63 protein-coding genes and 1 pseudogene (1 of these 64 cut by a window edge) are annotated in these 54820 nt (G+C 59.2%); 7 read left to right on the plus strand and 57 right to left on the minus strand.

Annotation, left to right across the window (positions count from 1 at the left end; genetic code table 11):
• The 4 genes from KQI17_RS07635 to KQI17_RS07650 form a co-directional block, all read right to left on the minus strand.
• Positions 1 to 310 (minus strand): hypothetical protein (locus tag KQI17_RS07635; protein ID WP_216495593.1); only part of this gene is annotated, 310 nt, incomplete at its 3' end.
• A gap of 21 nt (positions 311 to 331) precedes the next feature.
• Positions 332 to 820, minus strand: coding sequence for a hypothetical protein (locus tag KQI17_RS07640; RefSeq protein ID WP_216495594.1), 489 nt, complete (start codon positions 818 to 820; stop codon positions 332 to 334).
• Positions 817 to 1131: a zinc ribbon domain-containing protein gene (locus KQI17_RS07645; RefSeq protein ID WP_216495595.1), complete on the minus strand. Its 315-nt coding sequence runs from the start codon at positions 1129 to 1131 to the stop codon at positions 817 to 819. The genes KQI17_RS07640 and KQI17_RS07645 overlap by 4 nt, the downstream gene beginning before the upstream one ends.
• Entirely contained in the window at positions 1128 to 1523 is a 396-nt protein-coding gene (locus tag KQI17_RS07650; protein WP_216495596.1) for a hypothetical protein, read from the minus strand. The genes KQI17_RS07645 and KQI17_RS07650 overlap by 4 nt, the downstream gene beginning before the upstream one ends.
• 319 nt (positions 1524 to 1842) lie before the next feature.
• Here KQI17_RS07650 and KQI17_RS07655 point away from each other — a divergent pair, with 319 nt between their 5' ends.
• Complete coding sequence (locus KQI17_RS07655) at positions 1843 to 3177, plus strand: ABC transporter substrate-binding protein (protein ID WP_216495597.1); 1335 nt, start codon at positions 1843 to 1845, stop codon at positions 3175 to 3177.
• Between the two features lie 37 nt (positions 3178 to 3214).
• Positions 3215 to 4918: a hypothetical protein gene (locus KQI17_RS07660; protein ID WP_216495598.1), complete on the plus strand. Its 1704-nt coding sequence runs from the start codon at positions 3215 to 3217 to the stop codon at positions 4916 to 4918.
• Between the two features lie 76 nt (positions 4919 to 4994).
• Here the strand turns inward: KQI17_RS07660 and KQI17_RS07665 are convergent, their stop codons facing one another.
• The 10 genes from KQI17_RS07665 to KQI17_RS07710 all read right to left on the minus strand — a co-directional run bounded on the left by KQI17_RS07665 (position 4995) and on the right by KQI17_RS07710 (position 10473).
• Entirely contained in the window at positions 4995 to 5267 is a 273-nt protein-coding gene (locus tag KQI17_RS07665) for an HU family DNA-binding protein (protein WP_216495599.1), read from the minus strand.
• Positions 5268 to 5556: 289 nt separating this feature from the next.
• Positions 5557 to 5964, minus strand: coding sequence for a hypothetical protein (locus KQI17_RS07670; RefSeq protein WP_216495600.1), 408 nt, complete (start codon positions 5962 to 5964; stop codon positions 5557 to 5559).
• A gap of 5 nt (positions 5965 to 5969) precedes the next feature.
• A complete protein-coding gene (locus KQI17_RS07675; protein ID WP_216495601.1) occupies positions 5970 to 7151 on the minus strand; it encodes an N-6 DNA methylase in 1182 nt (393 codons plus the stop codon).
• A gap of 81 nt (positions 7152 to 7232) precedes the next feature.
• Positions 7233 to 7418 carry a hypothetical protein gene (locus tag KQI17_RS07680; protein ID WP_216495602.1) on the minus strand — a complete coding sequence of 62 codons (186 nt, stop codon included), beginning with the start codon at positions 7416 to 7418 and terminating at the stop codon, positions 7233 to 7235.
• On the minus strand, positions 7399 to 8502 hold the full coding sequence (locus KQI17_RS07685) for a hypothetical protein (protein ID WP_216495603.1): 1104 nt from the start codon (positions 8500 to 8502) through the stop codon (positions 7399 to 7401). Before KQI17_RS07685 ends, KQI17_RS07680 begins: the two co-directional genes overlap by 20 nt.
• Positions 8503 to 8504: 2 nt before the next feature.
• Positions 8505 to 8732, minus strand: coding sequence for a hypothetical protein (locus KQI17_RS07690; protein WP_253100635.1), 228 nt, complete (start codon positions 8730 to 8732; stop codon positions 8505 to 8507).
• A gap of 111 nt (positions 8733 to 8843) precedes the next feature.
• Complete coding sequence (locus KQI17_RS07695; RefSeq protein ID WP_216495604.1) at positions 8844 to 9146, minus strand: type II toxin-antitoxin system RelE/ParE family toxin; 303 nt, start codon at positions 9144 to 9146, stop codon at positions 8844 to 8846.
• On the minus strand, positions 9139 to 9429 hold the full coding sequence (locus tag KQI17_RS07700) for a type II toxin-antitoxin system RelB/DinJ family antitoxin (protein WP_216495605.1): 291 nt from the start codon (positions 9427 to 9429) through the stop codon (positions 9139 to 9141). Before KQI17_RS07700 ends, KQI17_RS07695 begins: the two co-directional genes overlap by 8 nt.
• 68 nt (positions 9430 to 9497) lie before the next feature.
• Positions 9498 to 10166, minus strand: coding sequence for a DUF2786 domain-containing protein (locus tag KQI17_RS07705; RefSeq protein ID WP_216495606.1), 669 nt, complete (start codon positions 10164 to 10166; stop codon positions 9498 to 9500).
• Positions 10167 to 10176: 10 nt separating this feature from the next.
• Positions 10177 to 10473: a hypothetical protein gene (locus KQI17_RS07710; protein ID WP_216495607.1), complete on the minus strand. Its 297-nt coding sequence runs from the start codon at positions 10471 to 10473 to the stop codon at positions 10177 to 10179.
• A 4-nt stretch (positions 10474 to 10477) separates the two neighbouring features.
• Between KQI17_RS07710 and KQI17_RS07715 the strand changes: the two are divergent.
• The 4 genes and pseudogenes from KQI17_RS07715 to KQI17_RS07730 form a co-directional block, all read left to right on the plus strand.
• Positions 10478 to 10582 (plus strand): annotated as a pseudogene (locus KQI17_RS07715) (helix-turn-helix domain-containing protein); the annotation flags it as partial.
• A gap of 117 nt (positions 10583 to 10699) precedes the next feature.
• Complete coding sequence (locus KQI17_RS07720) at positions 10700 to 11323, plus strand: helix-turn-helix domain-containing protein (RefSeq protein ID WP_216495608.1); 624 nt, start codon at positions 10700 to 10702, stop codon at positions 11321 to 11323.
• Between the two features lie 4 nt (positions 11324 to 11327).
• Positions 11328 to 12701: a tyrosine recombinase XerC gene (gene xerC, locus KQI17_RS07725; RefSeq protein WP_216495609.1), complete on the plus strand. Its 1374-nt coding sequence runs from the start codon at positions 11328 to 11330 to the stop codon at positions 12699 to 12701.
• Positions 12702 to 12786: 85 nt separating this feature from the next.
• Positions 12787 to 13092 carry a hypothetical protein gene (locus tag KQI17_RS07730; protein WP_002304425.1) on the plus strand — a complete coding sequence of 102 codons (306 nt, stop codon included), beginning with the start codon at positions 12787 to 12789 and terminating at the stop codon, positions 13090 to 13092.
• A gap of 479 nt (positions 13093 to 13571) precedes the next feature.
• Here KQI17_RS07730 and KQI17_RS07735 read toward each other — a convergent pair whose 3' ends face one another.
• From KQI17_RS07735 to KQI17_RS07795, 13 genes are all read right to left on the minus strand, one after another.
• A complete protein-coding gene (locus KQI17_RS07735) occupies positions 13572 to 14294 on the minus strand; it encodes a sulfite exporter TauE/SafE family protein (protein WP_216495610.1) in 723 nt (240 codons plus the stop codon).
• 102 nt (positions 14295 to 14396) lie between these two features.
• Entirely contained in the window at positions 14397 to 15113 is a 717-nt protein-coding gene (locus KQI17_RS07740; protein ID WP_216495611.1) for an ABC transporter ATP-binding protein, read from the minus strand.
• Positions 15106 to 15954: an ABC transporter ATP-binding protein gene (locus KQI17_RS07745; RefSeq protein ID WP_216495612.1), complete on the minus strand. Its 849-nt coding sequence runs from the start codon at positions 15952 to 15954 to the stop codon at positions 15106 to 15108. Before KQI17_RS07745 ends, KQI17_RS07740 begins: the two co-directional genes overlap by 8 nt.
• Entirely contained in the window at positions 15951 to 17060 is a 1110-nt protein-coding gene (locus KQI17_RS07750; protein ID WP_216495613.1) for a branched-chain amino acid ABC transporter permease, read from the minus strand. The genes KQI17_RS07745 and KQI17_RS07750 overlap by 4 nt, the downstream gene beginning before the upstream one ends.
• Positions 17061 to 17072: 12 nt before the next feature.
• Positions 17073 to 17951 (minus strand): branched-chain amino acid ABC transporter permease, encoded by an 879-nt coding sequence (locus KQI17_RS07755; protein ID WP_216495614.1) that lies wholly within the window; start codon positions 17949 to 17951, stop codon positions 17073 to 17075.
• A 109-nt stretch (positions 17952 to 18060) separates the two neighbouring features.
• The gene (locus KQI17_RS07760) at positions 18061 to 19263 is read right to left on the minus strand and encodes an ABC transporter substrate-binding protein (protein ID WP_216495615.1); all 1203 of its coding nucleotides are present in this window, start codon (positions 19261 to 19263) and stop codon (positions 18061 to 18063) included.
• A gap of 358 nt (positions 19264 to 19621) precedes the next feature.
• Entirely contained in the window at positions 19622 to 21415 is a 1794-nt protein-coding gene (gene ftsH / locus KQI17_RS07765; RefSeq protein ID WP_216495687.1) for an ATP-dependent zinc metalloprotease FtsH, read from the minus strand.
• A 299-nt stretch (positions 21416 to 21714) separates the two neighbouring features.
• The gene (locus KQI17_RS13885) at positions 21715 to 21888 is read right to left on the minus strand and encodes a hypothetical protein (protein ID WP_371821976.1); all 174 of its coding nucleotides are present in this window, start codon (positions 21886 to 21888) and stop codon (positions 21715 to 21717) included.
• Positions 21889 to 21943: 55 nt separating this feature from the next.
• Positions 21944 to 22498, minus strand: coding sequence for a hypoxanthine phosphoribosyltransferase (hpt, locus tag KQI17_RS07775; protein ID WP_022018349.1), 555 nt, complete (start codon positions 22496 to 22498; stop codon positions 21944 to 21946).
• Between the two features lie 44 nt (positions 22499 to 22542).
• Entirely contained in the window at positions 22543 to 23880 is a 1338-nt protein-coding gene (gene tilS, locus KQI17_RS07780) for a tRNA lysidine(34) synthetase TilS (protein ID WP_216495616.1), read from the minus strand.
• A complete protein-coding gene (gene dnaB, locus KQI17_RS07785; RefSeq protein ID WP_216495617.1) occupies positions 23877 to 25223 on the minus strand; it encodes a replicative DNA helicase in 1347 nt (448 codons plus the stop codon). Before dnaB ends, tilS begins: the two co-directional genes overlap by 4 nt.
• Before the next feature lie 33 nt (positions 25224 to 25256).
• Entirely contained in the window at positions 25257 to 25703 is a 447-nt protein-coding gene (gene rplI, locus KQI17_RS07790; protein ID WP_022018352.1) for a 50S ribosomal protein L9, read from the minus strand.
• 26 nt (positions 25704 to 25729) lie between these two features.
• On the minus strand, positions 25730 to 27718 hold the full coding sequence (locus KQI17_RS07795) for a DHH family phosphoesterase (RefSeq protein ID WP_216495618.1): 1989 nt from the start codon (positions 27716 to 27718) through the stop codon (positions 25730 to 25732).
• A 384-nt stretch (positions 27719 to 28102) separates the two neighbouring features.
• On the opposite strand from KQI17_RS07795, the gene KQI17_RS07800 reads away from it, so the two are divergent.
• Positions 28103 to 29764, plus strand: a complete 1662-nt coding sequence (locus KQI17_RS07800; protein ID WP_216495619.1) for a ribonuclease J — start codon at positions 28103 to 28105, stop codon at positions 29762 to 29764.
• A gap of 238 nt (positions 29765 to 30002) precedes the next feature.
• Here KQI17_RS07800 and KQI17_RS07805 read toward each other — a convergent pair whose 3' ends face one another.
• From KQI17_RS07805 to KQI17_RS07950, 30 genes are all read right to left on the minus strand, one after another.
• Complete coding sequence (locus KQI17_RS07805) at positions 30003 to 31085, minus strand: IS30 family transposase (RefSeq protein WP_216495620.1); 1083 nt, start codon at positions 31083 to 31085, stop codon at positions 30003 to 30005.
• A 195-nt stretch (positions 31086 to 31280) separates the two neighbouring features.
• Positions 31281 to 31673 (minus strand): phage holin, LLH family, encoded by a 393-nt coding sequence (locus KQI17_RS07810; protein ID WP_216495621.1) that lies wholly within the window; start codon positions 31671 to 31673, stop codon positions 31281 to 31283.
• Positions 31674 to 31686: 13 nt separating this feature from the next.
• On the minus strand, positions 31687 to 33189 hold the full coding sequence (locus KQI17_RS13615; protein WP_253285731.1) for a phage tail tip lysozyme: 1503 nt from the start codon (positions 33187 to 33189) through the stop codon (positions 31687 to 31689).
• Positions 33190 to 33202: 13 nt separating this feature from the next.
• Positions 33203 to 33517 carry a hypothetical protein gene (locus KQI17_RS07820; RefSeq protein WP_216495622.1) on the minus strand — a complete coding sequence of 105 codons (315 nt, stop codon included), beginning with the start codon at positions 33515 to 33517 and terminating at the stop codon, positions 33203 to 33205.
• 1 nt (position 33518) lies between these two features.
• On the minus strand, positions 33519 to 33803 hold the full coding sequence (locus KQI17_RS07825) for a branched-chain amino acid ABC transporter permease (RefSeq protein ID WP_216495623.1): 285 nt from the start codon (positions 33801 to 33803) through the stop codon (positions 33519 to 33521).
• A gap of 18 nt (positions 33804 to 33821) precedes the next feature.
• Positions 33822 to 34004 (minus strand): hypothetical protein, encoded by a 183-nt coding sequence (locus tag KQI17_RS07830; protein ID WP_216495624.1) that lies wholly within the window; start codon positions 34002 to 34004, stop codon positions 33822 to 33824.
• Positions 34001 to 34348 carry a hypothetical protein gene (locus KQI17_RS07835; protein ID WP_216495625.1) on the minus strand — a complete coding sequence of 116 codons (348 nt, stop codon included), beginning with the start codon at positions 34346 to 34348 and terminating at the stop codon, positions 34001 to 34003. The genes KQI17_RS07830 and KQI17_RS07835 overlap by 4 nt, the downstream gene beginning before the upstream one ends.
• Complete coding sequence (locus KQI17_RS07840) at positions 34345 to 34656, minus strand: hypothetical protein (protein WP_216495626.1); 312 nt, start codon at positions 34654 to 34656, stop codon at positions 34345 to 34347. The genes KQI17_RS07835 and KQI17_RS07840 overlap by 4 nt, the downstream gene beginning before the upstream one ends.
• Positions 34631 to 36055, minus strand: a complete 1425-nt coding sequence (locus KQI17_RS13620; RefSeq protein WP_216495627.1) for a reverse transcriptase domain-containing protein — start codon at positions 36053 to 36055, stop codon at positions 34631 to 34633. Before KQI17_RS13620 ends, KQI17_RS07840 begins: the two co-directional genes overlap by 26 nt.
• A 110-nt stretch (positions 36056 to 36165) precedes the next feature.
• The gene (locus tag KQI17_RS07850) at positions 36166 to 37644 is read right to left on the minus strand and encodes a hypothetical protein (RefSeq protein ID WP_216495628.1); all 1479 of its coding nucleotides are present in this window, start codon (positions 37642 to 37644) and stop codon (positions 36166 to 36168) included.
• Positions 37645 to 37658: 14 nt separating this feature from the next.
• Entirely contained in the window at positions 37659 to 38255 is a 597-nt protein-coding gene (locus KQI17_RS07855; protein ID WP_216495629.1) for a hypothetical protein, read from the minus strand.
• Positions 38256 to 38269: 14 nt separating this feature from the next.
• Positions 38270 to 38863: a phage tail protein I gene (locus KQI17_RS07860; protein ID WP_216495630.1), complete on the minus strand. Its 594-nt coding sequence runs from the start codon at positions 38861 to 38863 to the stop codon at positions 38270 to 38272.
• The gene (locus KQI17_RS07865; protein ID WP_216495631.1) at positions 38856 to 40013 is read right to left on the minus strand and encodes a baseplate J/gp47 family protein; all 1158 of its coding nucleotides are present in this window, start codon (positions 40011 to 40013) and stop codon (positions 38856 to 38858) included. The genes KQI17_RS07860 and KQI17_RS07865 overlap by 8 nt, the downstream gene beginning before the upstream one ends.
• A complete protein-coding gene (locus KQI17_RS07870) occupies positions 40006 to 40320 on the minus strand; it encodes a GPW/gp25 family protein (RefSeq protein WP_216495632.1) in 315 nt (104 codons plus the stop codon). The genes KQI17_RS07865 and KQI17_RS07870 overlap by 8 nt, the downstream gene beginning before the upstream one ends.
• Positions 40321 to 40330: 10 nt before the next feature.
• Positions 40331 to 40723 carry a phage tail protein gene (locus KQI17_RS07875; protein WP_148336946.1) on the minus strand — a complete coding sequence of 131 codons (393 nt, stop codon included), beginning with the start codon at positions 40721 to 40723 and terminating at the stop codon, positions 40331 to 40333.
• A gap of 13 nt (positions 40724 to 40736) precedes the next feature.
• Positions 40737 to 41543: a DUF2345 domain-containing protein gene (locus KQI17_RS07880; RefSeq protein WP_216495633.1), complete on the minus strand. Its 807-nt coding sequence runs from the start codon at positions 41541 to 41543 to the stop codon at positions 40737 to 40739.
• Entirely contained in the window at positions 41543 to 42901 is a 1359-nt protein-coding gene (locus tag KQI17_RS07885) for a phage late control D family protein (protein WP_216495634.1), read from the minus strand. The genes KQI17_RS07880 and KQI17_RS07885 overlap by 1 nt, the downstream gene beginning before the upstream one ends.
• Positions 42894 to 43103, minus strand: a complete 210-nt coding sequence (locus KQI17_RS07890) for a LysM domain-containing protein (protein WP_216495635.1) — start codon at positions 43101 to 43103, stop codon at positions 42894 to 42896. The genes KQI17_RS07885 and KQI17_RS07890 overlap by 8 nt, the downstream gene beginning before the upstream one ends.
• Positions 43104 to 43117: 14 nt before the next feature.
• The gene (locus tag KQI17_RS07895) at positions 43118 to 46375 is read right to left on the minus strand and encodes a phage tail tape measure protein (protein WP_216495636.1); all 3258 of its coding nucleotides are present in this window, start codon (positions 46373 to 46375) and stop codon (positions 43118 to 43120) included.
• A gap of 127 nt (positions 46376 to 46502) precedes the next feature.
• Positions 46503 to 47144, minus strand: a complete 642-nt coding sequence (locus KQI17_RS07900) for a phage tail assembly protein (protein ID WP_216495637.1) — start codon at positions 47142 to 47144, stop codon at positions 46503 to 46505.
• A 90-nt stretch (positions 47145 to 47234) separates the two neighbouring features.
• Complete coding sequence (locus KQI17_RS07905) at positions 47235 to 47759, minus strand: phage major tail tube protein (RefSeq protein ID WP_148336958.1); 525 nt, start codon at positions 47757 to 47759, stop codon at positions 47235 to 47237.
• Positions 47760 to 47777: 18 nt separating this feature from the next.
• The gene (locus KQI17_RS07910; protein ID WP_216495638.1) at positions 47778 to 49226 is read right to left on the minus strand and encodes a phage tail sheath family protein; all 1449 of its coding nucleotides are present in this window, start codon (positions 49224 to 49226) and stop codon (positions 47778 to 47780) included.
• A gap of 15 nt (positions 49227 to 49241) precedes the next feature.
• The gene (locus KQI17_RS07915; RefSeq protein WP_216495639.1) at positions 49242 to 49574 is read right to left on the minus strand and encodes a hypothetical protein; all 333 of its coding nucleotides are present in this window, start codon (positions 49572 to 49574) and stop codon (positions 49242 to 49244) included.
• Complete coding sequence (locus tag KQI17_RS07920) at positions 49571 to 50098, minus strand: hypothetical protein (protein WP_216495640.1); 528 nt, start codon at positions 50096 to 50098, stop codon at positions 49571 to 49573. Before KQI17_RS07920 ends, KQI17_RS07915 begins: the two co-directional genes overlap by 4 nt.
• 3 nt (positions 50099 to 50101) lie before the next feature.
• Positions 50102 to 50797 (minus strand): hypothetical protein, encoded by a 696-nt coding sequence (locus tag KQI17_RS07925; RefSeq protein ID WP_216495641.1) that lies wholly within the window; start codon positions 50795 to 50797, stop codon positions 50102 to 50104.
• Positions 50794 to 51204 (minus strand): hypothetical protein, encoded by a 411-nt coding sequence (locus tag KQI17_RS07930; protein WP_216495642.1) that lies wholly within the window; start codon positions 51202 to 51204, stop codon positions 50794 to 50796. Before KQI17_RS07930 ends, KQI17_RS07925 begins: the two co-directional genes overlap by 4 nt.
• Position 51205: 1 nt before the next feature.
• On the minus strand, positions 51206 to 52258 hold the full coding sequence (locus KQI17_RS07935; protein WP_216495643.1) for a major capsid protein: 1053 nt from the start codon (positions 52256 to 52258) through the stop codon (positions 51206 to 51208).
• A 15-nt stretch (positions 52259 to 52273) separates the two neighbouring features.
• Positions 52274 to 52627, minus strand: a complete 354-nt coding sequence (locus KQI17_RS07940) for a hypothetical protein (protein ID WP_216495644.1) — start codon at positions 52625 to 52627, stop codon at positions 52274 to 52276.
• Positions 52628 to 52642: 15 nt separating this feature from the next.
• On the minus strand, positions 52643 to 53734 hold the full coding sequence (locus KQI17_RS07945; RefSeq protein WP_216495645.1) for a head maturation protease, ClpP-related: 1092 nt from the start codon (positions 53732 to 53734) through the stop codon (positions 52643 to 52645).
• 13 nt (positions 53735 to 53747) lie between these two features.
• Positions 53748 to 54820 carry the 3' portion of a phage portal protein gene (locus tag KQI17_RS07950; protein ID WP_216495646.1) on the minus strand. 514 nt of this gene lie beyond the right edge of the window, so the window shows 1073 of its 1587 coding nt (coding positions 515–1587); its start codon lies beyond the right edge, outside the window; its stop codon occupies positions 53748 to 53750.

Consider the following 54820-nt stretch of genomic DNA (forward strand, 5'->3'; position numbering starts at 1 on the left):
CATCCCCTCTGTCTCCGGCTTCGTGCCGGCCTTGGAAAAGTGGACGGGGCTGCTGTGCCATGTTCTGCCGCACTCCTGACAGCGAAGGAGAAATCGAAACTCCCCTATGGTAGAGCAATTCGAAGTCATTTTCCAGTACGAGATCTCTTGAAGTGGTCGACTCGAGCTGGGACGCAAACGATACATAGTTCCTGACGCTGCCAGGATCGTAGGATGTATCATCCGCCGCGCTCGCCGTCACGCCCATGGCGGGCACGAGGGACAGCAGCATGACCAGCGTCAGCAGTAAACTGGTCATTCGTTTTCTCATGTTTTTTCCTCCTTCCTGTATTCAAAGTTGCAGCGGGCGGGCCGCTGCCTTCATTACTTCCTTTGTCTCGTCGAGCCATGCGCGCATCTGCTGCGCGGAAAGGTCGCCGATGCAGTAGCCGTCGATGAGCTTCAGCTCCACCGCCTTATCCAATGCGGGCAGCCTTTCCGGGTGTCCGTCCTCGCAGACGAGATAGACCCGGCAATCCGGCAGCTTCCGCCGCACCTCGACGGCGATGTCGCAGCGAGAGGAAACGTCCTTATCCTCCACTCCGTTTGAAAAGTCCAGCTCCAGCAGCAGAAGATCCGCCCTCTCCGCCGTACACTGCCAGACCACATCGTCGTAGTCGTCGGATAGAATACCCAGCGGACGGCAGCCGCCCAAATTACCCAGCCAGTCCGCCGCGCGGCGGGTCATGGTGGGAGTGATGAAGCAGGCTGCTGCTCTGGGCAGGGCCTGTTCTGCTCCGGGACCGCTGGCCGGCGGCTCCCGCTTTCGGAATAAGCTCATACCGCGGTCTCCTTTCTCCGTGTCACGCCTGCCTTCGGCAAGCGCGTCCCGCACTCCGGGCAGTACACCGCGTAGTCGGTGACAGCCACACCGCAGCCGGGGCAGCAGCGGTGGCGGGAGAGGTAGAAGTCATAGAGGGTCTTTTCCGGCAGTACCGCGCCGCAGTCAGCGCAGTGCGTGTCCTGCGCGGGGTTTGCCCTGCCGCATTCCGGGCAGAGCTTACATCGCTGCATGGTTTCCGGTCCGAAGCCGAACTCCAGCAGCGTCACCTGCCGCAGGGCTTTCCGGGTTCTCAGGTCATAGTTTGTCATTCGGCGGCTCCCTCCTTTCCGTCTGTGCCGCCCACCTGCAATCTTGCTCCACAGATGGGGCAGAAGCAGGCGTCCGGTTCCTGGAGGCGGACGCCGCAGTGATGGCAGAACGAGGGGTATTCGTCCTCCCACGGGGCGCAGTCCAGACACAGCCCCGCGTTGACATTGAACATAGCGGAGGATACATACTTCCCGCATTTGGGGCAGAGGTTGAACTCCCACTTGCCCTCCTTGTCCCACGCGATCTCCAGCGCCGCTTCCTCCGTGTCCGCCCGGATGGGCTTGGTCACGCAGCACAGCTCACCGGAGATGTCGCAGTAGAAGCGAAACACCCGCCCGCCTCCGGCGTCCGCAATGACCTTGTACGTTGCTGTTTTCTGAGATTCGGCCACAGACATTCCTCCCTTCCGTTTTTTCTTGCGAAGCATAGGGGGCTATGCTATAATGTGAGAGAAACAAATCAGGCGGCGAGCGGTCCTTCCGTTGGAGCTATGCTCCAACGGAAAGGGGTACCCCTTTCCAATTTCTCTCTGCTGACCGGACGCTCCAAAGCGTCGCTTTGGCTACCCGTTCTCCTGTTGTGTACCATATTTCCTCGCTCCTGTCATCTCCAAAAACCCGAAATTGGGGAGACGGAGGCATAAAAATTTTCAAAAACCATCAAAAATACGGCAATTTGTCAAACGCCTGTTCGATCTGGAGGCTTAACGCATGAAACCAAGATTTTTTGCCGCGCTGCTGGCGGCGCTGATGATCTTCCCCCTCACCGGCTGCGAGAAATCGCTGCTGGACAAGGATGACCCTGTGACGCTGACCTTCTGGCACGTCTACGGCGAACAGTCCGGCTCTCCCATGGACGAGCTTGTGGACGAGTTCAACCGGACGGTGGGCGCGGAAAAGGGCGTGCGGGTGACCGTCACCGGCACCAGCAGCGCCTCCCAGATCGGCGCGTTTCTGTTGCAGGCGCAGGCGGGCGGCTCCGAGCTTCCGGAGATGCCGGATGTGTTCACCTGCCACATTGGGGACGCGCTGGCGCTGGGGGCGGAAAATTTGCTGGACTGGAACAGCCTGTTCACCGAGGGTGAGCGCGAGGAGTTTGTCTCCGGCTTTCTGGCGGACGGCACGGCGGACGGCAAGCTGCTGGTATTCCCCATGTCCAAATCCACCCATGTGCTGATGCTCAACGGCTCCGCCTTTGACCGCTTCTCCGCCGCCACCGGCGCGCAGTACAGCGACCTTACCACATGGGAGGGCTTTTATCAGACCGCCGGTGCTTTCTACGACTACAGCGGCGGCAAGACCTTCTGCGCTCTGGACTATCCTCTCCGCGCTGTGGAGCTGCGGACCATGGAGCAGGGTGCGGAGGATTTCTATACCGAGGACGGCTGGTACGACACGGACAACGCCGTCTTCAAGGAGATCTGGCTGGAATTTGCCCGCGCTCTGGTGCAGGGACATATCCAGATGTCCGACCGCTATTCCAATACGCAGGTCATGACCGGCGAGACCATCTCCGGCATCGGCTCGTCCGCCGCCATCCTCTACTATAATGATAAGGTGAGCTATCTTGACGGCACGGTGGAGCCGATGAACCTGCAAGTCCTGCCCATGCCGAAAACCAACGGTGCCGATGCGCTGATGACGCAGGCGGGCGTGGGTCTTTGCGCCTATAAGACCGATGAAAAGCGGGCGGAGGCCGCGAGCCTGTTCGTCCACTGGCTGACGGAGCCGGAGCGGAACCTTGATTTTGTGGCCGAGACCGGCTATATGCCCGTGCGGAACGGCGCGTTTGACGCCATTGAGGACTATACGGATTTCCCGGAACCACAGCAGGCGTACCAAAATCTCTACGCCGCTCTGAACACCATGCGGCAGGAATATACACCGGTGTCCGAGCCGCGCTTTTCCGGCTATTACGGCAAGGTCAACGCCCTTTACGATGCGCTGCGGGAGGCGCAGAAGGCCTATCCCGCCCGTCTTGCAAATGGCGAGAATATGGATGAGCTGGCCAACGAGACATGGACGCTGCTCTGCTCCATGGGCTGAAGCGGATGAAAAACAAACCACAGGTAGGTAAAAATCGATGCGCCATGTACTGGAAAAACTGAACTACGCCAACCGTTCCATGAAGCACAAGCTGGTACTCTACATGGCGGCGATGGGCCTTCTTCTGGCCGCGGTGCTGCTGGTGAGCCTGCAAATTTTCGGGCGGATCAATACCCCCGGCGAGGAGTTGTCCAAAAGCATGAGCATCCAGATGGAGGTGTTCCGCTCGGATATGACCTCCCTCTGGCGGAATGTCTCCGGCATGAGCGCCCATCTGTCCAAGGATATGACGGACATTCTGGAGGACACATTGGCCGAACAGGGCATGACCTTTTCGGAGCTGGACGGAAATCTTGACGCCATCTCTCAGGTGGAGGAGGCGCTGCTGGAGCCGCTGTGTCAGTATGCCCGTCAGACGGACTGCTCCGGAGCCTTTGTCATTCTGGAAGCCGCCATCGGCGTAAGCAGCGGCGAGGCTGACCGCAGCGGGCTGTATGTCCAGCGGAGCAATGCCGAGCATTTGACCGGGGATCTGCTGCTCTACCGGGGCATGGCGGAGATTGGGAAGGCCCACGGGGTCATGCCCCACCGGAAATGGAGCCGGGAGTTCAACACGGAGACTCTGCCGGATTACCGGCAATGCCTTGCGGATGCGGCCGTGCCGGTATCTTCCGCCTCCTGCCGCACCTCGGCACTGATCACCCTTCCCGGCACCTCGGAGCGGGCCGTTCTGCTGACCATTCCCATGGTCGGGGAGGACGGCACGGTATACGGACTGTGCGGCTTTGGGGTCAACCAGACTTATTTTGCAGCTCACCACAAGCAGCCTACTGGCTTTCAAAGCGTTGCCTGCCTCATGGCCTCGGAGGGCGGCGTGTCCAACACGCTGGACAGCGGCGGGTGTCTGATGACCGGCGGTGCGGGAGACTACTGCTATGTTCCCATTAACGACCGTCTCACACTCAAGCCCATGCGTCACGGCCTGATCGCCATGAAATGCGGGGGACTCTCCTATGTGGGCATGACCATGGACTTTACCGCTGCGGGCGGAGACAGCGAGAGCCGGACATTGGCGGTGCTGATCCCCGCGCAGGATTACCGGCAGCTTGTGGTACGCAGCGTCTGGCAGACCGCTTTGCTGCTGTTCCTGCTGCTCTTTGCCCTGTGCCTTGCCTGCATTGTCCTCAGCCGCAGATACATCTCTCCGCTGCTGCGGGACCTCCGGCAGCTTACGGAGGAAAACCGGGGCGACGGGCAGATGAGTTATAGCGAATTTGCCGCCGTATCCGGATCTCTGCGGGCGCAGGATGAAGCGCATCAGGAGGCTGTTTTCGCGTTGGAGAGCGAGAAGGACGCGGCCCTGCGGCAGAGCGAGTCCCTGTTGGGCGAAAAGGCCGTGCTGCAAGCGCAGGTGGAGGAAACACAAAGCCGGTTGGAGACCGTGCAGACGGACGCATCCCGTATGGCTCACGCGCAGAAGGATGACATTGACCCGGAGGTGTACCGGATCTTTGTGACCGGGCTGGATAAGCTGACGAATACGGAGCGCAAGATCTATGAGGGCTATGTTGTCGGCATGGGGCCACAGGAGATGAGCGTTCAATTCTCTGTTAAGGTGAGCACCATTTACAGCCACACCAAGAGCATTCTCCGAAAGACGGGGCTTGATTCCTACCGAAAGGTACAGCAATATGCCGCGATCCTGCGTCAGACGCAGGAGGAACAGGAGAACGAAACATAGTAAAGAAAAAGCGTCCCCCTTGCGCCGGTCTGAGCGACACGGCGCAAGGGGGCGTTACTGTTCCGTAGTATTATGATTACTTGATGGCGTCTTTGAGGGCCTTGCCGGGCTTGAAAACCGGCACCTTGCAGGCGGGGTAGGTCATGGACTCGCCGGTACGGGGGTTGCGGCCCACGCGGGCAGGGCGCTCCTTGACCTCGAAGCTGCCAAAGCCCACCATCTGCACCTTGTCTCCGCCCTTCATGGCAGTCTCCACCGCACCGGTAAAGGCTGCGAGGGCCGCCTCGCAGTCCTTCTTCGTCAGACCGCTGGTTTCCACCATGGCGGCAATCAGTTCCGTTTTGTTCATAGGTGTTTCACTCCTTCTCATTTGTAGTATGACCGCATTATAACGGAGGGAGTCGGAAGCTGTCAACTGCGGCCTGATTCGGCGTAGTATTGCGTTCGCCCGATAGAGACAAAGCCCTCCAGACCAGTAAAATCATTTACAGAAAGCTGGGTATCCACAAAGCCTATCAGCTCAAAATCTGCATCGCACTTCTGCGTCAGGAGCGAGAAGCACAAAACTGAACAAGAAACGAGCCGCCCCCGTCAAGCGTTGAGCCTGACGGGGGCGGCTTCGTTCCGGACCTTTGCTTTTAATCCTGCTCGAACATTTTCAGAGAGTTCAGGATCGATGTCACACCATCCTGCCCGCCAAACCATTGTTCCAATTCCTCTCCGTCTGCGGGCGGCATAGGTTCAGACGCAGCGGAGATAGCCGCATCCTGCTGTGCGGGGGCCGGCTTCGGCTCGGGCTGCTTTTTCAAATGGCTCTGGTTCTTTGCCAGGATGGCAAGGATCAGCTCCTCCAGCGCCGCCTGATTTGGAACCGGAACAGACACCTCCGGCGTCTCCTTGCAGTTGATATAGTGCAGGACAGCGCTGACAAGAAACTGCGCTTTGCTGCGGCCTTGCCGGTTGAGCAGGTCGATCACCGCTTTATGCTGTGGGTCACAGATGTTGAAGCGGATCGTGAATTTCCCGGGGTCCTTCTTGTCGGTCATAGCACTCACCGCCCGCTGTGCTGAAGCCGGTAAAGATACTCATACCCCTTGGCATTGGCATTGATGTCCTCCACAAAAATCGCCTGCCCGATTTTTCCGGACGCTTCGATCTGCCGGCGCAGCAGAGTAGCGCCCCCGCCCAGGAAGATCACTTTGCCGGACTTGAGTTCCAGCATCCGCTCCCGGAGGCCGCTGAGCAGGTCGTTGATAAATTCCTGTGCCTCCCGTTCTGCCAGAGCGATGACCTCCGGCGCCGCATCCTGATCCTCGCCGCGCAGGATCCGATCGATCTCGCTTTCCTCCAGTAGAATGTCCAGCTCGGCATTTGCTTTTGCGCAGATGCGGTTATAGAGCAGGATTACACCGTTTTCCAGAGAATCACAGGCTGCCATGTCCGGCACACCGTTCCGCAAACGCACATAATCCGCCGTAAAGCCGCCGATATCGACCACCAGCGCTCTGGGGAATGAGGCGAGGTTTTTTACCGTGGCCGCAGCGGCAGAAAAGGACTGCGGGAAACAGGCGGTATTTTCAATGAAGATGGCATAGGGCTTTCCCTTAAACTGAAAGGTCACCGCACCCCGCCCGTTGAAATAGTTGATAAACCGCTTTGCCTGCACGCCAAAATGCGCGGGAGGAAGGCCGACCGCCAGCTGCACGCGCATGAGGCTGCCGCTGTACTGCCCCATCGCTTCGATCTCATGCGCGATGGCAAAAAGCGTCAGAATGAAGAAGCGTTCATAGTCCCGAATGTCACCCTGTACGATGTGTGCCTGCGGGTAGAGCTTTCGGGCAACGGCGCAGGCATTGGGATCGACCTCACATCCGTAGGCGTTGCGTTCATTTGGCAGGAAATTGAAGAAATTCCCCATGCCGCAGGTGAGATCTGCTACCAAATCTGTGTCGGAGAGGCGCAGGGCCGAAACGATCATTTCGCAGAGGGGCGGCGGTGTGAAAAACTGGCCGTTTTCCAGTTCCTTTTTCGCCGCGCTGAATGCGTTGTAGTTTTCATAGTCGCTGCGCCGCAGCCCATGCAGGCCGCCATCGCCGGTATAGCGATTGAAAATGTCCTCGTCGGTCACACCGGACTGCTCACAGGCTCCGCTTTGCAGCAGGCGGAGAATCTGTTCATTCAGCTCTCTGCGCTCCTGCTCCGCCCGCCTTTTCGGGTAATATTCGTATTTCATGTTCAAATCACATCCTTATGTGCAAGTAGGGAGAGGATGCCGAAAGCCGGCATCTTCCACTTGAAATGTATAGAAAGCAGGTCAATACAGCGTATGAAACGCCGCAATGATCCGCAGCCGCACCTCCGGGGTGCGGTCTGCGCTGGTAACATAGTGCCAGCCTTTCTCTGTGGTGTAAGCGTCGATTTCCTCGACGCGGCCGCTGTCCAGACGGAGCCGCATGAAAATATGGGGCCCATTCGTCTGTTCAGCCAGTTTGATCGCCATTGCTGAAATGTTCCTCCTCTGTCAGTAGTGTAAGCTGTTCCTCCTTGGGTGGAGCCGGAGAGCGCCGCTTATTCAGCTGCCGCTCCTTCTGTTCCCTGCGCCGCTGCCGGGATTCCCGTTTTTTGGCGGCCTGCTCCTTTTTGAGATCGACTGCATGGACGACCTCCAAGCCGTCCGCCACATCCCGAAGGTCTTGCAGCAGATCTCTCTGTTCACTTTTGGCAATGCGGATATTCTCCACATCATAGTGAAATTCAAAGTAATCATACTCCCCGTACCGGCGGTGCATTTTGCTGAAAAATGTCTGTCGCCGATCCTCTGGTGTCAGGTGCGGAGAGTCGATCACAGAGCTGCTCCAAAGCGGGTTGAAGTGCGCCTTTTTCGTTTCCAGCCAGATCTCCGCGTCCGTTTGAGCCACAGGATGGGGAAACACACGCTCGCCCTTTGTCACCTGCACTTTCTTTTCCTCCAGAAAGCCGATGCGGGTGACCCATGTGCGGCGCACATCATAAAAGATATTGGCACGGCTCAGGTCCCGCTTCTGCTTGCGAATGACGCAGACAGGATTCTGGCAGCGGCAGCGAATACACTGCTCCACATCGTATTGGACTTCGACATGACCGCCATCATAGCCATTACCGCCAACCACGCAGGCGCAGTAGGCTCCGCCGGTAATCTCCATGTACTGCCGGTGCTGTCTCTCACTTCTCTCCGATTCCACCCTCTCGGCGCTTTGCTCGAAAGAATACCGTTTGCCGGTGGTGTGGCAGGGGCAGAGAGGGACAGGAAAGCCGCGGATGCTGTGTGGACAGTCCTTGCGTTCATAGGGGCAGCGCAGCAGTGGGTTGTCATTTTCCGGGCAGTAATCGATGCCTTGAAAAGAAGCATCGCCGCAGGCAAGGCCCCGGCCGAGATCACTTTTGCCATCGACCAAAAGGCCGCACGGCGTTTCCCATGTAAACTTCAATAGAGCCTCAAAGAGATAGCCGAAATTCTGCCAGTCGCTCCAATACACGAAGGAGGGGTGATTCTCCCGCGTGTAGCCTGCGGCGTAGAGATCCCGGGTCAGTTGATTCTGTTCCATGCTCATATCCCCGGACACGGAACCAGTCCAAAGTGGTTTTCCATCACATAGCGCAGATTTTCCACCGTGACCTGATACTCTTCCGAGATACAGCCCTCGCATACGATCTGCCGGTAGCCCAGCGCACGGCTGCATCGCTTATCCCATGAGTTGACATCACCGCCGCAGACTGGGCAGGCGATGTCTGGATACCACGCCAGTTTCCCGGCATCTGAATAAGTGGGTTTCATATCATCCTCCTAAAATAAAAAAGGACGCACAGACTTTTTACAAGTCTGTGCGTCCTTCGTAGTATGCTGTTGCACAGTGAGCAACAATAATCACTCTAAAAATATGAACCACTAAAATATCTGGTTTTCAGAGCGGCAGTCTGCAATCGCATCTACGAAAACTTTCTGATTTTCAATATAGAAAATCACTTTGTACCATGTTCCAAACAAAGCTTTTCGATAAAAATTGGAGGGCAAGTTTGGATCATCACAAGAGGGGAATTGATACGGATTTTCCTGCATGCGGCGAAGAATCTCAGAAAAGCTCGCTCGGAATCGTTGTGCCGCAGGTTTGCTTACCCGTGCGATAAATTCAGCATGTTGAATCAGCTGAGAGGCTACACGGGGATGAACCTGCACTTGATATTTAGCCATTGGCAGAGCCTCTCTCTATTGCGGAATCAATAGATCTGAGAACAGAATCGGAAGACAGATATTCAACACCCTGTTCTCGTTCCGTCCTTGCTTTGAGCAAATCAGCATAAAGAGACTGCTCAGAACTCAATGATAGGGACAAAGGTACCGCACGATCCCGAACAATTTGCTGAAGAAACATATTGATCGTTCCGGTCATGTTCATACCAAGCTGGCTGAGAACCTGTTCAGCCTGTGCTTTTAATTCCGAATCTGTGCGGATGCTCATGTTGATACTGGCCATGCTCTTACACTCCTTTCGTAGCTCTATTATAATATGCAATATGTGCAATGTCAATGCAAATGCAACAATTACGCCGAGGGTTTCAGCCGGCGGTGCATATCAAATTCCTGCCCATCCACATAGCCCATGGCGGCATATTGGCGGTTCATGCTGCTTGTGGACGAGATCTTATAACTGCTCCGCTTCATTTTGGAAACGGCATCCTCGACCGCCTGCGGCACGACCATGACCAAGCCCCATTCCTGGTGTTCGGCCTCCTGCCTTTGGAAAGCGGCAGACAGCCCGCGGCAGAAGCCCCAGCCATAAGAATTGCACATCTCCCGAAGAGCCTTTGCGGAATATTCCTTTTGGGTACGGATCTGTCTGCATCGGCTTGAGATGCAATCATAGGCGTAGAGAAACGCCAGCTTGCAGAGCTTGAAGTCGTCCTCCATGCCGATAAACCCGATCTCCGAAACCTTGCTGCCGTGTACGGAGCTCCGATAGGGCCTGCAGCAGTAATGTGCGGCAATGAGCGTGGAGAGGTAAACCGTCCACGGCGAAGAGAGCTTCGTGCAGGTGACGCCCACGCATTCCTGAACCACCTTCTTATTCTCCTGCGGCTCAATATCCTCCGGCATGAGCTTATGCTCCGCCATCAGACGCCGGGCCTGCAGCAGCGCGGCTTTGGCTTCCTCCTCGTAAGGGCTTTCCGCCAACGCAAGGAGCTTGGCGATCTTTTCCGTAATCTTTGACATAACAACCACCTCAATAAGAATCTGCGCCTGCCTGATGTTCCGCCCAGTCATAGAGCAGAAGATCGTGGCGCGATGAAGATGAAATGATGCCGGCAGGCCGGATACAGTAATTTGTAAACTGGAATTCGGTCGGCTTGTGCGTATAAAGAACAGCAATCAGTTCATAGGACCGCCCCATCCACTCGCTGGTGTCGATGACCTGCACGGTCTCCTTGCCGAAGTTGAGAGCATAGATCCAGTTATCCTGACAGGCACCATGGAGGGAATACTGCTCACCACCGGGCAAGGATAACAGCTTTTCTTTCATCTGCTCATACAACCTTGTAAAAAAGAAAGTTTTTCACAGCGTCCGCATTGGTGGCAGTATCAGAATCTCCAAAAAGAGTTTTGATGAGTGGTTGGATCATCAAATGTAAGATTTGTCAAGGGTGTCGTACAACCCGGCGACAAACTTCAAAACATATTGAGAGTTCGATAAAATGTAGCCATGACAAGAAACACATGGCTACATTTTTTACATAGGAGGTTGTACGATGGCGGAAATGAGAAAACGCACGAGTATGTCTGTTCCGGAAATGGGCAGGATGCTTGGTCTTGGAAAAACGGAGTCATACTGGCTCATTAAAAAGAATTACTTCAAAACCATTCTTGTCGGCAACACCATGAGGGTGATGATCGACAGCTTTGAAGAATGGTATGCCAATCAGTTCAAATATCAGAAGGTCGATGGAACCCCTCCCGGAGAGGAACTGAAGAAAACTACATATTCAATGGAGGAGCTTGGACAGCGCCTTGGGCTGAAAGAAGCGACTGCTTACGAGCTGGTTGCCAAAGGGCATTTTGATGTGGTTGATGTCCTGGGCAAGCGCAGAGTGACCAAGGAGAGTTTTGAAAGATGGTATGCTTCTCAAACCGATTACCGCACGGTAGAGGATCAGGAACTGGATGCAGATATTATGGCATCCACCTACGGTCTGCCGGAGATTGCAAGAATGCTTGACACCAATCGCCAGAATATCTACAGCATTGCCGCCAAGGGAAGTTTCGAGCTGATTCGAGTGGGCAGGCATAACCGAGCTACAAAAGAGAGCTTTATGAAGTGGTATCAGAATCAGACCCGCTACCGGTTAGTGGAAGATAGACAGGAAAGGAGCTGATTACATGGCATCTATCGTTAAGAGAAAAAAGAAGTATTCTGTGGTTTATACATACACCGATGAGAACGGCAACAAGCGTCAGAAGTGGGAAACCTTTGAAACGAATGCCGAAGCAAAGAAAAGGAAGTTGCAGGTTGAATATGAGCAGGAGTCCGGAACCTTTATTCCCCCTTCTGCTAAAACCGTCAACGATCTTTTGGATGAGTATATGTCAATCTATGGTGTGAACACCTGGGCGATGTCTACCTATGAAAGCAGAAAGAGCCTGATTGCAAACTATATTCGTCCCCTCATCGGTGATATGAAGCTGGAGGATGTCACACCGAGAATCATGGACAAGTATTACAGAGATTTGCTTTCTGTCAAAGCGGTTTCTTCTAAGTATGTAAAAGCCCGTACAGAATATCTGACTCCGCATACTATCCGAGAAGTTCACAAGACATTGCGAAATGCTTTCAATCAGGCGGTCAAGTGGGAATTGATGACCAGAAACCCTGTGGAGCACGCTACGCTGCCGAAGGAAGAACACAAGACCAGGGACATTTGGACAGCGGAAGTGCTCCAGAAGGCTCTGGAAGCCTGTGACGATGATATTCTTCGTCTGGCTATTAACCTTGCCTTCTCCTGTTCCCTGCGAATGGGTGAGCTTCTGGGGCTTACCTGGGACTGTATTGACATTTCCCCTACCAGTATTGAACTTGGTCAGGCAAGCATCTTCGTTGAAAAGGAGTTGCAGAGAGTAAATCGTGAAGCGATGGCAGATCTGGACGGTAAGGACATCATGTTCAAGTTCCCGCCGACCTTCGCCAGTACGCATACCGCATTGGTTCTCAAAACTCCTAAGACCAAAACAAGTGTCCGCAAGGTGTTCTTACCGAAAACCGTAGCGGAAATGTTGGTACAGCGAAAGGCTGACATCGAAGAACTGAAAGACCTTTTCGGTGACGAGTTCGTAGACTTCAATCTGGTTTTCTGTTCTTCCAATGGCAAGCCGATTGAGGGGCAGGTTATCAACCGTGCTTTCAATAAGCTGATTGAGGAGAAGGGACTGCCGAAAGTGGTTTTCCATAGTCTCCGACATTCCAGTATCACTTACAAGCTGAAGCTGAACGGCGGCGATATGAAATCCGTTCAAGGCGATTCCGGTCATGCACAGGTCAAGATGGTAGCGGATGTTTACTCCCATATCATCGACGATGACCGCAGACTGAACGCTGAAAGAATGGAAGCTGCGTTCTACTCAGGCAGACAGGCAACGCCTGAGCCGGTTCAACCAGCCGCAACGGAAAGCTCCGCTGATGATAAAGAACTTCTTCTGAAGCTTCTGCAAAATCCGGAAATGGCAGCACTCCTGAAGTCGCTGGCAAAAACATTATAGTAACTGCAAGGGCAGATCCTTTTACATAGCTACAATAGCTGTAAAAGGGTCTGCCCTTATTTTTTTGTTATGGAGGTCAACGAGTATGGATAGAATCTTTATGGACGAGTATTACGAGCATCTGAGAGCTGACAATATCGAGGCATTTTCCAAGGAAAGGAACGACGAATATGTTGGCAGAGCTGAGGAATACAAAGCAGCAAAGTCGGCATTGCTTGAAGGATTGGGACTTGAGCATTTGTTTGACCATAGCCATGAACTGACTCCGAAAGAGAAAGAAATATGGATGCTGTTCGATAGGGTTGATGTAGCAGAGCTTCTTGCAAGGGATGCTTTTGCCAAGGGTGCTTATATGCTCGGCGCTGAGGATAGAGAGATTATGCTGAAATAAAAAAAGACCTGCTTCGGCGGGTCTAAATTACATAGAATCATTGAGTCTGAAAAACCTTTGAAATTCTTAATAATTCTGGTTGAAAAATTCATTTTGAAATGATATATAAAACAGACTGAAATCTGTGTCTAAGGACACCCGCACCCTCACACGAGAATGAATAGGATTTCCTATCATTTCGCATCACGAGAAGTTACATAGTGACATTTACTTGCACTTGCAACGTCCACCAAAAATCGAAAGACTTGCTAATTTCGAGCCAATCGGACGGTGTAAAATCCCTCTGAATTAGCTATCACAGCGTAGTATCAGATGGGATTTGAAATGCTGAAAAGCCTTGTATTTCCAAGCATTTTTAAGCATTAGATGCCACTTCCCGATGTCGTATCGGGTCTACTCCTAAGCGGAAGGCCAGCGGTCCGAATCCGCTCAGGCGTGCCAAAGAGCGCCGAAGGCTTAGCCTTCGGCGCTCTTTTCTTTTATAGATGCTGCACAATGGTGACCGCGCCGGAGAGAATGACATAGGCGTAGACGAGACGGCGGAGCTGCACGGCGTTGAGCTTTCCGCCGAGCTTCAGCCCGAAGCGCTGCCCGCAGACCACGCCCGCCACGCCGAGCAGCGTCAGCGGCAGGAGGTCGAGCGTGTAGTAGCCGCTCAAAACGCGCGTGGTAATGGACGTTACATTATTCACGGCGAAGTTGGCCTGCGCGTTGGCGAGATAGCTCTCGCGGCTGTCTGTGGCGGCAAGGTAATAGATCGCCATGATCGGCCCGCCGATGGAAAACAGCCCACCGCAGACGCCCGCGAGCAGGCCGCAGACGACGGTGACCGCCGGCGTCACACGGATGGCGGCCTTCTTTTCCGTCAGCAGCAGATAGGCGCCGAGCAGCATCAGGAACGCGCCGAACACCATGGTCATCACGCGCAGGTCCATCGAGCCGATGAAGCGGATGGCCGTCACGCTCGCCGCCGCGTAAAGCAGCGTGGGCGGCAGAGTGAGCTTGAGGTCGATGCTTTTGCGCAGCTTCCACGCCAGCGTGACCGTCAGCCCGAGGCAGATGGAGGTCGAGACCGACGGCGCGACCGCCATGGTGAAAAAGTACGGCAGAATGGTCATCATCACGACCGCCGCGCCGAAGCCCGTGATGGATTGAACAAAGCCGCCGAGCGCTGCGCTCAGCGCGACTGCAAGGTATACCATGATCGCTTTCCTCTGATTCCTTTTCCGAAAAAATGACCGCCGGCATTTCTGCCGACGGTCATTGTATGCTTTTTCCCGAATCGTGTCAAGATTTCACAAGGCTTATTTGCTGCGCTTCTTGCCGAGATAGGCCTCCTTGACCTTTTCATCGGCCAGCAGCTTCGCGCCTGTGCCGCTCATGGTGATGGTGCCGGTCTCGAGCACATAGGCAAGGTCGGCGATCTTGAGCGCCATGTTGGCGTTCTGCTCGATGAGCAGGATGGTCACGCCCTGCCGGTTGATCTCGCGGATGATGTCAAAGATCCCCTGCACGACCAGCGGCGCAAGGCCGAGGGAGGGCTCGTCCATCATCAGCACCTTCGGACGGGACATCAGCCCGCGGCCGACCGCCAGCATCTGCTGTTCGCCGCCGGAGAGCGTACCGGCGAGCTGCCAGTTGCGCTCCTTCAGGCGGGGGAAGAGCTCATACACCCACTCGATATCCTTTTCGATCTCCTCCTTATCCTTGCGCAGATAGGCGCCGATCTTGAGGTTTTCGAGCACGGTCATGTCCGGGAACACGCGCCGTCCCTCAGGGACCTGCGCGATGCCCGCGGCGAGGATGGCGTTGATGGGCTTGCCGATCAGTTCCTCGCCGTTGTAGGTGATGGAGCCGGACTTGGCCTTGACAAGGCCGGAAATGGTACGCAGCGTGGTGGATTTGCCCGCGCCGTTCGCGCCGATGAGGGTGACGATCTTGCCGTCGGGCACCTCCATGTCAATGCCGCGCAGCGCCTGAATGCCGCCGTAGGCGACCTGAAGGTTTTGAATTTTAAGCATCCTCTTCCACCCCCAGATAGGCGTCGATGACGCGCTGGTTATTCTGGATCTCCTCCGGCGTACCGGTGGCGATCAGTTCACCGAAGTCAATGACGTAGATGCGGTCGGAAATGTCCATGACGAGGTCCATGTGGTGCTCGATGAGCAGGATGGTCATGTGGAACTCGTCACGGATGCGGCCGATGAACTCGGTCAGCTCGTTCGTCTCCTGCGGATTCATGCCAGCGGCAGGCTCGTCGAGCATCAGGAGCTTCGGATGCGTCGCCAGCGCGCGGGCGATCTCCAACCGGCGCTGCTTGCCGTAGGGCAAAGACGTCGCCAGCTCGTCCTTCACATCCTCCAGACCCACGATGCGCAGAAGCTCCATGACCTCCGCGCGATGCTGCGCCTCCTCCTTGCGGTTGAGACGGAACGTGGCGGAAAAGACGTTGCTGGTGCGCAGCATATGCTTGGCGATGAGCACATTGTCGAACACGGTCTGGGACTTCCACAGGCGGATGTTCTGGAACGTGCGCGCCATGCCGAGCTTGGTGATCCGGTCGGGCGTAGGGTCGAGCACGGGCAGCTGAACGAATTTCCCGGCCTCCTTGCCCTTGTAATTCTGCTTCATCTTGCCCTGCGGATGGTTGCGAACGATCGGCTCGCCCATGAAGCTGACCTGACCGTTCGTCGGCTCATACACACCGGTGATGGTGTTGAACGCGGTGGTCTTGCCCGCGCCGTTGGGACCGATGAGCGCGACGATCTCGCCCTCGTTGACCTCAAGGCTCAGGTTGTCGACGGCGACGACGCCGCCGAACTGCATCGTAATATTGTCAAGACGCAGAACGTTTTGGCTCATTTCTCGCCGCCTCCCTTCTTTGTATGACGGCGCAGGAGATCGGGCAGCTCCTTATCGCCCATGATGCCCTTGCGGAAGAAGAGCACGACGACCATGATGATGACGGAGATGACCGCCATGCGGAAGCCGTTCTTGAAGAGGCCCGGTGCCGTGATGCCGAGGAACTTGCCGGTATCCAGACCGCGCAGCAGCCACTCGAGCGCCGCGATGTAGAGGAAGCTCGTGAGCACGCTGCCGGTGATGGAGCCGATGCCGCCGATGACGACCAGCAGCAAGATCTCATAGGTCATGCTGCTTCGGAACGACATCGCCGGCACCGCGCCCATGTACATCGCCAGCATACCGCCGCCGACGCCCGCGAAGAACGAGGAAATGACGAAGGCAAGGCGCTTGTGGTGGGCGAGATTGATGCCCATCGCCTCGGCGGCGACCTCGTCGTCGCGGATGGCCTTGAACGCGCGGCCGTAGGTGGAGTTCACCAGCAGCACAACGCACGCGATGAACACGCCGATGAGCAGCAGGTACGCGGTCGCGCTGCTGAAATCGGGATAGCCCTTGAGAAGGTTCGAGGCGTTGGTCAGCGGACCGATGGCGTTCCATTGGATAATGGTGCGCATGATCTCGGCAAAGCCGAGGGTCGCAATGGCGAGGTAGTCGCTCTTCAGACGCAGCACGGGCAGACCGATCAGATAGGCGAAGAACGCCGCGATCAGACCGCCGACAAGCAGCGCGAGGATCATGCCGACCGCCGCGCCGACCTTGTCGCCAAGGAAGCCCGCAAAGACCTCCGGCAGGGAGAACTTCACGATGCCGCCGTCAAAATACTGGTACACGCCCGCGCGCTTGGCGACCGGGATGCACAGCACCGCGTAGGAATACGCGCCGAGGAGCATAAAGCCCGCCTGACCGAGGGAGAAAAGGCCCGTAAAGCCGTTGAGCAGGTTCATCGAAACGGCGACGAGGGAATAGACCGACGCCTTTTTGATGACCTTGATCACAATGTGATAGCTCGGGAGCTGGGAGTCGAGGACCATCGTGACCGCCAGCACGACGAACAGGATGAGCGCGGTGAAGATATACTCTTTGCCGATCGTTTTCTTTTTCATCTTCACCCCTCCTTACACCTTGTCCGTGACCTTTTCGCCGAACAGTCCCGTGGGCTTGACGCACAGCACGATGATCAGCAGCGCAAAGGTGAACGCATCGGAGAAGGTAGACTGGCCGAGGCCCTTGATGATCTCCTCGCAAAGGCCGATGAGGAAAGCGCCGACCACCGCGCCGGGAATGGAGCCGATGCCGCCGAACACCGCCGCGACGAAGGCCTTCAATCCCGGCATACCGCCGGAGGTGATGGCCACCGTGGGATAGTTGGTGAAGTAGAGCATCGCGCCGACCGCGGCGAGGAACGAACCGATGACAAAGGTCATGGAAATGACGGAATTGATCTTCACGCCCATGAGCTGCGCCGTCTCAAAGTCCTTGGCGGCGGCACGCATTCCCATGCCGATCTTGGTCTTTTTGATGAGCGCGACGAGCGCAAAGACGAGCGCGATGGTCAGAACGGGCGTCACGACCGTGACGCGCTTGGTGGACGCGCCGAAGAGCGTGATGGTGTCGGAGATCCAGGGGATCGACGTCTTGACCGGCTGCGGCAGGCCGCCGGTCAGGTAGAACGCAAGATTCTGGATGAGGTAGCTCACACCGATGGCACTGATCATCAGCGACATACGCGGCGCCGTGCGCAGCGGCTTATAGGCCACGCGCTCGATGGCAAAGCCGAGAATGACGGTGAAGATGAGCACCAGCGGGATCGAAATGTACATGGGCATGGACGCGGTGGTGTAGACCATGATCAGGCCTGCCACCATAAAGACATCGCCGTGGGCAAAGTTAATGAGGCGCAGAATGCCGTAGACCAGCGTGTAGCCGATGGCGATGAGCGCGTACTGACCTCCCACAGAGATACCACTGATCAGATACGGTAAAATTCCCTGCATGGAAAACCTCCTGTTGGTAGGATTCGGGGGAACGCGAAAAAACGGGGAAAACTTGGCGGGGCAAAAGCCCCGCCAAGTTTGCTGCTTGTGGAGAGATTTGTGGCTTTTCTCAGTCGATGCCCTGGATCTTCACGAAGTCCCACGCACCGGTCTCGGTGTTGGCGGTCTTGATGTAGGCCGCGTCGCGCTTGGCGTCGCCGATGTCGTCGAAGGCGATCTCGCCGGAGATGCCGGAGTAGGTCACGCCGGGCAGAGCCGCGAGGATGTCGGCGGGCGCGGTGCTGCCGGCAGCCTTGATGGCCTCAAGCGCGGTGAAGTAAGCGTCGTAGCCCATGACGGTGACGGCGGAGACCATGTCGTTGCCGCCGTTGTTGGTCTTGGCGTCGGCGTTGGCATTGATCCACTCCTTGATGCCGGCGTCGAACTCGGGATTACCACCCTCCTGATAGAAGGTCGTGATCTTAACATCGACATCCTTGCCCTTGGCGGCCTCAACGACCATGTTGCTGTCGAGCGTGTCGCCGCCGAGGATCGTGCCCTCGAACTTCTGCGCGGCGGCGGCCTCAACGATCAGCTGCGCATAGTTGATGGAGACGGGGGAGAAAATGACGCCGGCGTTGGCAGCCTTGGCGTTGTTGATATAGGAAACGAAGTTGGCATTGCCCTCGGGGAAGTTCTCGGCAACGACCTTGCCGCCGAGCTTCTCAAAGGCCTGCGTGAAGTAGTAGATCAAGCCCTGATCGTAGTCGCTGCCGAGCATACCGAGCAGGTAAGCGGTGTCGACGCCGAGCTCCTTGTAGGCATAGTTCGCAAGAACGGTGCCCTGGAAGGGATCGAGGAAGCAGATGCGGAAGTAGACATCGCAGTCGGAAGTGACCTGCGGGTTGGTGCAGGTGACGCCGATGGCAGGCACGCCGGCCTCGGCGAACACGGTGCCGCCGGCCATGGACACGCCGGAGCCGTAGGAGCCGAGCACGATGCTCACGCCCTTGTTGACCAGCTCAGCGGCCGCGGACGGGCCGTTCTCGGCTGCGGTACGGTTATCGACGACCTCCAGCTGGACCTTGTAGGTCTCGCCGTTGATGTCGACGGTGGGCTGGACGTAGTTGGCATACTGCATACCAAGCACCTCCTGCTTGCCGCCGGCGCCGTTGTCGCCGGTGAGCGGCTCGAAGACGCCGATCTTCACGACCTTCTCTTCGCCGGTGGTGTTGGGCGTGCCGCCCTCCTGCTGTTCGCCGCCCTTGTCGCCGCAGGCGACCAGGCCAAGCGCCATGACGAGCGCAAGGACGAGTGCAAGAATCTTTTTCATATACATATCCTCCTGACTTTCTGCCGCGCTGCCGCGGCAAGCGGGGCGTCCGCCCCTTTTGGTTGCAGTTTATTTTATCGAACCGTTGAATGGATTTCAAGCGTCGAATCTGTCAGAATTTTCGGTCGTTTCCGGTCGTTTTTCCCACGGTCGCCTCCAAATTTCATGTGCATTTGTCTACGCGCCGCGGACTCAAGTCCATTTATTGAGAATATCTATTGCTTTTCTGTTTTCCCCACGAGGACAAATGCTCTTGTCACTTTGCACAATAAAGATTTTCGCAAGAAAAGAAAAAAGTGACGCAGGGAACGGCAAATGCCCGTCCCTGCGTCACTTTTTCCATTCGTCCTTTTGCCCATCAGGCTTTTTCGCCGACCATTCGCTCAAATTCCTCGCCGGTCATCGTCTCGTGGGCGAGCAGATATTCCGCCACGGCGGTCAGCGCCTCGCGCCGTGCCGTCAAGATCTCCTCGCAGCGCGCATACGCGCGGTCGATGATGGCCTTGACCTCGTCGTCGATCTCGGCGGCGGTCTTTTCCGAGTAGCTGCGCGTCTGGCCCATCGTCTTGCCGATGAACACCTCGTCGTGCCCGCTCTCAAAGGCGATGGAGCCGAGCTTCTCGCTCATGCCGTAGGCTGTGACCATCTTGCGCGCGATGTGCGAGGCGCGCTCGATGTCGTTCGAGGCGCCGGTGGAAATGTCGCCGAGCATCAGCTTCTCCGCCGCGCGCCCGCCGAGGAGTGAGACGATCTGCTCCTCCATGTAGCGCTTGGACTGGTAGGAGTGGTCCTCGTCGGGCAGCGCGATGGTCATGCCGCCCGCCTGTCCGCGCGGCACGATGGTGATGCGATGCACCGGCTCGTGCGTCGGCAGCGCGTGCATCACGACGGCATGGCCCGCCTCGTGATAGGCGGTCAGCTTCCGCTCGTGCTCCGGCACAACGCGGCTGCGCTTCTCGGGTCCGGCGAGGACCTTGATCTCCGCCTCCTCGAAGTCCGCCATGGTGATGAATTGGTCGCCGCGGCGCGCGCACAGCAGCGCCGCCTCGTTGGAAAGGTTCTCAAGGTCCGCGCCGGTGAAGCCCGCCGTGCCCCGCGCGACCTTGGCAAGGTCCACGTCCTCGGCAAGCGGCTTGTTGGCGGTGTGGATCTTCAAAACGTCCTCGCGTCCCTTGATGTCGGGATAGCCGACGTAGATCTGGCGGTCAAAGCGGCTGGGGCGCAGCAGCGCGGGGTCGAGGATGTCCGCACGGTTGGTCGCCGCGAGAACGACCACGCCGTCGTTCGTGCCGAAGCCGTCCATCTCGACGAGCAGCTGGTTGAGCGTCTGCTCGCGCTCGTCGTGACCGCCGCCGAGGCCGGTGCCGCGCTGGCGGCCGACCGCGTCGATCTCGTCGATGAAAATGATGCAGGGAGCCGCCTTCTTGGCCTGCTCGAACAGGTCGCGCACGCGGCTTGCGCCGACGCCGACGTACATCTCCACAAAGTCCGAGCCGGAGATGGAGAGGAACTCCACGCCCGCCTCACCCGCGACCGCGCGGGCGAGCAGCGTCTTGCCCGTGCCCGGAGGGCCGACGAGCAGCACGCCCTTGGGAATACGCGCGCCGAGCTCGACAAACCTTTGCGGGTCGCGCAGGAAGTCCACGATCTCCGCAAGCTCCTCCTTCTCCTCGTCCGCGCCCGCAACATCGGCAAAGGTGGTCTTGCGGGCGCTCTCGCTGCCGTGCCGGAAGGTGGCGTTGCCGAACTTCGCCATACGGTCGTTCCCGCCGCCGGAGGCGCGCATGGAGAAAAAGTACCAGATGGCGAACAGCCCCGCGACGGCGATCACATAGGGCAGGGCAATGGCAAGGTAGTTAGGCGAGTGGTTGGCGGAGTAGTTATAGTCCTCCAGAATGCCGGCGGCCTTCTGCTCCACGACAAGGTCGTTGAGGTCGTCGTAGAAAAGGTCGAAGTCGTAGAGCTCCTTCCGGAGCTCCGTCTTGCCATCCACCGCCTCGCGCAGCTTGAGCGTGAGCGTGGTGTCCTGCACGGCGAAGGACTTCACCTTCTCCTGTTCAAAGAGCTGCACGACCTCAGCATAGGAGATCTCCGGCTCCTTGGGGCGGAAGAAATACGAGGCGGCCGAGAGCAGCATGAAAACGCACAGCATCCACAGTACATAATTGGGTCGTTTGGTCTGGGTCAAAGGTTTTCCCTCCTTTTGCGGCAGCAGAGTCTGCCTTGAAGAAAAGAGGCGACGAGCGCCTCTTTTCGATTCTTCAAAAAAGTCCTCCGGACTTTTTTGATATTTGGATGCGCTTCGCTCTGCGCCTCTCCGCCGCAGCGGCTCGACGCTCACTTCGCGAGATGTGTTATTTCAGACGCGCATGTCGTCAGAAATAACAGTCAAGATCATTTGCGCCGTGCGCGGCGCAAAGCCTGCGGCGCTTTTTCCATCATACGCCGGCCTTACTTGCTGTAGACCTCCGGCTTGAGCACACCGATGTACGGCATATTGCGGTACTGCTGGGCGTAATCCAGCCCGTAGCCCTTCCCACCGCGCAGGCGCGGCGGGAGCCCTTTGATCTTACTCTGAACGGTACGGAATGAATCCGTCCCGTTCCAAGATTTTGCCTGCGGCAAAATGCTTGTACGCGCTTACGCGCGCCGCCCCTTTCAGGGCGTGTGGGCTACGGCCTTACTTGCTGTAGACCTCCGGCTTGAGCACACCGATGTACGGCATATTACGGTACTGCTGGGCGTAATCCAGCCCGTAGCCCACGACGAACTCGTCGGGGACCTCAAAGCCCGCGAGATCGGCCGTGATGGGCTTGACGCGGCGGGCGGGCTTATCGAGCAGAGTAACGACCGTCACGCTCTTGGCGCCCTTGGTGAGGAAATAGTTCTTGAGGAAGTAGAGGGTATTGCCGGAGTCCAGGATGTCCTCAATGACCACGATCTCGCGGCCCGTAATGTCCTGCTGCAGGTCGTGCGTGATCTGCACCACGCCGGACGAGGACGTGCCGTTCTGGTAGGACGACACCGCGATGAACTCGATGTCGCTCTTGATCTGGCAGGCGCGGACGATGTCCGCCATGAAGATGAAGCTGCCCTTGAGCACGCCGAGGAACAGCGGGTTGCGGTCCTTGAACTGCTCGTAGAGCGTGTCGCCCATCTCCTGCACGCGCGTCCTGATCTGCTCCTCGCTGTAGAGCACCTTCAGCATATCCTGATCCATCATGCTTTTCGCCATAGTTTTTCCCTCTCCCATTGTTTTATGTTTGTTTTTCCGGAGACTTACTCCGCGGTTTTCTCAAAGGTCAATACACACACGCTCTCGCCGTCGCCCGGCAGGAACAGCGCGTCCGTGCCGATGCCGTACACCGCAGCGACCGCGCCGCCCGAGCGGATGACCGGCGTTTGCTCCCGCTCATCCGGCGAAAAGCCGCGCTCGGCGAAGAGCCGCTTGAGGCTCCGCGAGCCGCGCGAGACGGGCAGCGTCATGCTCTCCCGCGCGTCCCACGCGCCGACCGAGAGCGGCGCGTCCAAAGCGGCACCTCTTAATATAACGGTATTCTCGGAATTTTCAACCGTTTTTTCGCATTTTCGGCAGGTGATGGCAAAGCCACCCCACCGGACGGTCTCCCCTGCGCGGAGCAAAACGCGCTCCGGCGTTTCCCTCCGGTGTGTGCAGAGCGTCAGCACACCGTCCGCGCGCCGCGCGGTCACGCCGCCGGGCAGGTCGAGCTGTGCCGTCCCGCTTCCCGCACAAAGCGCGGCAAGCGCGTCGTAGTGCGCGGCGGTGAAGTCCTTCTTCCCCGCGCCGAGCGCGTCGAGCGCAAGGCGCAGCACCCTCGGCTTCAGGACCGCGGGTACCTGCGTGACCGCCGCGCAGGGCAGCGTCACCGCGCCGGCCTCCGTTTTCAGCTCCGTCAGATAAGCGGCGGCAAGGGAGTCGAGGTATTCATCCTCCTGCCGCAGGCGCAGCGCCGTCTCGCCGATGTGCTCGACCGCCTGCGCGTTGACCCGGCAGAGCTTCGGCAGCACCTCCGCGCGGATAAAGTTGCGCGTGAGCGCCGTGTCCGCGTTGGTCGCGTCCGTGCGATAGGGCACATGATGCTCCTTCGCGTAGGCGGCAAGCTCCTCCCGCGTCAGGCAGAGGAAGGGGCGCACCAGCCTGCCGTTTTTCGGCGCGATGCCCGCAAGGCCCGCCATGCCCGTGCCGCGAGCAAGATGAAAGAGCACCGTTTCGGCGTTGTCGTTCGCGTGATGGGCGGTGACGATGCGCGCCGCGCCGGTCTGACCGGCGACGGAGTTAAGAAAGTCATAGCGCAGCTTGCGCGCCGCCTCCTCGATTGTCAGGCCGTTCTCCCGGGCGTAGGCCGCCACATCGCCCGTGCCGACGCACAGCGGGATGCGCCGCGCCGCGCACCACGCGCGCACGAGATCCTCGTCCATGTCGGCCTCCTGCCCGCGCAGCTGATGGTTGTAGTGCGCCGCGCACACGCGGTAGCCGTTTTCGTATAAAAAGTCCAGCAGACACATCGAGTCCATGCCGCCCGAAGCCGCCGCGAGCAGCAGCTCGTAGCGCGGCAGCAGGTCGAAGCGCTGCACAAAGTCCAGTACCTTTTTCATTCGTCCTCGTACCGCCTTTCGAGCGTGCCGAAGGTCGTGTACTCCGGCATCCAGCGCAGCTCGACCTTGCCGGTCTCGCCGTGGCGGTTCTTGGCGACGATGCACTCGGCAATGTTGTGCTTTTCGGAATCCTCGTTGTAATAGTCGTCGCGGTAGAGAAAGAGCACGATGTCCGCGTCCTGCTCGATCGCGCCGGATTCACGCAGGTCGGAGAGCATGGGGCGCTTGTCGTCGCGCTTTTCGTTCGCGCGCGAGAGCTGTGAAAGGCAGAGCACAGGGACCTGCAATTCCTTCGCCATGATCTTGAGCATACGCGAAATGTCGCTCACCGCCTGCTGGCGGTTTTCGCCGCTGTAGCCCTTTCCGCCGGCAGAGGTCATCAGCTGAAGATAGTCGATGACGACGAGGCCGAGGTTTTCGATGCGGCGGCATTTGGCGTTCATGTCCGCGACGGTGAGGAGCGGGTTGTCGTCGATCTTGATGTCCGTGCGGCTGAGCGTCGAGGCCGCCTCCGCGATCTTCACCCAGTCGCTCTCGCGCAGATTGCCGGAGATGAGCCGTCCGTTCTCCACCAGCGCTTCGTTGGACAGCACACGGGTGACGAGCTGTTCCTTGGACATTTCCAGGGAAAAGACCGCGACCGCCTTGCCGCTCGCCTTTGCCACGTTGAGCGCCACATTGAGCGCAAAGCTGGTCTTGCCCATACCGGGTCTTGCCGCCAACAGAATAAGGTCAGATTTGCTCAGGCCGTTGATCTTGTCGTCCACGGCGCTCAGGCCCGTGGAAAGACCCGGCAGCGTCTTGCCGCCGGCGGCGGAAAGCTCGGCGAGGTGGTCGAGCACGCCCTGCAGCACAACGCTGATCTGCTCCATATTCTGTGCGCTGCGCCCGCGGCGCACCGCGTAGATCTTCTGCTCGGCGGCGTCGAGCACGGCGGAGGCTCCGCCCGTGCCGTCCTGCACCATGCCGGTGATGTCGCTCGCCACGGTCGCGATCGCGCGCAGCAGCGCCTTGTCACGCACGATGTCGGCGTATTCGTTGACGTTCGCGGAGGTTGGCGTGACCTCCATGAGCTGCACAAGATAATTGCGCGTGGTGTTTTCGTCATAGGTGCCGTTGCGCTCCATCTCGCCCGCGACGGTCACGCCGTCGATGGGCTTGGAGTAGAGGAACATGGAATAGATCGTCTCGAAGATCTCCCGGTTCTGGCGCAGGTAGAAATCCTCGGGGCGCAGCTTTTCCATCACGTCCTTGATGCAGTTCGCGTCGATGAGCATCGAGCCGAGCACCGCCTGCTCCGCCTCGAGCGAGTGCGGCATCTGGCGGTAGAGCAGTTCGTCCATCGCAGGGCACCTCTTTTCTGCGTAAAGTCTGGCTTATTCCTCCGCCACGGTCACGGTGAACTTCCCGCTGACCTCGTAGCCGAGCTTCGCGCGGATCTCATAGCTGCCGAACGCCTTGATCGGCTCGTCGAGCACGATCTTCTGCTTGCCGACGTCCAGACCGAACTGCGCCATGAGCGCCTCGGAGATCTCCTTGCCGGTGATGGCGCCGAAGAGCTTGCCGTTCGCGCCGCCCTTGGCGGTGATCTTCACGGTGCAGTTACGCAGCTTGTCCGCGGTCTCCACGGCGGCCGCACGATTGGCCGCCTCCTCGGCGCGGCGCGCCTTTTCCTTGAGGTTCATCGTGTTGATGGCGTCCGCCGTGGCGGGGATGGCCAGCTTGCGCGGCAGCAGATAGTTGCGGGCGTAGCCCTCCGCCGCGTCGATCATCTGGCCCTTCTTGCCCTGACCTCTGACGTCCTGCTGTAAAATAACTTTCATCGTTCTATCCTCCTGATGGTGGTTTTTTATCCTTCCAAATACTGGTCGATGGCGGCGATGAGCTGCTCGCGCACCGCGTCCACCGTCCCGTCCGGGATCTGTCCGCCCGCGGTGGTGGAGTTTCCGCCGCCGCCGAGCTTTTCCATAATGAGCTGCACGTTGATCTCGCCGAGCGAGCGCGCCGACAGATTCACGCCCGTATCGTGCTTGAAGAGCACGAACGACGCGCGCACGCCGCGCAGCGTCAGCAGCTCGTCGGCGGCCTTGGCCGCGGTCACGCGGTCGATGTCCTGCTCCACCGCCGCGATGGCAATGTCGTTGTGATACAGCTCCGCGTGGCGGATGATGTCATAGCGCTCGATCATGTCGGAAAGCGTTCCCTGGAACAGGCGCTGCACGTCCGCCGTGTCCACGCCCGCGCGGCGCAGCAGCGCCGCGGCCTCAAAGGTGCGTCCGCCGGTGCGCATGGTGAAGTTCTTCGTATCGAGCACGATGCCCGCGAACAGAGCCTCGGCCTCGGCGCGCAGCAGATCGCCGGGGTCAATGAGATATTGCAGCAGCTCGCTCACCAGCTCCGACGCCGACGAGGCGTAGGGCTCGTGGAAGTTGAGCGCAGCGGATTCAATATAGCTCGCCGCCCGGCGGTGATGGTCAATGACCGCCACGCGGTTGCAGGTGTCGAGCAGCTGCTCGGACTCCACGAAGTCGGGGCGGTTGGTGTCCACCACCACGAGCAGCGCGCCGGGCTGTGCCTTGATGAAGGCGTCGCTGCCGCTGATGAAGGCGTCCTTATACTCCGGCAGCGCGGCAAGGCGCTTGAGGATCGGGCCGGCGGCATTGTCGTCCATGTCAATGACGATCTGTGCCTTCTTGCCGCGCTTGCGCGCGATGCAGCACACGCCCGCCGCCGCGCCGACGGCGTCGAAGTCGGCGTGCTTATGGCCCATGATAAAAACCTGACTGGCATCGGAGATCAGCTCGCCGAGGGCGTTGGCCATCACGCGGGACTTGACCTTCGTGCGCTTTTCGGTGGACTTTGTCTTGCCGCCGTAGAACTCAAAATCGAGGCGGTTGCGCACGACGACCTGATCGCCGCCGCGCGAGAGCGCCATCTCGATGGACAGGCCCGCGTTCTTGAAAAGCGTCTCGTAATCGTCCGCGTCCTTGCCGACGCCGATGGAGAGCGTCGCGGCGACGCCGTCCTCGGTGACAACGGAGCGCACCGCGTCGAGCACGCTGAACTTGCCCTCGAGCAGCGTATTGTAATGTTTTTCCGTCAGCAGCAGCAAATAGCGGTTGCGGTCGTACTTGCACAAAAGCCCCTGCGTGCCCGACACCCACGCGCTGATCTTTTCGTCGATCTGCGCGAGCACGGACGAGCGCGCCGCCTCGGTGCCGGCCTTCATCAGCTCCTCGTAGTTATCGAGCATGAGCACAGCCACGATGGGGCGGCTCTCCTCGCTCTTTTTCCTGAGCTCGTCCTGCTCAGTCACGTCCATCCAATAGGTCAGCGCGAGAAGCCCGCGCGCGCCGCTGCGGCCGCTCGGATGCGTGAGACTGCCGAACACGCGGAAGTGCCGGTTGTTGACGACGACCGTTTCGGGACATTCGCTCTTTCCCTCCAGCAGCCATTGGGCGGGGAAGCCGGGCAGCGTATCCTCCAGCCGGTTATCGAACAGATTCTCCCTCATGCCCGTGAGCTGGAGGAAGCTCTCGTTGCTCCACAGTACCTCCTGCGTATCGGGCCGGAAGACCATCATGGCAAAGGGGGCCGAGAGCATGGAGGACTTGCCCGCGCTCGCCACATCGTCGGTCATATCCTCGACATAGCGCTGGATGCCCTCGCGGCGCTTTTGCGCCGTGCGGCGGAAATAGACATAGGTGAGCGCCATCACACCGGCCTCAACGAGGCCGAGGATCGGCTCGATCCACAGCGTCACCGCGCAGAAGACTGCGGCAAGAAGAAAATACAGCCGCATATTCGGCTCGGTCAGCTTATTGACTTTCTTACTCATAAGGTATCCTCCCTGCTTCATCGGCGGCACAAAGGCGGAACAAATACGGATAGATACTATATTGTAGCACACGGGCGCGCAAGGGTGCAATAGGCTTTCCGATAAAAAATTCGTCCGGAAAAGGGGCGCATGAAAAAAAGTGTGTACTTTTTCCAAAAAACGTGGTATACTATAAAAACACAAATTGTATTGAGCCGCCATCGCGCGGTTTGAATAGAGCACAAGTCCATAGTAAAAACGATCAGGGCGCCGATGGTGCGATGCGCTCCGCGGAACAGGGTGGAGCGCGCAGCACGGACGCCGTTGTTTCCGTGCGGTCATTTCCGCGCGGCGTGGACCGAATGCTCACCCAATTTTTGAAGATCCATAAGGAGTGAATGCATTTTGGCAGAAAATTTGAAGATCATCCCGCTCGGCGGGCTGAACGAGATCGGCAAGAACATGACCGTGTATGAGTACGGCGGCGAGATCATCGTCGTGGACTGCGGCATGGCCTTTCCCGGCGACGATATGTACGGCATCGACCTTGTCATTCCCGACGTGAGCTACCTCGCCAAGCACAAGAACCGCATCCGCGGTCTGTTCATCACCCACGGCCACGAGGACCACATCGGGGCCATCCCCTACGTCCTCAAGCAGGTCAATATGCCTATTTACTGTACCCGCCTGACCGCGGGCCTCATTCGCCTGAAGCTCGAGGAGCACGGGCTTTTGAAGTCCACCAAGATCGTCACCGTCGAAAGCGGCATGACGGTCAAGGCCGGCAAGTTCAGCGTGGAGTTCATTCATGTGAACCACTCCATCGCGGACAGCGTGGCGTTTGCCATCCACACCGGGCTTGGCACCGTCGTCCACACGGGCGACTTCAAGATCGACTCCACGCCCATCGACGGCGAGGTCATCGACCTCGCGCGCTTCGGTGAGCTGGGCAAGCAGGGCGTGCTCGCGCTGCTCGCGGACTCCACGAACGTCGAGCGCCCCGGCTACACGATGAGTGAGCGCATGGTCGGCAAGACCTTCGACCGGCTCTTTGCCGGCTGCAAGCAGCGCATCATCGTCACGACCTTCGCCTCCAACGTCCACCGCATCCAGCAGGTCATCGACGCGGCGGCGGCGGTCGGCCGCAAGGTCGCCGTCACGGGCCGCAGCATGGAAAATGTCACCAAGGTCGCGGTCGATCTCGGCTACATGAAGCTGCCCAAGAACACCGTGACAGACATCAACAAGATCAAGGCGCTCCCGCTCGATAAGCAGGTCATCGTGACCACCGGCTCGCAGGGCGAGGAGATGAGCGCGCTCTACCGCATGGCGTTTTCCCAGCACAAGCAGATCGAGGTCGGCCCCGGCGACCGCGTCATCATCTCGGCTTCCGCCATTCCCGGCAATGAGAACACCGTCTCGCGCGTCATCAACGAGCTGTTCCGCAAGGGCGTCGAGGTCATTTACGACCGCGCGGATATGCTCCATGTCTCCGGCCACGCCTGCCAGGAGGAGCTGAAGATCATCCACGCGCTCACAAAGCCGAAGTATTTTATCCCCGTACACGGCGAGCAGCGTATGCTGCAGATCCATAAGAACCTTGCCATGTCCATGGGCATGGACCGCAAGAACATCGCCATCTGCGAAAACGGCGACGCGGTGGAGATCACCGCCCGCACAATGAAGCTCGTGCCGGGCATGGCGCCCGCCGGCGAGATCTTCGTGGACGGCAGCGGTGTGGGCGACGTCGGCGCGGTCGTCCTGCGCGACCGCAAGCACCTTGCCGAGGACGGCATGGTGGTGGTCGTGCTGCCCATCTCCGCGCACGATGGCTATATGCTCGCCGAGCCTGAGATCATCACCCGCGGCTTCATCTACGTCAAGGAGTCCGAGGAGCTGATGAACGAGCTGAAAACGGTGGTCATGTCCGCCGCCGAGGGCGTGCTGGGCCGCCGCAGCCGTGACATCGGCGAGCTCAAGGGCGCGATCAAATCGGGCGTGAGCAACTACCTGTTCAAAACGACCAAGCGCAGCCCGATGGTCATTCCCGTCATCACAAAGCTGTAAACCGGCAGGCAAAAAGCAGAGCGTTCCGCGGAACGCTCTGCTTTTTCAAAAGGCGTGAAAAGTCAAGCATTAAATGCGCACAATTTTCCACTTCTTATTTTGTCTAATTCTAACAAGCCAACATGGCCGCCGTCATGTCTCATGGTCGGCAGCCTGCGCATTTTTCTATTCTGTTTCCCGTGTTCCGCTCCGCTCACGTCCTCTCCCTCAGAACATTCCTTGTGTCAGTTGCTTTTCTTTATGCGCTCAGTCCGATCTCCCGCAGGCACTCCCGGAACATGACCTCGCTGCTCTTGTACCCGAAGATTTTCCGTGGATAGTTGTTAATCCATTCCTCCGTGGCCGCGATCTCCGCCGCGCTGACCTTAGAGAAATCTGTGCCTTTCGGATGCCGCCGCCTGATCATGCTGTTGGCGTTCTCGTTGCTCCCCCGTTCCCACGAAGAATACGGATGGCAGAAATATACCTTGGTGCGCGGTATGGTCTTGTTGACAGCGCTCCGCTCCAGCTCCTCCGCCGCCGAAAATTCCGAGCCATTGTCAAAGGTGATGCTTTTGAAGATTGCTCTGAACCGTCTGGCACCGCATTTCCGCTCCAGCGCATCCAGCGCCTTGACCACGGTTTCCGCCTTTCTGTTCGGTATTCCTATGATGATGTCTTTCCGCGTTTTGCGCTCATTCAGGGTCAGCAGGGCGCTGGTGGTCTTGCACTTGCCCTTTCCGCTGTACACGGTGTCGCCCTCCCAATGCCCGAACTCCTCGCGGCTCCCCACCTCCGGCGGGCGTTGCTCAATGCTCTCACCCGCAGAGGCCCGCGCCTGATCTTTCTTGGTCTTGACCTTTTTGTATTTCTGCTTCACCTTGCCCCGGCGCGGCAAATCCACCTGCGTGATTTGTAGAAAGAGGCCCTTTTTGATGTAGCTGTAGATCGTCGTCACAGAAACCGAGGTCTCGAATATCCGCCCCTCCATCATCGCGTAGCCGAGAACGGCAGCAGGACTGCACTCTTTTTCAACGATTGTCGCCTCGATGTAGTTTGCAAGCTCGTGATCTTTGCCGATTTTCAAGTCCGGCCCTTTCTCCCGCAAGTGTTCCTGATACCGTGCTTCCGCGATGTCCGGGCTGTATGCCGTTACCATTTCCCATGTTCCGCCGTCCAGCCGTTCATACTCCCCACGCTTCAATTCCCGGTAGATGGTGGAAACGTGGACGCGCAGCTTCTCCGCGATCTCACGCGGTTTCATCCCCATGCGCTGCCATTTCTCAATGCGCAGCCTGTCGTTCTTGGTCAGATGCTTAAATGTTCGCCCTCCTGTCTGCACTGTAAAGCCTCCTCTCTCATGCTTTTGCGCGGGCGGTGTCGGGTCTTGCCCGTTCCGCTCCGCCGGTTTGCTTTGTCGCTTTTTGTCTTATTATGATACCTGTAAATCCCTTACCGCGCAACTGATTTTTCGTTGTGAACGCGCAAAAAATCCCCCGACCGCTATATCTATGAGTATAGCAGCCGGGGGATAATTTCAGTTATTCAGTTCCTTTTCTCCATCCGTTTTGCCGGGGTTGCCCTCCACAAAGATGCCGTCCAGCGCACCGATGGCGCTGTCCACCGCGATGTCCAGCTCCTTTACCGCCGCCTCGATCATAGCCTTTACCTCCGCCGTGACCTTAATGCCCTTGGCTTCAAGCATCTGCTCCACATAATCGTACTTCGGAATAGTCAGCGTACCGGCCTCGCGCTGCTTCTCTGCCGCCTTGACCAGCACGGCGACAATGCCATACAGGCGTTTGTCTTTCAGCCAAGGGATGCCGGTCTTGACCAGCCACGGAATGGCCACGCCGGTGAAGAACAGGCCGAGGATGGCGAAAATTGCCTCAATGACAATGTTGATGATGTCGGGAATGATCTGTGTCATGGTGTGTACCTCCTTACACTTTCGTCAGATATTTCTTGTCCACGTTTCCTGTGATCGCGCCGCTTTTCAGCGTGGAGACTGAAATGCGGTCGCCGCTGATTGCCCGAACATACAGCTTTGTGCTGTACACCCACGAAGAAAACTTGCGCGTGGTGCCGTAGACCGTGGCAGCCTTGTCCATCGTCACCTGATCGCCCACGGCCAGCACCGCCGCTTCGGTCTTGATGTCCGCCGCGTCCACCCAGCCGTACACGGTGCTTCCGCCGCCGCTCACGGCGACAAGGTGATACGGATGCCTGCTCACAAGCGGCTGATATACCTGCGTCACCTTGGCCTTGCCCGGCTTGCATGGCTTGCTCACGGTACTGTTTGCGCTGGTGTAGTGTCGCTCGCCGGTGAATGTCACGATGTCGCCCACCTTGCACCCGCCGCTTCCGCCCTCCGTTACTCCTCCGCCGGACGGCGGCGCGTCGTCGGAAACGGCACCGTCCGCCACGGCTGGGTTATAAATAAAGCCGAGGAACATATACGCGCTCCCAGCTCCCCAGTTGCCATTTCCTTTTTTTCGGTCCTTTGTCCAGAATGGCGTGGTGCTTCCGTAGCCGCTTTCGCTCGTCACGATCTCGGTTGCGCTGATGATCTTCTCCACGATAGCCACATGGCCCGCGCCGTCTGAGCCGTTCAGCGTCGCGCCCTTGCGCCACACCATGCAGGCCCCCAGCTTCGGTATCTGTCCCACGGTCAGGCCAGTAGCGTACTGGATGAAATTCTCCGCGTTCACGGGACGCAGATATTTACAGCATCCGTAGCCGCCGATCTCGTTGAACCGCCCGTAGGCGTAGCCTACGCAGTTTGACAGCACATCGCAAAGCGTGTCTGTCGGCTTTCCTCTGATCGCGTCGGAGTAGCCGCCGCGCCCCTTGGTGATGTAATATTTGTTTCCCGCTTCCGGGCGCGTCAGCCTCGGCTTGAACGTCTGCTTCACGGTTTGTCCCTCCTTTACCGCTGCGTATCGGTCATAATACTTCTGGCCGAACACAGCTCGCCGGGCCTGCGCCGCCTCACTCTGATCTGCCGGGCGCTCAAATTTCAGCAGCACCGCGTCCGATGCTGCCCGGACGCTTCCAGCCGTTTTCAGCACGGCCAGCACCGCCTTATAGTCCTCCCGCAGCTCTTTCATCAGGAAATCAAGCTGCATTTCCAGATTGCCGATGCTTTTTCGGCAGCACTGGGCATAGTCCAGCAGCTCCGCCTTGCGGGAACAGTACGTCCATTGGGCGAGACCGTAGCCCGCCTTATCCGTTGCGAAGAACTGATACTTGCCGCTGTCCACCGCCGCCGTATAGCTTGCGTCGGTCACGCCAAGCCTCTTTTCGTATAGGTTCTCCACGTTGTTCGGGATAAGGCCGCTCTCCGCATACAGGTTTCCCATCAGACCGGCGGTGCCGAAGTCGTTCAGCCCCGCGCTTTTCAGATAATTCCAGATTTTCTCCTCGTTGTTCTTTCCTGCCAGCATGATCTATCCCTCCTCACGGTTCCTCTGTCTGCTGTGCAATCCGTTCCGCCTCCTCCTTTTCCCGTCTCATGTCCGCAAGCTGCCACCGCCTGTCCTGCTTCTTCTCCTTGGTGGTCTTTATCCAGCCAAGGATGCCGCACTCGCCGCCCAGCGTGGCAAACACACAGGTGATCAGCGTATCCGGCACGGAGCCGTACACGGTAAACAGCGCGATCATGGCAATCGTGAATACCGTCAGACACAAAAAGACGATCAGCAGAATAAAGTCCATGGTTCCCATGCGCTTCTTCCGGCCTTTCGCCTTTGCCTGCGTTCGCTTTCCCGCCATGTCAGTCCTCCTTGATGTGCGGGTGCGCGCTTTTATTCAGGTGCTTATCCAGTTTGTCCAGCGCATCCTTGCACGGCCCGTTGCACCCCTGCTCCACAAGCCCCTGCAACGCACCACGCAGGCCATAGCAGATAAGCGTCTGCTCCTCCTGAATGGCGTTGATGAACTCGCTCTGCTTTTTGTTGCTCTCAATGACCTTGTACACGGAAACAATGGCGGCGACCAGCGCTCCGATTGCTCCCAAAAGGCTGGCCGCCTTAATGATGGTGTCCGCGTCGATGTACATTTTCCTGTCCTCCTGCTTTCACTCCGGCCATTCGTCCCCGCCGATGGCCCTGCGGTATGCCTCGTCGGCCTCCGCGATCTCGTCTCTCCCGGTCACGGTGTCGCCCAGCTCCGCAAGGCGTGTCGCCAGCACCCGGACGGTACGCGCCTGCATTTCCACAAGCACCTCCAGCTCTGCGATGATCTGCAAATGGCTGCTCATATGGCCGCCCACCCTGCATCGTTCCATTCCGCCGACACGCCGCTTTCACCCATCCACACCTTGACCTCTCCGCCGTAGGCGTAGTATCCGTTCGGTATCAGCCGCGCGTCCGGCGTCCACATGATCGGATTGTCCGCCGTTCCGACAGGATTGGCCTGCGGCTCGTAATCCCTGCGCACGATCACACGGTTGACCGCATATACGCGCCAGTCAAAGCCCAGCTTATCGCTCTGCTCCACCGTCACGGTGATGCCGCCTGCGGCCTCCACCGTGTCCACGATCTGCTGGTTCGCGTCCATTTTAGCTTTCAGCGCCACCGCCTGTTCCATAATGTCGCTTCTCATTCTGTCTCCTCCTCCGTGTTGATACCCAAAACCTCCAGCGCCGCCTTGTACTTGGCCGCATCCGCTCCGGACAGCTCAAGCCCCGACAGCGCTCTCTTAACAGCCTGCTCTTGGCTCCATTCCTCCCGCGTGTACTCCCTCTGCTCGTACACCCATTCGGTCACGGTTGCGTCCGTGTCGCCGATGCCTACGCTCCGCGTCTCCTGCCGGATATTCTTCCGCTCGTACACAGTCGTCTCGCTGCTGGTGGTGTCGATGGCGGCGGGCTGAACCTCCGCGCCGTCATGTACGGTTTTCCAGTCGGTCATGTTCGCTCTTTCCTTTCTGTTTTTTCTTCTCTGCGGCGGCAATGCGCCGCTTGCATTTTCGGATAGATACCTTCGGCTTGATGTACGCGAGATAGTATCCGTAGGCATCCGCGTGGCGGAACGCACCCACGCGGCTCACCATGCTTGCGGCGTCGTGCCGGGTATAGCGCTTCTTCCGGTGCATATGGTTGGCTTTCGCCCGTGTCCGTTTCAGGATGGATTTCCGCACGGTCACGCGGTCTCGGTGTATCACAAAGCCCAGCGCATTTACCGCGCGGCCCTTTGCCCTGCGCCGCCACCGCCGTTCCTCCTCCGCCGTCATGCCCTCCGGCTTTTTCTTCTTCTCGAAGCGGTACACCTGCCAGTCCTCCTTTAACCGCAGGTGCAGCCGCTCGAATAGAAACGCTGAGATTTGCCGCACCATGCGGTGCAGCTCCCGCTTGTTGCCGTGGAACAGAAACAGGTTGTCCATGTACCGCAGGTAATGATCCGGCTTTAGCACCTGCACAACGAAGTTGTCGAACTCCTCCATGTACAGGTTCGCCAGCCACGGGGACGGGTAGAAGCCTTTCGGCAGTCCGGGCGCTGCTCCGTCAATGACGCGGTACAAAACGGTCTTGTACCGTCTGTCCCGGATGCGCCGCTCTGCCTTTCTTTTCAGCCGATCCGTGTCGATGCTGTCGTAAAACTGTTTCACATCACCCTCGAACACATAGAACCGCTTGTTCCCGTACCCGTCCCGCCAGCGCGTCATGACCTGCACCGCCGCGTGTGTACCGCGTCCCGGCAGCGAGCCGTAGGCGTAGCGGTACAAGCGCGGCACGAGGATGGGCCGAAGCTGACGCACCAGCATATGATGTACGATCTGCTCGTCGTCGAAGCGCGGCTTCACGATCTCACGTTCCTTTTTGTGGCTGCCCTCCTGTAGCTTGTGTTTCTCATGGTGCGGCGGAAACCATGTCCCGCGTTCTATCTTTTGGCATATCCGCTCGGCCACGTCCTCCTTATGCTCCAAAATGTTCCGCACGGACGGCCGATCCGTTTTGTACCGTGCGGCCTCCACGATGGATGCCGCCGCCTCCTCGCGGTCAAGCATCGCATCGAACAGTCCGTTATAGCTTTTCAAGAGTGATTTCCCTTTCTTATCCCCTCCGCGACGGTGGGCGGTTGTCCGCTTACTGGCCGCGCCTCTTGGCAGGTTAATTTTCAGCATGGGCTGTGGAAACAGGTTCACATTGACGGAATATTTCAAATCGCCTGCGGCGATGTTCCGTTGTAACGAAAGGGGCAAGAAAAGCGACGCGCCGATGTTCCACCTCGCATTGCCAGCCACGTTGTTGACGTTCAGGTAGCGCCCGCATTTCGAGCCGTTGTCGCAGTTGCCGCCGACAATCGGCACGGCGGGAGGAACTGGAAAAGCACGGGTTTCGTGAACCTGCTCCCAAAAGACAGTTTTTTGTCAGGCGGCTTGCGCCGCCCTCACGCGGGGGATAGCTCCCCCGCACCCCCTCAAGAGGGATTTTGTAAGAAAAGCGACGCGCCGAGGCCCCACCACGCAATGCCAGCCACGTTGTGGACGTACAGGCAGCGCCCGCAGTACGAGCCGTGGGCGCAGCAGCCGCCGACAATCGGCACGGACACGATGGCGGGATTATAGTAGTGGTAGTCGCAGTCATAGGTCGCATCGCTGCCGCCGAGGACGGTCGGGAACAAGCCCTGTTCCGTCTGTTGCGCGTTCTTCACCCATCCGCCGCCCGCCTCCGTGGCGTTGATGCCCTTGCGCACGGCCTCATAGCCCGCGCCGGTCAGGTTGTAGTCGCCGTCCTCCGGCGTCATTTTGACCTTGTAGGTGCCGTTGTCGTAGATAAGCCCCACCAGTCTGTCCCAGCGGTCGCCCCAGAAATTTTCCATGTGGAACACCTTTACGCTGTGGGTCGTGTCGCTGTAGCCGAAGAACTGCCCCTTGGTGTTCAGCGCACCCGTGGTCAACAGGTCAGCAGCAGACGTGCCGCCGGTGGTGTGTCCCTGCCCGAACACCGCCTGAATGTCGGTGCTTTTGCCGATAAGCACCAACATATCGTGGATAAGGTTCCAGAACGCCCATGTGGTGAGCGTCCACTTGTCGCCGTTCGCCTGTGCAGCCGCCAGCTCCTGCGTGGCGTTCAAACTGCTCACGGGGGCTTGACTGGAAAGGGAGCGCAGTTTCGTGTCGATCTTGCTGCCCTCGAACATCGGGCCGTAGGCAAACGGAGAGATTGTTCCGTCCGGTCGGGTATGTGCGTAGGCGTGATAGCCCTCGTCATACTGCGTTTCGCAGAAAATGACGTAGCGGTAGCCGTTTTCGTGGTAGCGCTTCACCCACACCAGCGGGATTGCGCTCATGGCGTTGCCGCCGAACGCGGTGTTGGCAACGTCACTTGCCGCCCCCGTGACCCCCTTTTTCGTGTAATCGTTCGGGTCAAGCTGATACGCCACGCTGCCGTCGTTGTTGACCATGTACGGCGCGTTGTCCCGCACGAACCACACGTCCGCCCACGAGCCGTAGCCGAATGTACCCGCCGCGTAGTTCATCGCCGCCGGTGTCATGCCCACAGCGTCGAACAGGTACTCCACGCGCGAGCTTGGGTTTGCCTCGCTCTCTTTCACGCGGTAGCCATATCTCTTCGGCCTCTGCCCGCGCAGTTCGGAAAGGATGGTGTCAGCCTTTGTGCTGATCGTGTTTGCCGTTGTCTGCACGGTATCGACCTTTCCGCTGGTGTTCTCCACGGTCGTCTTGACACTCCCGACCTTGGTATTCGTGTCCTCGCCTGTGGTCTTGATGCTTCCAGCCTTGGTGTCGATGCCCTCCACGGTCGTTTTCACACTTCCGACTTTTGCGCCCGTGTCCTCCACGGTCGTCTTGACGCTTCCCACCTTGGTATTCGTGTCCTCCGTGGTGGCTTTCACGCTGTCCAGCGTCGCCTTGTCTGCAATGTAGGTTTTCATCATTCTTCCGCCCCTCCTTAATCAGTCACGATGTACACGCCGCCCGCGTCATAGCCCAGCGTGAACGCCACGGTGCTGTCGCCGTCCTTGTCCACCTTTGCCCCGAACAAGTCCGTGTGCGCCGACGTGCTCTCGTTGTGCGCCTTGATCGCCGCCGACACCGCCGCCGTGGTTGCCAGCGCCGATGCGTCGATAGTCACCTGCAGCGTCCCGCCGGTGTTGGAAAACTCCAGCAGGCCGTAGAAAGTATACGCATAGTCCGGCACCTCCGTCTTGCTGGGTATCTCCACGCCCGCGTCGGTGTCCGTCTGAAACAGGGCGATCAGCCTTGCCGCACCGCTGTCCAGCTTCGCCCAGATACCGAGCTGGTTGAGCGGATAGTCCGTTGTCTGTGCCGTCACCTGCAGTTGCAGCTTTTGTCCCTGCGTCGTTGCCTTGCTGGACAGGATGCTGACCGTCTGTTTTTCGCTCACAAGCGCGGTCTGCGCCAGCATAGCCGCCTCGCTCACGCGGCCCGTTCCCGCCGCCGCGCGGGTGATGGTCAGCGTCTTTCCCGTTGTCCATTGCGCCAGCAACTCGTTTCCGCTGTTTGTGATAACGCCTTTCCAAGACACAGTTTTTCGCCTCCTTAGAATTTGCTCGCGGTGCCGAAGTCCACGATAGCCACGCCAGCGATGCCCGCCATGCCGTAAACCGTCGCAGTGCCGCCCGCATCGTAATATTCCACTTCCTCCAGATGTGCGCTGAACCGCTTGGCAGCGGCGAGCCTGCGTTCGATCTCCGCGATGGTCATGGCGGCGAACTTCTGCCGCTCCTCCACGGTGGTGATGTTGACCCGCAGTCTGAATTTCCCGTGGGTGCCGCCGTACTCAAACCATTCCTCCAGCTTTGTTCCCGGATAGATTGCGTCGGCCTGCGTTCTTGCAGCTCCCGCAGTTCCCATTGTTCGTCGGATGTTCAGCGCCGTCTTGACGATGCGCCGCTTCTGCTCGATGTCGTACCCGGTGTCGTACCAGTCGATCTTCCAGTTCACAGCCAGCGCGTCCAGCACCTCCTCGGCCACGGTGTCGATGGCGGTGTATATCTGACTTCCCGCGATATAGCCCATCGTCTTTTGGTGCAGCTCCAGCATCGCCATGGATAGGGCCTTTACCCACGGCTGTTCTCCCAGAATGCGCGGCAAGCCGTCGGCGATTTGGGCATTTTTTAGGCTCTTAATCATCCTCCAGCCCTCCATAGGTGGCGGTTGCCCCCGTGCATTTCGGCAGCTCCGTGGTGTCGATCACGGTGTCTACGGGGGCGGTCAGCGTTACCCGCTTGGCTCCCGCTTCCCGCAGCCGGGCGATCAGCTCCGTCGGGTTGATGTCCCTCCCCAGCTTTCTTTGCCATGTCTGGAAGTCCGCCACTGCCGCCGCGATGCGGCTTTGTATCTCACTCACGCTTCGCTGGTCGCTTTCCGCGATCCAGTATTTCACAGTGATGGCGTATTCCACCTCGTCCGGGGCCAGCGCCGTCACCTTGTCACACAGCGGACGGATGGTCTCGTCGTCCAGATAGGCCGCCATGGCCGTCAGCTCCGTGCTGTTGGGGACGCGCAGCCCGTTCTCGTCCTCGATCACGAAGTAGATATTTACCTCGTCCGGCAACGGGCTGACGATGCGCACATCGGCTACATCGCCCCGCCACTCCCGCGCGTAGTATTCATAGGCATCGCGCGGCCCGGCGCAGCTATATACGCTGGGGGCGAGGTAGATGCGCCGTGTCAGGCTGTCGTCGTCCTCTGCGTCCAGTCCGCCGGTGCTTGGTGTGGTGTTGCTCACGCTGGCAACATAGGCGATGGGGTCAACCAGTATCTTGATGCCGCCGGTCAGAATGCCGTTGCTGTCCGCTCCGGCCTCCTCCGCCTGCACCACCACGTCGGTGTAGGTCTCTCCCGCCGCTATCTCGCCGTATTCCACGGTGTTGAAGTATTTTCCGTCCTCGGTCTTGACCCGCGTTCCCGCCGGAATAGCCGTCGCGCCGCTTTGCGCTTCCGAAAGCGTAAATCGCACCGTCGCCGTGGCCCGGTTTGCCTCCTTGCGCGTCAACCCCACAAGAGCGGCCAGCGCATCCAGCGCGTCTCCGGTACTGGTTTTCAGCATTTCCATCCGGCCCTTTGCGTCGGCGTACTGCATCGTCTGATACTCCATCGCGCAAAAGGCTTTCATCAGCAGGTTCAGCGGGTCGGCCTCGCCGATCTCCGGCTCCTTTCCTGTGGCCTCCCGGTAATACTTGGTGTATAGCTCGCGTAGCTGTTCTTCCGTCTCCTGCAAGGTCATGCTTTCGATGAAGCTCAGCTCCGGGCAGTTTGCCAATTCAGCGATATTAGACAAGCTCGATCACCACCTTTGGTGTCATATTTCCGTCCTGCGATTTTCCCGCAGTCCATTCCACACGGACGACACGCGCCCGTGGCTCATATTGTTCTGTCTTGCGCACATACTCCGCCGCCAGCAGGACTTGCGCATTTTCCTGCGGGCAGTCGATGATCGTCCCGTCGATGCCGAACTCCCGGTCAAGCGCCTGCTCTCCGGCCCTCGTGGCGTAAAGCACCTGCAGGTTTCGGTACACCTCCGCCGCCGGGGTGTCGTTCGCGCTGCCCGGCAGTATCTCGATCACCGCGTTTTCCGTTGATAACATGGCTGCCTCCTCACAGATATTCCTCGATGGTCAGGCTCACCTTGCACTCCACCATCGCGCCGCCGTGCAGCACCGCGCCCCACTCGTCGCTGATGTCCGTGATCTTGAACGGATACGGTGATACCGGCGAGCCGCCCACGATGAACCAGTCCGCCGCGTTGGTCTCCGCCATGCGCTGAAAATGCCGCAGAACGCTTCGCGGGTTTACCCCGTCCTGCGCCCGCAGCAAAAGATCGAACTGGTATTTCCGCAGCTTCGGGGCAATCCATTGGCTCCGCGCCCGTGCGCCTGTCCGGTTGTGGGTCGCCCAATCGCTGCCCCCTTGGCCTTTCAGCCCGCTCGGTGTCAGGATACGCCGGTCGCTCACCGTGAACGTCATGCCCATGTAGCTTCCCAATGCCACTTTTCGTCCCTCCTTACTTATCCGGCTTTCCCACCGCGCCGTTCATGTGCGTGTGGTTTACAAGGCTCACGCCGTTGATGGTGATGTCCCCGCTCGCCGCCGTGGCGTTGATCTCCGGGGCTGTCAGGCTGATCTTGGTGGGGCTTTCGATCTCCACATCCCCGGCCTCTGTCACCTTGACCGTCGCGCCGTTTATGGTGATCTCTGCGTCGCCGCCCTCCACTTCGATCTCTGCGCCTTTTTTCGCGGCGAATGTATACTTGCCGCCCGCCGTTACGCTCAACGCGCCTGCGGCCTCGATGCTCACAAAGGTGCCTGCCTCGATGCTCACCGTTGTCCCCGCCACGATGCCAACGCCGGTTTTGGCGTTCAGGCTCATGCTGGCGGCGCTGCTCTTGGCCTGAAACTGTCCGCCCGCCACAAGGCTGATCGCGCCTTTCGCCTCGTCGTATATCTCGCCGTTGCAGTTGCGCCCTGTCCGCCGGTTCACATACTGGGTGTAAACGCCGGTGTTCTCGTCGTAGCGCTCATAAGCCAGTCCCTTTCGCGCGGCGTACTCCTTTCGGAACAGGCCCTTGTAGCCCTCCGCCGGGGTGTTGGTCTTGTTCCACACCGTTCCGGTGGTGGTTCCCGCCGCAGTTCCGTTGCTGTTGTGGCTCACGCTCACCACCTGCCCGATGCTTGGCATCTTGTACTCGCCGTTGCTGATAGCGTTGATCTGGCGGGTCACACTTTTTCCCCGGTCAAAGTAGGTCACCTCATAGGTTCCCGCCTTATAGTCGATGGCGCTCACGCGCCCGGTTCGGTTTGTCCCCGCCATTACTTCTTTGCCTCCTCGCTGGCGATGCAGTAGCTCACAGGCACCCAGCCCGTCACGTTCTGGCCCACTGGCAGCTTTCCGCACCGCGCCGAGCTGTTGGTCACGCGGTAGCGCCCGTTGATCAGGATACCGTCGTACAGCCAGTATGTGCCGGTCTTGGTTCCTGCCTTGTTCTTTGCCGTGCTGGAAACATACAGCGGAGCCTTGTTCAGCGTGATCGCCTGCCCCGCCTCGCCGCCTGCCGCCGCGCTGGCTGCGCCCGCCGCCGGACTGGTGGTAGCGTAGGTGCTGTCATAGCTCACGCCGCTGTCCGCCGTCTTTTCGTGATACACGATCTTGCCGCCCACGTCCCACGAATGGAACGCCGGGCCGATACCGCTGCACTCAAAGTCGGTGGTCAGTCCGTTGCTGGAAATCTTGTGCGTCACCCTGTCCACAAAGTATTTCCCGTTCAGGTTGCCAAAGCCTGTCAGCGCGATGCAGTTTCCCGCGCTTACCCTCCAGTCTCCGTCCACGCCGAAGCGTAGTTTCACCGTCCCGTGGTTGGCGCTGTTCAGCTCCGCGCAGAGCTGGACGCTGGCATCGTATACGCTGGTAGCCCGCCGGTTCACGCTCTTGGTGTGCGAGCCGCCGCCCACGCTACACTCGATGTCAATGTCCTTGTCCGCGTCCGTGTAATTGAAGTACCCGCCGGTATAGGTGCCGGACAGGGTGGTGGTGTAGCCGAAGCTCCCCGGCCTGATCTGCGAGCGGTCAAAGGTGCGCACGGCCCGCTTTGCCTTGTACTTCTCCCGGTCATACACCCACAGCCGCCGGGCATACACTTTCAGGATAAGTCCGTAGTTTTTGCACAGGCTGTTGTAGTAGCTGCTGTCCGTGCCGTCCTGCTCGTCGCACTCGATGTCGTAGTCGTCGGCATCGTAGGTGAACGCAAGGCCGTACCGCGCGGCGATCTTTGCGCCGATACGCTTGATGCTGGTGTTCTTCCAGATCACGTCCCGCTCCAGCTCCGAAAAGTCGCTGTCGCTGGGCTTGCTCACGCCGCCCACCTGCAAGGTCGTCGGCGCGTCCGAAAAGCTCACATCGTCCAGCACGAACAACCCGCACTCCATGATGCTCCGCTGGCCCTGCCGTTCCCAGTTGTAGCCGAGAACACGCGCCCGCAGCGTCGCGCCCTTTTCCGGCATCCAGCCCAGCAGCCATTTCCTGTCCTGCGCGTTGATGGTGATGTCGATGCTGTCGCTGTTGTCCGCCGCGCTGTCGGTGTAGGTCAGGCTCTCGATGTCTCCGCCCACCTGCCCGGCAAAAGGGTAGCTGTTGTAGCGCACATCCAGCGCCAGCCGTCTTGTCTCAATCATAGCTCGCCTCGTATTTCCACGGCGGCAGCAGTCCGTCCCGCTCCTCCTCCAGCGCCGGGGTGTTCAGCTCCACCCCGGCGTTGAAGATAAACGTGTCGATCTCCTGCGGATTTGCCGCCATCAGCACATCAGCGTGGTACTCGCTGCCGTATACCTCCTTGGCGATCACATCCCATGTGTCGCCGCTCTTGGTCGTGTACATCGCGTTTCCTCCCGTCAGTATGCCGTGCGGGCCTGTCTGCGCTGCATCTGGAGATACCACGCTTCAAACCGTGCCTGCGCCTCGGCCAGAGCTTCCTCCACCATGCTGCGGTCGGCGTTGCCCTGAATGTTGATCACCGGCGCAAAGGCTATGCCGCCTCCGCCGCCGGAGCCGCCGCCGTCGATTTCCGCCAGCTCCACCGGCTTCACGCCCAGCATTTGCCCGGCCTTTGCCCAGATGTCCAGATTGTCCCGCCGGGCCGCCCGCTGGAAGCTGATCACCGCCTCCGTTCCGGCCTCGCCCGCGATGCTTGCGCCGTTTGTAAAGCCGCCTTGCGCAAGCATGGGGATTTCCGGGATATTGATGGAGAACGACTTGCCGCCCAGCAGCGGCACCCAGTCCGGGATGGTAATGCCGAGACTGTTGATGCCTGCGATTGCCTTGTTGATCAGGGCGATCACCGCGTTAATGGGGGTCTTGAACAGAGCGCCCAGCGTATTGAAGATGCCCACGAAGATGGATTTCACACCCTCCCACGCCATACGCCAGTTGCCGGAGAACACGCCGGTGATGAAGTTGATCACGCCCTCAAAGATGGTCTTGACCCCGTTGATCGCGCTGCTGATGCCCTCGGCAAAGGCACCGATGGCGGCCAGCACCGCCGGAACCACTACCTGACCAATGTGCAGCAGCACCGTGATCACCGTCTGAATGATCGGCATAAGGAACTGAATTGCCTCACCGATGATCTGCGCCACCGTCATGACCACGGAACCCACGCCGCTGATGATGGATGCGATGGATGGAGCCGCCGCTGTGATGGTTTGCAGAATGACCGGCACCACCGTCTGTGTGATAAAGCCGAATATGCTTTCGATGATGGGCCGCACCGTCGTCTGTGAAAAGGTCACGAGCTGGCCGATCACGCCCATCACCGATTGCAGGATGGTGGTAATGCCTCCAAAGGCTGCGCCCGCGTCCTCGCCGAACAGATTGGTGATGCTCTCCTGCAGCGGTTGCAGCGCCTTTGCCACACCGCCGTCCTCGAACAATCCCAGCAGCGCGTCCTTGAATGCCGTAAACTTTTCCAGTCCCGTGTCGCCGAACACACGCTGCACGATTTTGTCCAGCCCGCCGAACTTGTCCGTCAGGATGCTCACCACGGCGATGATGCCGGAGATCACGCCCACAATAGGCAGCGCCCCGGACAGCAGACTACCGAGGCCGCCAGCAATGGGGCCATAGATACTCCCCAGCAGACTGGCCCCGCCGCTGAATATGCTCCCGACAGCTTTCCCGGCACCGGAGTTTGCGATACCGCTTACCACGCCTCCCGCTTTCCCCAGCAAGCCGGAAAGACCCTGCTGGAAGATGCTGCCCTGAATGGTAGCCGCCGCTCCAATGCCCGCGATGCCCTGTCGTAGCGGCATGGTCAACTTACCCAGCGCACCGCCCGCCTTTCCCATAAGGCCGCCCGCAAATTGTCCGGCCCGGCTGTTGGCGAACATCCCGCCGAGATTTCCGATGGACGAGCCGATGCCGCCCAGCCATTGCGCGGTCTTGCTGTTTCCGATTGCCCCCCGCAGGACGCTCCCCGCGCTTTGGTAGCCGGACAACAGCCCCGGCGTTCCCGCCGCCGCGCTCAAAAGTCCTGTGGTTCCCTTGATGCCGTTTCCGCTGATCAGACTGGAGATTGCCGCCCCCAGCGTCGTGCGGAAGCCGTTGCTTCCCGATGCGCCCCGGAACGCAGAGAAAAGCCCCGCGCCCGCCGCGCCCGCACTCTTGCCGCTCTTGAATAGGCCCGCAAGTCCGCCCTTTCCACCGGAGAAAATAGCCTCCGCCGCCGGGGCGAACTTCATGCCAACAAACGCCGCCGCCATGCCGCCCAGCACACGCACCACCTGCTCGCCGTTGTTGATCAGGTAGTCAAGCCCCTTTTGGATGTACGGCAGCGCCGTGTCCATAGCGCTCCCCAGCTTCTCCACGCCCCGGCTTGCCAGCGTTCCCAAGCTCTCCGCAAGCTGCGTCAGCTCCGGCATATTCTTTCGGATGCTGTTTAGAAAGTCGATCATGGAGAGATTGAACTGTTTTTTCGCCGGGAGGAACGCATCGCCGATCTCGATTTTCAGCGCCGTCTTGGTGCTTTTCAGCATGGTCTCGATGGCCTCCGGGGTCTGCGATTTGATGTTGAACTCCCGCTCCATGCTTCCCGTGTACAGGCTTGGGTCGCTCACCATTTCCAGCGCCTTTCGGTACACATCGAGATTGTTGACGATCTTCGCGCCGCCCTCAATGGCCCATTGGCCGAACAGGGTGGATAGCGCCGCTACCTGTCGCTCCTGCGGCAGATCGTTGATGGCCTTGAAGATGGTATCCAGCGTTCCCACGCTGTCCTCCTGCATGGCCTTGGCGACCCACTCCGCGCTCATGCCCATCTCCTCGAACTGTTCTTTCTGGGCTTTCGTCGCACTTGCGCCCTTGCTCAAATTCACGATCATGCGCTTGATGCTGGTGCCGACGCGATCAGTCGATACGCCTGTCGCCAGCATGGCATCCGCCAACGCCGCCGTTGTGGCCGCGCTTACGCCGCCCACTTGGCCGAGGCTCGCCGCAGAATTGACCGCCTCCGCGATTTCCGCCGCCGTGGTCGCGCTGTTTGCGCCCAGATAGTTGATCTGGTCAAAGAGCACCATGACCTCCTCGTGGGTCATTTTCAGCGATTGCTCCCACTTGGCGGCCCAGTTGCCCGCCTGATCGGCGCTGATGTCCATGGCCGCGCCGGTCATGGCGATGTCCCGCAGGAAACCGGTAACATTGCCGGAGCTGTCGATCTTGATCAAGTCCTCCATAGCCTTGCCGGATTGGCCCGCCGCAGCGGCGAGGCGTGTCAAATCCTCCTGCGTATAGGGGATTTGTGTGCTTAAATCCTTGATTGCGTCCTTCATGGCCTCGTAGTTCTGCGCGTAGGTCTTGCCGTTATCCGCCACCTTGTCGCTGATCTTTCCGGTAGCATCTGCCAGACCGTCTACGTACTTGACCACATCCGCCATGTAGTTTTCAAACTTCGCCGCTTCCTTGGTGCAGCTTGCGATGGTCGCCACAGTCGCCGTCGCCAGCGTCCCCATGGCCGCAAGTCCCGCCGTTCCGATGGAGCTGATGCTGCGGGCAAAGCTGCTGATCTGGCTCTGGCTCCCGTTCAGCGCCGCCATCAGGCTTTTGTCCATCTTACCGGCGATCTTGATGCTTAACTCTAATGTTTTATTGTTCGCCATTCCTTCGCCACCTCGCTATTCAGCTCAATAAAGTCCCGGACAGGCATTTTCAGATAGAAGTCCACGCCCGTCCGTGTCACCGAGGACAGCCGGATAGCCGCTTTCCGCAGGGCCTTGGCTCCGCCCTTTATCCGAAAAAATCCGCGTCGTTCACCGCGTTTTTCAGTTTCAGCAGCTCATACAGGGGCAGCGTGGTAAAGAACTCCTCCGGGATGCCCGTTGCCATGGCGGCGATCACGCAGGAGTACAGATAGTTGGTGCTGTTCTCCGTCACCACAAAGCCCTCGCGGGCCATGCGGTTCTCCGCCTCGCTCTCATTCAGCGTGTTCAGGTCTGCCACGCCGTTCAGGTCGATGTCCCGGTACTCCTTGCCCTTGTAATGGCGCGGCTTCTCCAGATGCATCACATGGTTTTCCGTTCCGCTCTCCACGTTCAGGTGTCTGCGCACCGCACCTGCCACGCGCTTGAAAGCGCCGCGAGGCATCAGCTTGAAAAACTCAATGGGCATTCCGGTGGCCTTGACCGCCATGGCGCGGGCAAATGCCGTCGTGGTCTCGCACAACACCGAGGCCGCCGCCTCGCCCTCACCAAAAAGCTGCCGTTGCACGTCGATAGCGTCCTGCACAGTCAGCTTCTCCAGCCCCGTCAGGTCGATCTCTCCGTACTCCTTGCCCTCGAACCCGTAGGGCCTTGCCAGCTCCACGATGTTCTCGCTCTTTTTTGTCCCCTCGTTTGCGGTCTCCGCCGCCGTGATCTTGTCCTCTGCCATTGGTGTTCGCTCCTTTCAGCGTCGTTTCGTTGTGTGAAAACACGGCCCGCCCCCGTTTGCGCAGGGACAGGCCGTATTGTTTTGCGCCCGTTAGATCAAGCTGTTCACGCCCGCCAGCATATCCGTGCCGTTGACCTTGTAGATGCCGTTGAGCTTGTCAACCTCCAAGAGCTGCTGGCCGTCCACCTCGATCATCAGGTAGGTCAGCTCCAGCGTCACGGTGGCCTCCATGGCCTCGCCCTTTTCCACCTTGCCGGGGTTGAACTTCTTCACGCGCCCGATCTCCACCACGCGCAGGCCCTTGAAATTGTAGCCGCCCTGCTTGTCGTAGACCTGCTGCGAGGCTCGCAGCGTCAGGTTCACCGTGGACAGGGGAGAGAGCATATCCATGGCGGAGCTGTAGAGCGTGTTGAACTGGATTTCCTGCTCCATGCTCTCAAACTGGCCGATGGTGGGGCTGTCCAGCTCGCCGTTCACGCCCACGCCGGAAACGGTGCTGGTTTTCATGTTGACCTCCGGCAGCGTCACCGACGCGGCCACGCCGATCATCTTCGTGCCGTCCAGATAGGCGTTATATTCGTTGATCTTCTCCGGGATATAGTTGTTGGAAATCATCTTCTTTTCCCTCCCTTATCAGTTCAGCGCGGCGGAAAGAGCGTCGGGGTCAAACTCGATGATGTCCTCGATGTCCTCCGCAGGGGTGAACGGGGTGATGTACTGGTGGAACGTGATCTTGCCGTCCAGCAGATCGGCGGTGGTGTTCTCGTCCTCGTTGAATGTGATCTCATAGCGGGCGCACACGCCACGGGCCACAAAGCCGTTGCCGCGCACGTTCTCGCTGTCCACAATGGCCTCGATCAGTCGTTTGTTGGCGGGGCTGTCCACTTTCTGGAAGTAGGTCAGGATAAACGTGTTAGCCGCCCACGTCAGGAAGCGGCGGACGCTGAACCAGCGGTCTTTCGGGTCGCTGATGCCTGGGTAGGCCGCCGTGTTGTTGCCCCACAGGCGGAAGCCGTTCATGTTCAGCCACGTTGCTACACCGAAGCTGTTCACGGTGTTGGCCTGCTCCTGATCAAGCACCACCTCCGTGCCATCTTCGAGGCAGGCGGCAGAAACGGCGATGGTCTTGTTGCTGGGGCTGACGTTGGGCGTGTCGTCGTTCTGTGCGTCGGTGTAGGCCGTCAGCGCCGCCGCAAGTGCGCTGCCGCTGTAGACCGTGTTGCCCACCTTGGCAAAGGGCCAGACTGCGTAGGCGTTGGGGTCGCTCACCGCCTGCGCCTCCTTGGTGGTCTTGACGGCGGTGTACTTGGTCGCGCCGGTGTTGCTGCTGTCGATGTCCACAACGCACACCGCGCCGAACACGCTGTTGATGCTCTTGGTCTTGGCCTGCAATGCCGCCGCCACCGTCGCGTCCTTGCTGAAACGTGGTGCCAGCAGGATGCCGGGTGTCATGGACAGCTTCGGATAGACCTGACGCACCACCTCAAGGCCGGTCTCCTTGCCGGTGGAGCTGTCCACACCGCCCACGATGTCCGCCGCCGTCACCTTGCTGGGGTCGATCTTGTTGCCGGTCACGGTCAGGCTCGTTGCTTCCTTACCCGCGCCGGTGGAAAGCACCACGATGTTCAGCGTACCGTCGTCGTTCCATGTGGTGGTGTAGTCCGTGCCTGCGGTCAGCGTGTTGGAACCGCTCTTGACGGTCAGCCCCTCCAGCAGAACGCCTGTCTCCTCCAGCACCGCCACGCCGTCGTTCACCTGAACGGTTCCGCCGGTGATGGCGATCTTGTGCTTGGCAGGGTCAAGCACATTGATCAGCACCATGGGCGCGATACCCACAACGCTGAAATTTGCGCTGATGCACTCGCAGAGGGTGTAGTTGGCGAAGTCAGGCAGATAGCCCACCGCCTCCACGGCCTCCTTGTAGCTGCTCACCAGCAGCGGCACGTTGACCGCCGCAGCCGGGTCTTTGAGCATATTCACCGGGGCGGTGCCTACGATCACCTGCAAGCCCGCCATGCCGGTGATGGGCGCGACCATGCTGGTCGCAACCTCGCTCGTGTATACGCCGTGTTTGTATGCCATAGTCTTTCTTCCTCCTTACAGTTCGGATTTGATCTTGCCGTACAGAATGGCCTCCGCCGTTCCTGCGGTCTCCAGCCGCTTTCTCGTCTCGGCAAAGCGCTCCACGTCCACCACCAGCTCCCCAGCCTCCGGGTGAATGGCGATGAACGCCTCCAGCGCCTCCGGGATGCCGCCGCGAAACACCGTGTACTGCTTGGCAACGCCGCGCACCGTGGGGCCGCAGTAAACCTGCGTCACGCTCGTATTCTCCCGCTCCGTTGGCGTGGCCTCGGTAGCGGTCTCCGCCGCCGGGATGGCCGTCTCATTCACAGCGGCATCCGCCGCCAGCTTATCGTTTTTCTTGCTCATACCAGCTCCTCCATTTCTGTGTCCTGTGTCATGGCCGGTGCGGTGCAGGTCAGCGAACACGCCCCGAAGTAGTACGGGTAGGTGTCGTCCTGCTGCATGGCCCACGCGATGGGTTTCAGCACGGTGAATGCCCCGCCGAAATACGGCTTGGTGCATAACCGCTGTACGATGTCCTCCTTGATGTTGGCAACATCCTGATAACCCTCTCGCTCCTTGCCCTCGTCGTAGGCGCACACGATCAGGCTGAACTCAACCGCCTGCGGCCCGTCGTCGTTCTTGATCTCGCCTCCGGTCATGCGCACAACGATGTACGGGGCCGCCGCCGCGTCCGTGTCCACATCCGCGTCATAGTCCTCCGGCACCGGCAAATCCTGCTTGAAGATTTTCAGCTCCTTGCGGCTCTGCTGGCCGTTGTACTTCTTCCCGGCGAAAAGCTCCTCCAGCGTTTCGATCAGCGCGTCTTGGCAGAGCTGGGGAGTTCGCCCGATGCCTGCGGCCCTCACCGCATCCATATAGTTCTTCATGGCCTACTTCCTCCTCGCCGCTCGCGCCAGCACCCGTTCGGTCTGCTCCATCAGTCGGTCTTGCAGATACTCGGACACCTCCGGCTCCACCATCGGCCAGACGGTAGAGTGCATCGCCGAGGCTGACGGGCTTCCCATCGTCACCAGCTTTTCCACCTTACCATCCTTGTTTCGCCACCTTGGGTGGCCCCGCTCCGTGACCGTGTGGCTGGAACTGGAGCCGATCTGTCGCTGCACCATGCCGATGTGGCCGCTCTTGAACTGCACAAGAAAGCCCTTGCTCATGTTGGCATTGCCTGTCAGCGCCGCCATGGACGAGGCTTTCAGAACACGGGCTTTCACATACTTTGGCGCGTGGTGCAAAACCTCGCGCCCGGTAAAGCGCTCCGTCGGCCTGTGCTGGAAATAACCGAGATCGTTGCGCATCTTTGCGATGTGCAGCTCTGCGCTCAAACTGGTGTTGCTGGCCTTTTTCCGTTGCACAAGGTCTTTTAGGTGCCGCCTGCCCGCCGCGTTCACGGCGTACCGCGCCTTTGCCTTTGCGATCATCAGCTTGCGGGCCTGCCGTGCCGTGGCGTTGATGGCTACCTTGGCCGCCGCCGGGGTCTTTTTCTTCAAATCGCCCAGCGCCGCCGCCACGGTGTCCAGCCCGTCCACTTCGATGGTCAGGTTCCCTGCGTCATAGGTTACTCTGCTCATTGCCGCGTCCTTTCCATGGAAATGCGGTACACGCCCGCCTCCTCCTCGCAGTTGAGGATGGTGTACGACCGCTGCCGGTTCGTCCCTTTGTCCAGAACAAGGTGCTTTCCCACTTTCGGCTTCGGCCCGTAGTCGCTCACGCGGATATACAGCACCGTGTAGGCCGTATACAGTCCCGTATCGAAGTTCTGCTTGGCTCCCGCTTCCCAGTGGGCGCTATGCTCTTTGAGCCGCTGATCGTCCACGATCACCAGTGCATCCTTGCCGTCAACCGTATGCCAGTCTGCGTGTTCGTCCTGCTCAAAGAAAGCCGCGTCGATGTCCGCTGCGGCACAGTCCTTAAAGGTGAGCGGAGGGGCAGTCCCCTCCGCTCCGCTGTATTCCTGCTTCAGCTCGAACAGCGCCATGTCAGCACACGGTCGCCACCAGCCAGCTGTCCACCTTGTCGGGGATGGGCAGCGGGTGCGCCTGCAGCTCCACCATGCGGCGGTCGGGATGATGCTCCACATAGCTGCGCAGGACGCGGCTGGTCTGGGAGGTCACCCACAGGCCGGATGCGTCCTCGATGTAGGTGCAGGCACCGTAGGCCATCATGTAGTTGGGTCTGGAGCTGATCAGGATGATCATGTTGTCGGGGATGAGGGGCTTGGTCTCCGGCGCGTCGGGGTTAGTCCAGTCGTCGTAGTAGACCTCGCCGTAAACGTACACGTCAAGGCTGGGGTCATCCAGATGGCCGATGTACTTCACGCCGTTGGGCAGGTCGCGGGGGGCGATCTCGCCGAGGTTCATGCGGCGGTTGTCCATCATCTTCTGCACATTGGCATCGGCAAAGAACTTTGCCTTGGCCGTTTTGCCCAAGATGAGGGTGTCCACGTTGGCAAAGCCGCCGTGCAGCACCGCATCCGTCCAGTCACCGAGGTTGCCGAGGATGTCGGCCTTGGTGCCGCCCCACTTGTTGTCGCCGGTCAGGGTTTTCTTGTTGGTCAGGCCGAAGTCGATGGTCTCGTTCACGCCCTCTCCCACAATGGGAATGGTGCCGGTCACGATGGCCTGCACCGCCATCCACTCCTCGCGGCGCGTGGTCGCGTCGTTCAGCGTGGCGTACTCCTCCATGAGCTTCTGCGCGGCCCTCTGCGCAGGGGTCATGCCGCTGTACAGATCTTCGCCCGGCAGGCGGGTCATGAGCTGGTCAGCGGTGGTCACGTCGTAGGGGTTGATCAGCGGGGGCTTGTAGCTCTCGGTCTGGTAGCCGTTGGCTTTCAGCACCTTTCCGCCCACGCGGGGATGGACAAAGGCCGCCATGCGGCGGTCGCCTTTCACAAGGTCGATGTCCACGCGCTCGGTAGCGAACGTCTTGACGTTGGTGAAAAAGGTGTCGCGGAAATAGGTGTGTACGGCAGGGGTCTGTCTCACCACCTCCGCCAGATAGCGGGGGGAGTAAATGTTCACTTCGTTAGCCATATTCTTTCTTCCTCCTTACTTCAAGTAGATGCCGAGGTTACGCAGAGGAACCTCCACGTCCGCAGCGGTGGCGTTGGCGGGCAGCACCAGCGCATCGGCGAAGAACTCGCCGGAGAGGTACACAATGCCGTCCTCGCCCGATGCGACATCCTCTGCCAGAATGCCGTACAGGCCCGTGGTGGTCACGGTGTAGGGGGCGCTGCTGCCGCTCACGCTGATGGCGGCCAGCTTGCCGTCGCTGAGAACCACGGGAGCACCGCGCTTCAAGGCGGCGGATGCCTTCTTGACCGCCGTAACGATCTCCGCATTACCCGCGATCAGGTAATCCGGCTGGGTGGAAAAGGTCTTTTTTGCCAAATCCATACTCATGTTCTTTCTCCTCCTTTACTGCTTCTTGCCCATGGACTTGATCGCGTCCATGAACTCGTCCTGCTTGCCCGTACCGCCGCCGGTGCCGCTGTTCTTCACGCCGCCCATGCCGCTCTTGTCAGCGTCGCTCTTTGCGGCATTGAGCCACGCGCCGCCGCTCTCCTTGGCAGCTTTCATCATGGCCACAGCGTACTCGCTGGCGCTCACCGGCTTTGTGAACTTGGCCTCATTCGTCAGCGCCTCGCTGCCGGACAGGGCCATGTCCTCGATGTCGTGGATACGCTGGCGCTCGTCGCTCGTCGCTTTGTTCGCCGCCGCCTCCTCGATTTCATTGACCAGTGCGGGATAGGCCCCGCGCAGGTCGTCCACGGTCTTGATCTCGTTTGCCATGTTCGTTACCTCCTTATGGCATTTGTTATTTACAGAGCAGGAGGCGGGAGCTGCCTTGCTGCTTTGTACAAAGTTGGGTGCCTTGTCGAAAGGCAGGTGTGTGTTGACGCTGTTGACGAACAGCAGCCCGTCCCGGTTTTCGATCACCGTTCCGTCCGCCTCGTCCGTCAACTCGTCGATAAAGCCGTTTTCCTTTGCCTGTGCCGCCGTCCACCAGCTTGTCTCGTCCATCCATCCGGCCACCTCGTCCTTATCTCTGCCTGTCTTTTTCACATACAGGCCCACGATGCTTTCCCGGATGGCGTTCATCGCCTCGATGTACTTCTGCAATTCCTCGGCGTTGTAGTAGCCGTAAGCGCCCATGCGCACCGGATGCACCATGTAGGTGCTGTCGTTGGCGGCGATCACCTTGCCACAGTGGCAGGCGACGATGGTTGCCGCGCTGGCGCACAGGCCGTCGATCTTCGCCGTCACCGTCGCCGGATGCTGTTCAAGCTGGTTGCCGATGGCCTGCGCCGCGAACACGTCGCCGCCGCCGCTATTGATGCGCACCGTGATCTCGTCCAGCGCTCCCAGACCGGCCAGCTCCTCCGCAAACTGCTTCGGGGTCACCTCGTCGCCCCACCAGCTCGTCTGCGAAATGTCGCCGTAAAGCAGCAACTCCACCTTGTTTCCTGCCTGATTGCAGAATTTCCAGAATTTCTTGTTTTCGGGCATTTCTGTTTTCCTCCTATTCTCCCGCCGTCTGCGCTTTTCCGATCTCGTCCACCTCGCGCTTTCGCTTGGCCTCCGTCACGCGCAGTTTGATGTTGCGGTTGTAGTCCCCGCCGGTCATTTGCGCCGTCTCCTCCTGCGCCGTGCTGAAACCGGCATCCACCCGCTTGATGGCGGCATCCACCTCCTGTACGGGGTTCAGGTTTGTCCGTGCCGGGCCGTTCCACGCGCATGCCGTGTACGCCTTGCGCCGCGCCGGATCGGTGAAAAAGCCCGGCGCGTGGATGCGCCCACGGGCGACCGCCTCTGCAAACCACTCCTCATAGACCGGCTGGCAGAAATCGTCCGTGAACCAGTCCCGCTGCATACTGCAGGTGCGCCAGAACTCGTTGAGTGCGCCGCGAGCTGCCGAATAGCTGGTGGTGAACTGCTTCATCATCACCTCCGGCGGTATCTCCAGTCCCGCGCCGATCAGGCGGATGGTTGCGTTGGTAAACTCGTCGTACCCGGTGTTCGGGTGCTTCGGGTCTGCAAACTGCACCTCCTCGCCGGGGTTCAGGTCAATGATGGCCCCCGGCCCCAGCTCGATACTGCTCTGGTCGGCGCTGTCGATCAGCTCCTCCGCCGGTATCATTTCTCCGAACGGCCTGCCGTCCGACGGGTTTTGTGACTTCACAAATACCGTGAACATGGCGCTGATCACCGCCGCCGTGATCTCCGCGTCCGTATAGCGGCCAAGCTGTTTCAGGCTCTCCAGCACAGGGGCCAGCAGGGGAACGCCCCGCCGCTGGCCGATGCGCTCGCGGCTCATGATGTGCAGCACGTTCCGCCGCCCGGTTGTATCGCCGTAGGCTTCCACTCTTTGCCACGTCAGCCCCGCCGCGTCCACGGCGCTGTTGCTGCCCAGCGGATGCCGGTTGCATATCCAGTAGGCTGTCACCATACCGTCCGCGTCTGTCTCCACGCCCTGTACGATGCTCTGCACCTCGCAGCCCTGCACGGTACATGGCATCAGCCGGTCAAAACCGTCTGGGCTGCATACCCGGTCTGCCTCGATCAGCCGCACACGCAGGTCATACGGCACTCCCG

This window comes from Oscillibacter sp. MSJ-31 (genome assembly GCF_018918025.1).
In the GTDB taxonomy this organism is placed as follows: Bacteria; Bacillota; Clostridia; order Oscillospirales; family Oscillospiraceae; genus Hominicoprocola.

What these genes read in the sequence shown, in the direction of transcription:
- KQI17_RS07640 (WP_216495594.1), bottom strand. Translation starts at nt 820, where the DNA reads ATGAGCTTATTCCGAAAGCGGGAGCCGCCGGCCAGCGGTCCCGGAGCA.
- KQI17_RS07645 (WP_216495595.1), bottom strand. Translation starts at nt 1,131, where the DNA reads ATGACAAACTATGACCTGAGAACCCGGAAAGCCCTGCGGCAGGTGACG.
- KQI17_RS07655 (WP_216495597.1), top strand. Translation starts at nt 1,843, where the DNA reads ATGAAACCAAGATTTTTTGCCGCGCTGCTGGCGGCGCTGATGATCTTC.
- KQI17_RS07660 (WP_216495598.1), top strand. Translation starts at nt 3,215, where the DNA reads ATGCGCCATGTACTGGAAAAACTGAACTACGCCAACCGTTCCATGAAG.
- KQI17_RS07665 (WP_216495599.1), bottom strand. Translation starts at nt 5,267, where the DNA reads ATGAACAAAACGGAACTGATTGCCGCCATGGTGGAAACCAGCGGTCTG.
- KQI17_RS07670 (WP_216495600.1), bottom strand. Translation starts at nt 5,964, where the DNA reads ATGACCGACAAGAAGGACCCCGGGAAATTCACGATCCGCTTCAACATC.
- KQI17_RS07675 (WP_216495601.1), bottom strand. Translation starts at nt 7,151, where the DNA reads ATGAAATACGAATATTACCCGAAAAGGCGGGCGGAGCAGGAGCGCAGA.
- KQI17_RS07680 (WP_216495602.1), bottom strand. Translation starts at nt 7,418, where the DNA reads ATGGCGATCAAACTGGCTGAACAGACGAATGGGCCCCATATTTTCATG.
- KQI17_RS07685 (WP_216495603.1), bottom strand. Translation starts at nt 8,502, where the DNA reads ATGGAACAGAATCAACTGACCCGGGATCTCTACGCCGCAGGCTACACG.
- KQI17_RS07690 (WP_253100635.1), bottom strand. Translation starts at nt 8,732, where the DNA reads ATGAAACCCACTTATTCAGATGCCGGGAAACTGGCGTGGTATCCAGAC.
- KQI17_RS07695 (WP_216495604.1), bottom strand. Translation starts at nt 9,146, where the DNA reads ATGGCTAAATATCAAGTGCAGGTTCATCCCCGTGTAGCCTCTCAGCTG.
- KQI17_RS07700 (WP_216495605.1), bottom strand. Translation starts at nt 9,429, where the DNA reads ATGGCCAGTATCAACATGAGCATCCGCACAGATTCGGAATTAAAAGCA.
- KQI17_RS07705 (WP_216495606.1), bottom strand. Translation starts at nt 10,166, where the DNA reads ATGTCAAAGATTACGGAAAAGATCGCCAAGCTCCTTGCGTTGGCGGAA.
- KQI17_RS07710 (WP_216495607.1), bottom strand. Translation starts at nt 10,473, where the DNA reads ATGAAAGAAAAGCTGTTATCCTTGCCCGGTGGTGAGCAGTATTCCCTC.
- KQI17_RS07720 (WP_216495608.1), top strand. Translation starts at nt 10,700, where the DNA reads ATGGCGGAAATGAGAAAACGCACGAGTATGTCTGTTCCGGAAATGGGC.
- xerC (WP_216495609.1), top strand. Translation starts at nt 11,328, where the DNA reads ATGGCATCTATCGTTAAGAGAAAAAAGAAGTATTCTGTGGTTTATACA.
- KQI17_RS07730 (WP_002304425.1), top strand. Translation starts at nt 12,787, where the DNA reads ATGGATAGAATCTTTATGGACGAGTATTACGAGCATCTGAGAGCTGAC.
- KQI17_RS07735 (WP_216495610.1), bottom strand. Translation starts at nt 14,294, where the DNA reads ATGGTATACCTTGCAGTCGCGCTGAGCGCAGCGCTCGGCGGCTTTGTT.
- KQI17_RS07740 (WP_216495611.1), bottom strand. Translation starts at nt 15,113, where the DNA reads ATGCTTAAAATTCAAAACCTTCAGGTCGCCTACGGCGGCATTCAGGCG.
- KQI17_RS07745 (WP_216495612.1), bottom strand. Translation starts at nt 15,954, where the DNA reads ATGAGCCAAAACGTTCTGCGTCTTGACAATATTACGATGCAGTTCGGC.
- KQI17_RS07750 (WP_216495613.1), bottom strand. Translation starts at nt 17,060, where the DNA reads ATGAAAAAGAAAACGATCGGCAAAGAGTATATCTTCACCGCGCTCATC.
- KQI17_RS07755 (WP_216495614.1), bottom strand. Translation starts at nt 17,951, where the DNA reads ATGCAGGGAATTTTACCGTATCTGATCAGTGGTATCTCTGTGGGAGGT.
- KQI17_RS07760 (WP_216495615.1), bottom strand. Translation starts at nt 19,263, where the DNA reads ATGAAAAAGATTCTTGCACTCGTCCTTGCGCTCGTCATGGCGCTTGGC.
- ftsH (WP_216495687.1), bottom strand. Translation starts at nt 21,415, where the DNA reads ATGCTGTGCGTTTTCATGCTGCTCTCGGCCGCCTCGTATTTCTTCCGC.
- hpt (WP_022018349.1), bottom strand. Translation starts at nt 22,498, where the DNA reads ATGGCGAAAAGCATGATGGATCAGGATATGCTGAAGGTGCTCTACAGC.
- tilS (WP_216495616.1), bottom strand. Translation starts at nt 23,880, where the DNA reads ATGAAAAAGGTACTGGACTTTGTGCAGCGCTTCGACCTGCTGCCGCGC.
- dnaB (WP_216495617.1), bottom strand. Translation starts at nt 25,223, where the DNA reads ATGGACGAACTGCTCTACCGCCAGATGCCGCACTCGCTCGAGGCGGAG.
- rplI (WP_022018352.1), bottom strand. Translation starts at nt 25,703, where the DNA reads ATGAAAGTTATTTTACAGCAGGACGTCAGAGGTCAGGGCAAGAAGGGC.
- KQI17_RS07795 (WP_216495618.1), bottom strand. Translation starts at nt 27,718, where the DNA reads ATGAGTAAGAAAGTCAATAAGCTGACCGAGCCGAATATGCGGCTGTAT.
- KQI17_RS07810 (WP_216495621.1), bottom strand. Translation starts at nt 31,673, where the DNA reads ATGACACAGATCATTCCCGACATCATCAACATTGTCATTGAGGCAATT.
- KQI17_RS13615 (WP_253285731.1), bottom strand. Translation starts at nt 33,189, where the DNA reads ATGCTGGCAGGAAAGAACAACGAGGAGAAAATCTGGAATTATCTGAAA.
- KQI17_RS07820 (WP_216495622.1), bottom strand. Translation starts at nt 33,517, where the DNA reads ATGGCGGGAAAGCGAACGCAGGCAAAGGCGAAAGGCCGGAAGAAGCGC.
- KQI17_RS07825 (WP_216495623.1), bottom strand. Translation starts at nt 33,803, where the DNA reads ATGTACATCGACGCGGACACCATCATTAAGGCGGCCAGCCTTTTGGGA.
- KQI17_RS07830 (WP_216495624.1), bottom strand. Translation starts at nt 34,004, where the DNA reads ATGAGCAGCCATTTGCAGATCATCGCAGAGCTGGAGGTGCTTGTGGAA.
- KQI17_RS07835 (WP_216495625.1), bottom strand. Translation starts at nt 34,348, where the DNA reads ATGAGAAGCGACATTATGGAACAGGCGGTGGCGCTGAAAGCTAAAATG.
- KQI17_RS07840 (WP_216495626.1), bottom strand. Translation starts at nt 34,656, where the DNA reads ATGACCGACTGGAAAACCGTACATGACGGCGCGGAGGTTCAGCCCGCC.
- KQI17_RS07850 (WP_216495628.1), bottom strand. Translation starts at nt 37,644, where the DNA reads ATGATGAAAACCTACATTGCAGACAAGGCGACGCTGGACAGCGTGAAA.
- KQI17_RS07860 (WP_216495630.1), bottom strand. Translation starts at nt 38,863, where the DNA reads ATGATTAAGAGCCTAAAAAATGCCCAAATCGCCGACGGCTTGCCGCGC.
- KQI17_RS07870 (WP_216495632.1), bottom strand. Translation starts at nt 40,320, where the DNA reads ATGTTATCAACGGAAAACGCGGTGATCGAGATACTGCCGGGCAGCGCG.
- KQI17_RS07880 (WP_216495633.1), bottom strand. Translation starts at nt 41,543, where the DNA reads ATGGCGGGGACAAACCGAACCGGGCGCGTGAGCGCCATCGACTATAAG.
- KQI17_RS07885 (WP_216495634.1), bottom strand. Translation starts at nt 42,901, where the DNA reads ATGATTGAGACAAGACGGCTGGCGCTGGATGTGCGCTACAACAGCTAC.
- KQI17_RS07890 (WP_216495635.1), bottom strand. Translation starts at nt 43,103, where the DNA reads ATGTACACGACCAAGAGCGGCGACACATGGGATGTGATCGCCAAGGAG.
- KQI17_RS07895 (WP_216495636.1), bottom strand. Translation starts at nt 46,375, where the DNA reads ATGGCGAACAATAAAACATTAGAGTTAAGCATCAAGATCGCCGGTAAG.
- KQI17_RS07900 (WP_216495637.1), bottom strand. Translation starts at nt 47,144, where the DNA reads ATGGCAGAGGACAAGATCACGGCGGCGGAGACCGCAAACGAGGGGACA.
- KQI17_RS07905 (WP_148336958.1), bottom strand. Translation starts at nt 47,759, where the DNA reads ATGATTTCCAACAACTATATCCCGGAGAAGATCAACGAATATAACGCC.
- KQI17_RS07910 (WP_216495638.1), bottom strand. Translation starts at nt 49,226, where the DNA reads ATGGCATACAAACACGGCGTATACACGAGCGAGGTTGCGACCAGCATG.
- KQI17_RS07915 (WP_216495639.1), bottom strand. Translation starts at nt 49,574, where the DNA reads ATGAGCAAGAAAAACGATAAGCTGGCGGCGGATGCCGCTGTGAATGAG.
- KQI17_RS07920 (WP_216495640.1), bottom strand. Translation starts at nt 50,098, where the DNA reads ATGAAGAACTATATGGATGCGGTGAGGGCCGCAGGCATCGGGCGAACT.
- KQI17_RS07925 (WP_216495641.1), bottom strand. Translation starts at nt 50,797, where the DNA reads ATGAGCAGAGTAACCTATGACGCAGGGAACCTGACCATCGAAGTGGAC.
- KQI17_RS07930 (WP_216495642.1), bottom strand. Translation starts at nt 51,204, where the DNA reads ATGGCGCTGTTCGAGCTGAAGCAGGAATACAGCGGAGCGGAGGGGACT.
- KQI17_RS07935 (WP_216495643.1), bottom strand. Translation starts at nt 52,258, where the DNA reads ATGGCTAACGAAGTGAACATTTACTCCCCCCGCTATCTGGCGGAGGTG.
- KQI17_RS07940 (WP_216495644.1), bottom strand. Translation starts at nt 52,627, where the DNA reads ATGAGTATGGATTTGGCAAAAAAGACCTTTTCCACCCAGCCGGATTAC.
- KQI17_RS07945 (WP_216495645.1), bottom strand. Translation starts at nt 53,734, where the DNA reads ATGCCCGAAAACAAGAAATTCTGGAAATTCTGCAATCAGGCAGGAAAC.